This window comes from Aeromonas sp. BIGb0445, assembly GCF_024809075.1.
Taxonomy (GTDB): domain Bacteria; phylum Pseudomonadota; class Gammaproteobacteria; order Enterobacterales; family Aeromonadaceae; genus Aeromonas; species Aeromonas rivuli.
On sequence record NZ_JANUES010000004.1, the window covers coordinates 1 to 55,287 of the forward strand.

Genomic DNA, 55,287 nt, shown 5'->3' on the forward strand with positions numbered 1-55,287 from the left:
ATTTGAACCAACGACCTTCGGGTTATGAGCCCGACGAGCTACCGAGCTGCTCCACCCCGCGTCCGAATTGTCCCAAGCTGGCAGAGCAGTTGCCAACTTGAGTGCGCCTTGATGTTCATAACTGAACAGCAAGACTGAATGTGGTTGCGGGGGCTGGATTTGAACCAACGACCTTCGGGTTATGAGCCCGACGAGCTACCGAGCTGCTCCACCCCGCGTCCGAATTGTGCCAACAAGACTGAGCAGTTGTCTGGTTGGGTATTGCTTCACTCAAGTCATCTTCGCCTGGCGATAAACACCTTGAGTATCAGATGGTTGCGGGGGCTGGATTTGAACCAACGACCTTCGGGTTATGAGCCCGACGAGCTACCGAGCTGCTCCACCCCGCGTCTGAGGTCGCCAATAATAGGCGCCAGCGCAAATATTGCAAGCAAAAATCTTGATAAAGTTGAAGGTGTAGATTAATGCGGCGCTAACAGCCCCTTTTACCAGCACCATGCTGCCTTTTTATGCGATGAAACAAGCCCTTGCCTCTGAAACCTCACCCGCCCCCCTCAAGGCAGGCAAGCTCAGCTGCCATTAGGGTGTCCACTCTGGCTCACATTCCCCAGGGTCGACGCCGTCGATCTCCTTGGCGCGCCACAGTGACCCTCCCGTCAGGGCAACAAGCCCCTGCTGGTAGACAGGGGAGCCCAGCCTGCCTGATAGCCAGGCTCCGCCGTCTCAATGCAATAAGCGGTCTCAGTTCAGCATCTGCAAGGCGCCAGTGGCGGCTATCTCGGCGATCAGCAGGCCGCACAGGGTGGTCGATAGCACCACGGGGGCGGTCTCGCGCCGCAGATAGACAGGGCTGAACCAGAGCAGCAAGGTGGCGACAAGCAGCAGGGTTTGAGTCAGGATCCAGGGCAACAGCGCGCTCAGCACGGCGTCACTCGGCTGACTCATCAACATCAGGGCCACAAACCAGAGCAGGCTGGCAATCGCCGTCCCCAGCCCCACCATGGGCAACAAGGTGTTGAACGCCTGCAACCGGTGGCGGGCTCGCAGCAGCATCAGGTGAGCGAAGGCGGCGCCCAGCAGCACCATCTGCAACAGACCACTCACCCAGCCAGTCGCAGCCAGCAGTCCCAGTCCATAGAGGCTCAGGGGCAAGGCGGGCAGCAATAGCCAGGTGGCGGGGATGGCGCGTTTGCCCTCCAGTCTCGATTGCAGCAAGGAGACGCCGATGCCCAGTATCAGGGCCGCCCCACCGAGCCAGACTTGCCACTGGGGCGCCTTCGCCTCCACCGCCAGCATCACCGAGAGGCCACTGATGACCCAGACCGAGAAGCTCTGCTGGAGGATACGCGAGCGTTGACCCGGGCAGAGATCCCCGCGCCACAGCACCAGTGCCAGCCAAGCGAGGGCCCCGAGTGCCATCAGGCCACTCAGGGGATAAAGCCATAGGGGTAATTGGGATAACATGAACGCCTCCTGTGATGAAGGGGGCGAGTATACCCAAACTCAAAGCGGAACCAAACGCCTGGCCCTCGCCGGAGCCACCAGCCCCTTGAACGCCCGGTGATTTACCACAAAGGCATCGGAAGTCAGCCCTGGCCCCTCGCCTGGGCCACTAACCCCTTGAACGTCCGGGGAATTGCCACAAAGGCATCGGAGGTCAACCCTGGCCCCTCGCCTGGGCCACTAACCGCTTGAACAGCTGGCGGATCACCACGGGGATATGGCCTGGGCCCAGACGCTCCGCCTCTTCCACCACGGCCAATGCCATGCCGGGCTTGCTGCGATGGTGTATCGCCTTGTTGATGATGCGGCTGGCGCTGAGTGAGGATCGCCCCCCCACCCCGGCTTCGCGCCGAAACACCGCCTCGAAGCCGTTGTGATAGAGGTAGTGCTCGATGTCGGCGGCAGGCAGCTGCGTCAGACGATCCTGTTCCCGCTCCCCTTTGAGCAGGGATCGGGCCGAGCTGGCGTACTTCATCCCGGCCTCGTCGCCGTCGGTGAGCAGGTGCCACTCTATGCCAAAGTCCCGGGCCACCTTGATGAGGGGCGCCTGGCCGCACTGGGCAAACTCGATGATGCGCACCCCTTCGGCCCGCAGGCTGTAGCCGCAGAGCTGGGCCAGCTCTGACAGCAGCCAGATCTCGGTCTCCCCCTCCACCAGCAACCAGCAGCGGGCAAACAGCGACATGGGTCTGTTGATGCGCACATGAAAGGCGATCTTGCGCAGATCGTCGCTGCTGTAGCGCTCCCCCCCGAGTTGATGACAGAGGATGTCCTGCTGGCGGCGCACCAGACGGCGCACCTGATTCAAGGGCAAGGAGGAGAGCAGATCGCCGGAATTGGTGGTGAGCAGTTTCTGCGCCGGTAGTTGCTCAAGCAGCCCCCAGGCCAGGGAGAGCATGGTGGGATGAAGCCGGCTCTCCGGATCCTCCACAATCATGATGGGCCTGGCCCCTTGCTCCAGCTCCCGATTGCCGCGCGCATTGAGCAGGGCCCCCGCCATGCCCGCCATGGCCAGTTGCAGTGCCCGGTTGTCGGCGCTACGCAACAGGCTCTGCAGGTTGCCGGGGTTGCGCAGTGTCATGGGCCTGTTGATGATCTCCCGCTGGCTGCGCGGCTTGTATTTGATGGGGGCCAGGGCCTTGAAGTAGTGATCCGTCAGCTGGCGCACGGCGCTCAGCGCCTCCTTGAGTTCCTCTTCACCGATGCGTGAAGGCTCATCCCCCATCTTCTCCATCAGCTTGCCGAGGTGATGCTCGCTGGGCTCGGGCCAGGGCTGGGCCTCCTGGCCGAACTGGGCGCTGCGGGCGTCGCGCAGCCGAAACACCGGGTTCATGGTGATGAGCAGAGTGACCAGAGGCCCGCTCTCCACCCCCTCCAGCACCTTGCCGATGCCATCGAGAAAGTCATGGCGACTCAACACGCTGCCGTCATCGTGCAACTCGGCGCTGGCTCGATAGTGGATGCGATGGAACTTGTCTTTGTGAGACATCCAGACCGGGGCGAGACGGGCAAGGCGCTGGGAACGCAGGCACATCTCCGGTCGGTATTCGCTGAAGGTGAGCACCAGTTGCAGGCTGCGCGCCGGGGCCAGCTCGGGATCTTCGGGTCTGTGGAAGTCATCGGCATTGAACTGATAGGGCTCGGCTTCCTGACCCAGCAGACACCAGAGTGCCCGCAGCAGGCTCGATTTCCCCCAGGCGTTCTCACCGATGAGCACAGTGGTGTTATCCAGGCTGAGCGAGAGGCGGTTTATCCCGCGAAAGCCTTTTATCTCGATACGTTCCAGAAACATAGCGCCCCATGACAGCAATCAACGTCTGGGAGTCATAGTGGCAAACTTGCCGGCCACTGCCTATGGCAGGGGGGAGATTTCAACGAGAACTGTGAGGCACTTCGGGTTCGGGGACACAGGGGAGAGGCAGGGACCAGCGAGGGGCGTTCCAGTGACTGAACCAGAGGTGGCGGCTGCGAGCCTGACGTTTGCTTTGTTTCAAGAGGCTTCCTTCTTATGAGGTGGGATCATGGCGGTGGCGCACGGGTTGATGGGCGCGCCGCCACTATCTCCACCCAGCATGACAATCCGATGACAAGCGGCTGCGCCACTGCCCCGGACTCAAACCAAAATCATCACGAAAGCGGTTACCCAGGTGGGCCGCAGACGAGAAACCACATTGGCTCGCCACCTCCCCCAGGGAGGCCCCGGCCAGCAAGAGCTGCTTGGCACGGCGCAATCGCAGCCCCTGCAGATAACGATGGGGAGAGGTACCCAGGGTTTGGGCGAACATGCGGCTGAAGTGGAATTCGCTCAGGCTGGCCTCGGCCGCCAGCTCGCCAAGCAAGATGGGCTGCGCAAGACGCCCGGCCATGTAATCACACACCCGCCGCGCCACTGCTGGCGCTAATCCCCCCTTGGGCAGCACCAGCGCTGGCGCCTCCTGGGTGTGATGACTAAAGGTGTGCAGCAGCAGTTGATTGCAGATCTCGCCAAGGGCCAGCCGATTGCCCGCCTCCTGCCAGTCCAGGTGTTGAAGCTGGTTGGCCAGCCTCATCAAGACGGCATCGTCGATGAAGGTCTTGTCATCGAGCTGCAGATGGCGGCCCTCCCGATCGCAGACCTCCTCGGCGATCCGCGTCAGGTGTGCCGGGCTGAAATAGAGATGAAAGAAGCGAAACTCCTCGCGCACCAGCCACTCGGATCTGTGGTGATCCGGCATCAGGCAAATCTTGCCGACGCCGCCATGGCCCCCAGGGCCATCGAGCCGCTCCGTCTGCTCACCCCCTTGCAGATAGACGCTCAGGGTGTGATGGCCGGGTCTGTGGTAGCGCGTCTGATCGAAGCAGTTGCGCCAGCTGGCCAGCCCGAGCCCTGGCTCCAGCCAGTGGTGGGCCTCGAGCCGCGCCCCCGTGCTGACCAATGCATCGAATACCCCTGCAGCCATGTCGCCTCTCTCATCCTGAAGATCTCTGAACCCGGGGCTAGCCAGCTGGCGCCACAGGGTTCCTCGGGCAGCCCTTCGCTGACCGGTGAGTGCTCAGTCTACCCGCCCTCCCCGGCAGATGGCAGCCACCGGGGCGCCCCTAGGCAAAATAACCGCAAGATCCTGTAACCCGGCACGGGCCAGGGCAGGCCATGCTAAGACCAGAGTGAGAGAGCAGAGCTCCTCCTTTACCCATTGCCGTCGCCTTCCTAAGGATCACCATGATGAATCTGACCCTCTATCTCGCCACCGTGCTCATCTGGGGCAGCACCTGGATTGCCATCGCCTGGCAACTCGGCCCCATCCCCATCGAGGTCTCGGTGCTCTATCGCTTCGCCCTGGCGGCCCTGGCACTCTTTGCCCTGCTCACCCTGAGCGGCAAGTTTCCCCGTCTGCCAAGACAAGGCCAGGGCTATGCCGCCCTGCTCGGCGCCCTGCTCTTTTCCACCAACTTCCTCTGCTTCTATCACGCCACCCAATACATCCCCAGCGGCCTCTCGGCGGTGGTGTTCGCCTGTGCCAGCATCTTCAACGGCCTCAACCTCTGGCTGTTCGAGAAACAGAAACCCAGCCGTCAATGGCTGCAGGGTTCAGTGATGGGACTGGCCGGCACCCTGCTGCTGTTCTGGCCCAGCCTGATGTCGAGCGATCTGGGCGCCCAGGCCTGGAAGGGGCTCGCCTTCGCCTGCGCCGGAACCCTCTGCTTCTCCCTCGGCAATCTGGTCTCGGCCCGGGGTCAGCGCCAGGGTTTCACCGTGTTGCAGATGGTGCCCTGGGGCATGTTGTACGGAGTCATACTGCTGCTGGGCTGGGTACAACTGCTGGGTCAAGAGCTGGTCTGGCCGACCGGCACTCGTTACTGGGGGGCCCTGCTCTATCTGGCGCTGTTCGGCTCGGTGATCGCCTTTACCGCCTATCTGACCCTGGTCGGGCGGATCGGGGCCAGCAAGGCGGCCTATGCCACCGTGCTCTTTCCTCTGGTGGCCCTGGGTCTCTCCACCCTGTATGAGGGCTTTGTCTGGCAACCGGTCTCCATGGTCGGCATGGCGGTCTGCCTGCTCGGCAATCTGGTGATCTTCGGATTGCCCAGGCGCCTCAAACCCCAACCGGTCTGACCCCTTGCCTCTCGTCCCACAAGCCCCTAAGGTGGGGGCCGGACATGTTCGGGAGGCACGACACTATGTTACTGGAAGGGCTCGATACCCTGTTTTTGCTGGCCACGGAGGGCACCATGGGCAAGGTGGCCAGCCGCCTCTATATCAGCCAGTCGGCGGTCAGCAAGCGCATCAGCCAGCTGGAACAGCGGCTCGGCAAGAAGTTGATCGAACCCGATGGCCGCCAGATCAGGCTCACTCCCCAGGCCCACGAGCTGCTGACCCGTCTCGCTCCCACCCTGGCAGAGATGAAGGGACTGCTGGCCGACAGCCAGACCCTCACCGATGCCCATCCCCTGCCGGTTGCCTGCTCCGAGACCCTGCTGGCTGGCTACCTGGCCCCCTTCATGGCCGACTACCTGCGCCAGGATCCCTACTTGCTGATCTCCACCCACCACACCCCGGTGATCCTGGCGCGGGTGCGGGCCGGGGAGGCCCTGCTCGGGATCTGCGCTGGACGCCTGCCCCCCGGACACGGTTTGCACGCCGAGCTGCTGAGGGATGAACCCTTCTATCTGGTGGGGAGTGAGGAGGAGAGAGGCCCGGCTGCCAGCCTGTTCACCATGGATCTGGACAACCCGGTCAACCGCTATCTGGTCGCCCCCCTGGCCGAGCTGGGGCTGGCGCCGCGCATGCAGCTCGACTCCTATCTGGCGCTGATCGAGCTGGCCAAGGCGGGCATGGGGCCGGTGATGTTGCCCGAAGGGCTGCTGGCCCTGGTCGGCGAGCAGGGCAAGCAAGCCCGCCCCCTGCCCGGCATCAGTCGCCCCATCCACCTCATTTACCGGCCCAGCAGCCTGAAACGAGACAGAGCCAGCCGCCTGATCCAGGCCCTGACTCGCCACTTCGCCCAACTAAGGCCCCTGAGCGGCTGATGAGGCCCTTTATATCAATGCCCCATGTTCTGACCACAGTGCAAAGATGAGAGGCCGCGCCCGTGCAGGCGCGGCCTCCTGATGGCGCTGTGCCAGTGAAACGAGGGTCAAGGGACGCAGACCTGCACCTAACTCAGTGCAGCCAGCTAAACAGGGCGGGATACTGGCTCCAGATAAGCTTGGCCGACATCAGCAGGGAGATGGTGACCAGCAAGGGTTTGATCAGCTTTACCCCTTTGATCAGCACCAGCTTGGAGCCAAATCGCGCGCCAATGAACTGCCCAAGCGCCATGGAGAAGCCGACGCTCCACACCACCTTGCCACCGAGGGCAAAGAAGATCAGCGAGGCGATGTTGGAGGTGAAATTGAGCAACTTGGTGTGGGCGGTGGCCCGCGCCATGCCAAATCCCGCCAGGGCGACAAAGCCGATGGCAAAGAAGGAGCCGGTACCCGGACCAAAGAAGCCATCATAGAAACCGACCCCGCCGCCAACCAACAGTGCAAACAGCATGGGGGTAAGACGACGGCTGCTTTCCGCATCGCTCACCCTGGGGGAGAAGTAGAAGTAACAGGCAAAGGCCACCAGCAGGAAGGGGAGCAGCCGCTCCAGAATGGCGGCGTCTATGGTCTGCACCGCCAGGGAGCCCAGTGCCGCCCCGATAAAGGTGAAAATGACCGCGGGCCAGATGATATGCCACTCAATCAAGCCCCGGCGGGCATAGAACCAGGTGGCGGAGAAGGAGCCGAAGCTGCTCTGTAACTTGTTGGTGCCCAGTACCAGGGCGGGCGGCATGCCGGTGGCCAGCAGGGCGGGCACCGTCAGCAGACCGCCGCCCCCGGCGATGGCATCGATGAAACCGGCGGCCAGGGCGACGCCGAACAGCAGGATCAGGGTAGTAAGCTCAAACTCCATTTGCACCTCAGTCAGACAAGACAGGGCTCCTATCCTGCCAAGAGGAGGCGTGCAGGAGCCGGTTGCGCCTATCCTAAGCGCGGCTCACTCATTCACATAACGAAACAATGGCAGCCAATCAATTCCTTATTTTCATATTTTATGTGACGGGCATTGGCCGCCTCTCGGGTCGAATCATCCCAGTGCTCATGACTCAAGCGGGGGTTGATTCCCGATTTTCATCATTTTCCCCCATCGGACTCAAGAAAGGGAGCAGCGCCTGCTGCAGGGCGGCATCCTCCTCCCCCGGCCAGCGATTGACCCGCCCGGCCATGTAGCGGCTGCTGAACAGGTTGAACCAGAGTTGCAGGCCAAGCCCGGCCTGTACCTCCCCCGCGACTTCCAGCACACAAGCCGCCACCTCGGCGGTGCAGAGCTGATGCTCCTTGGGGGCCACCCTCATGCCATAGGTGGAGAGGCTCTCTGGACGCACGCTCAGCACAGGCAGTGCATCGAGATAGGGGCTCTTGTTGAACATCTTGCGTGCCTCTGGCCAGGTGCCATCGAGCAAGATAAACAGCGGCCGCTTGCCGGGCGTGGGCAGTACCTGCTCGGTCAGGCGCGCTGGCGCCTTTTCGCTCGCCGGAAACACCACATAAGGCTGCCACTCGGGATCCCTGAGCAGCGCCAGCAACGCGGGATGGGGCTCGGTGCGCGACCAGAGGAAGGCCCAGGTGGTGTCAGGCAAGACATCGGCGATAAGACGACCCGTGTTGGAGGGTTTCATCGGCTCGCTGTCATACATCAACAGGCAGAAACCCGCCTCAGCCTTGAGCTCGGGACGCCAGTCACAGGCGCACCAGTCCCGGCGCAATTGACAGGCCTCGCAGCGTGGCACGCTCCCGCCCCGGGCCAGGAAAGGACGGGTAGAGATACTCTTGCGCCAGGTTCGCAGGCGATTGACGGCATGATCGGGGACTGGCTTCATGAAGGAGACTCGGCACAAAAGAGGACAAAAAGGGGCGGAATTGTAGCGAGGGTGTCCCTGGGCGGCAAGGCCCCTCCCATAAAGCCAGCAGACAGGGAGACCCTTTCTATACTCAACACCGCACGGTCGCGCCACTCGGGAGTGACCTCTAAAGGAGAGAGCGATATGACGGAGCAAAGCAATGACCAGGCCCGGGAGCATGCCCTGGCCGAAGGCAGTACCTTTACCTGGCACGAACTCTATGTGCCCGATAGCGAGGCGGGGATCCGCTTCTATACCGAGGTGCTAGGCTGGCAGGTGCAGCAGACGGCGATGGAGGGGTTTGATTACCCCATGCTGGTCGCCAACGGTCGGCCCATCGCCGGGGTACAGGCCACTCGCGGCAATCCACAGATGGAAGGGGTGCCACCTCATTGGGCGACCTACATCGCAGTCGATGATGTGGATGCCCGAGTCGCCAGGGTGATCCAGCATGGCGGCAGCCTGGTGGTCCCTGCCATGGATATTCCCAGCGTCGGGCGCATGGCCCTGATAGCCGACCCCCAAGGGGCGCATATCTGGCTGTTTACCCCGGCAGCCGGGGAGTGTTCACAGACATAAACCGCCATCAACAAGCGAGGGGCCCTGGGGCCCCTCGCTTGTTGTGTCTCCGCACCCTGCCCTTATGCGGGTTTGCGCACTATGCCTTCGAGGAACTGCGCAAAGCTGTGACCATGATGCTCCAGCAATTTCGGGAACATGGAGATGGGAGTCATGCCCGGGAAGGTGTTGATCTCGTTGAGCAGGATCTCGCCATCGATGGTCAGGAAGAAGTCGATACGCGACAGATGGGTCAGTTTCAGTTGACGGAACGCCTTGAGGGCATAGGCCTGGATGGCATCAGACTGGGCCTGGGTCAGCCCTTCGGCATGCAGGGCGGTTTCGGTGTGGCTGGCGCTGCTGTACTTCTCTTCGTAGGTATAGAACTTGTCGGTCGGCACGCAGATCTCGCCCGGATAGGTCGCCACCAGCTCGTCGCCGTACTGATAGACGGCCACTTCCAGCTCCCGGGGCTTGACCGCTTTTTCGATCAGGACCTGCTCGGAGTAACCGAAGGCGTCCTTGATGCCCTGCACCAGTTCGGCTTCATTGCTGGCTGAGTAGCAACCCACCGAGGAGCCTTGGCAAGCGGCCTTGATAAAGACCCTGCCCCAGTTGGCCAAAGCGGCTTTGGCCTCATTCAGGCTGGTCTCATCCTGCTCGGTCAGGAACAGATAAGGGGTGTTGGGAATATCCAGGGCGGAGAGCCACAGCTTGGTGCTGATCTTGTTGAAGCAGAGCTTGCTCGCCTCGGCATCGCAGCCCAGGTAGGGCAGACCGGCCAGCTCGAGGAAAGATTGCAGATCGCCGGTCTCGCCCGGGTAGCCGTGGATACAGGGCACCACGAAATCCACCGGTCGCGCCACGCTGTCAAAAGAGAGCAGCCTGTCGAGCCCCAGCTTGCACTCGCGGCCGTCGGCGCTGAGCCAGCGATCGGCAAACATCTCGACCCGGGTCACGTCGACGCCGGGCAGGAGGCCGAGTTGTTGCTCGATGAAATTGGCACTGCGCAGAGAGACTTCGTGCTCGGAGCCACCGCCGCCGCACAGCAGCAAGACATGCATCTTCTTCATTGATTGGGATCCCTTGGGAGAAGCGGCCGCGTCATCCTCGGCGGCGAACAGGAAACCAGCCACCGGACGTAAGCCAAGTGCGGCCAGTGTAGCAAGCAAGAATACGCCTTGTCAGCTGATGGCAGCGCCCGGACGCTCAGACCGGGCACAAAGCCGCGCTACTGGCCAACAAAGCGCCAATTTCTGTCAACCTCAGGCCCGCGGCCACACGGCCCTGCAAGGCGGAGATCAACGGGGCGGGTCGACTCGGCCAGGGGCGGTACCATTGACCCTGAACCATCCCGCGATGCTGTAACGCTCCTGACGGGCGGCCAGCACCTCGTGGGGAAACTCCTCGGACAAAAACAACACCAGTCGCCCCCCCTTGGGAGAGACATCCATCAGATGCTGTTCACTGTCGTCATAGACTCGCAGCACGCCGCCATCGTCCGGCTGCCAACCATTATTGAGATAGAAGACGGAGGTGAGGCGGCGGTTGGAGCGCCCGGCGAAGGCATCCCTGTGGGTCGCGTAGAAATCACCGGGTCGATAACGGGCAAAATGGGCCTCGTAATCAAAGAGTCCCAGCATCAGCATGCGGTTGGCTGCGATGCGCAAGGATTCCATGCGCGCCAGATAGGCCGCCACCGGGGCCCCCAGCTCCCCATCCAACCAGTGGATCTGATCCCGGCGGATCTCGGGATTGCCCTGATGCTGCCCTTCACGACCAATGCCGGCCTGTTGCCACTCATCGGGCAGGCAGGCACGCAGCAGATCCACCTCGGCGGCGGAGAGAAAATCGTCCACTATCACCCAACCCTGGGTGTAAATGGCATCCATGACGGCGTTGTAATCCAAGGGATAGGCTCAAAAAGTAGCAGTGGCGCTTTTTATCGGCTTTTGGGGCGGCTCACAAACCGGATTGCAACTCGATACGAGCCTCAGCATCAATATGAAGGCCCTTTCCGCCGCCCCACTTGCTCTGCACCACCGGCTCAGCTAGCGTTGCCTCAGGATCCTGGGCGATTAACCACAGACGACGAGCATCAATATGACCCTGAGCAAGCTAACACTCACCCGCCTCGATGGCAGCGAATACCCCCAGCGCGAGTTGCAAAATAGGGTGATCCTGGTGGTCAACGTCGCCAGCCACTGCGGTTTTACGCCCCAATACACAGGCCTGGAAGCCCTCTATCGTCAGTTCTCCCCCCTGGGGTTGACCATACTCGGCTTTCCCTGCAACCAGTTTGGCGGCCAGGAACCCGGTGAGGCCGACGAGATAGCCCGCTTCTGCGCGCTGGATTACCCGGTCAGCTTCCCCATCATGAGCAAGTGCGAGGTCAATGGTCCCCGCACTCACCCCCTCTATCGCTGGCTCAAGGCCGAGCAACCGGGCCTGCTGGGTTCGGAGGCGGTCAAATGGAACTTCACCAAGTTTCTCATCAACCGTGATGGCCAGGTGGTGGCTCGCTATGCCCCCCAGACAACCCCGGAATCCCTGGCCACCGACATCGCAGCCCTGCTCTGAGCCCGTTCAGCCCGCGTCATTAACCGCCCGTTATCACGCTGCGCGTTGCCTCAGATAGGCTTTGAGTCGCAACGCCCCACCCGTACACTCCTGGGTCAGGAGTCTTGTCACCGATGGCGGCTGCCCTTGGCCGCGATCTCTGCTATATTATGCGCCCATGCTGATCGGCTGGTGCGCCCCAAGGTGCCACCGCAATGTGTGTTCCCGGTGGTTCCTCTCACGACGCCACCGCTATCGCAGTTTCTTCGGGGTTGGTGGCGCCAATGGCGCGCGTCGATCCCAGCTGAGCCAATGCTCAATGTCAGGAGTCTCTCTCTAAGATGTCATTTAACGAACTGGGCCTGTCGCCGCACATATTGCGTGCCGTCAAGGAGTTGGGTTACGCACAGCCAACCCCTATCCAGCAACAGGCTATTCCGGCCATTCTGGCAGGCCAGGATGTGCTGGGCGGCGCCCAGACCGGGACCGGCAAGACAGCCGGTTTCACCCTGCCCATGCTGCACCGTCTGCTGGCCAATCATGGCCGTGGCGGACGCCGTCAGGTCCGCGCCCTGATCCTGACTCCGACTCGCGAGCTGGCCGCCCAGGTCGGTGAGAGCATCATCAAGTACGCCAATCATCTGCCGTTCCGGACCTTGATAGCCTACGGTGGTGTCAGCATCAAACCCAATCTCGAGGCCATCAAGCTCGGGGTCGACATTCTGGTCGCCACCCCCGGTCGCCTGCTGGATCTGCTGACCCAGCGCGCCCTCACCCTGACCGAGCTGGAAGTGCTGGTGCTGGATGAAGCGGATCGCATGCTCGACATGGGCTTTATCACCGACATTCGCCGCATCATGAAGGCATTGCCGGAGGAGCGGCAGACCCTGCTGTTCTCCGCCACCTTCTCGGACGAAATCAAGGCGCTGGCCGATGACTTGCTCAAGAGCCCGACCCTCATCGAGGTGAGCCCGAGCAACAGCACCGCCGAACAAGTCAACCAGCGTGTCATCAAGGTGGATCGTGAGCGCAAGCGCGAGCTGCTCTCCCACATGATTGGCCGGGGCAACTGGCAAAGAGTGCTGGTATTCGTGCGCACCAAGCTTATCGCCGACCGCCTCGCCCAGCAGATGGTCAAAGACGGTCTCAATACCGTCGCCATCCATGGTGACAAGACCCAGGGCGCCCGCAACCGGGCCCTTGCCGATTTTCGCGAGGGCAAGGTGCGGGTACTGGTTGCCACCGATATCGCCGCCCGCGGTCTCGACATCGATCTGCTGCCGCACGTGATCAACTTCGAGCTGCCGCAAGTGGCCGAGGATTACATTCACCGGATCGGTCGTACCGGCCGGGCCGGTCGGGGTGGCGAAGCCATCTCCCTGGTCAGTCTGGATGAGCTGGATCAGCTCAAGGCCATAGAGTCCCTGATAGGCCAAAGCATCCCGAGCGAAATTCAGGAAGGGTACGAGCCTAGCGGCAAAGTGACGCGCCAGAGCCTGCCCAGCAACAAGCCGATACAAAACCGCGACCGTGGTGGCCACGTCAATGCCAAGCACAACGTCAAGGCCAGAGAAAAAGCCGCCAAGGAGCAGCCTGCTGCCAGGGGAAAACCCGCCACCAAGCCGAAACCCAAAGCAGTTGGCAGTAAAGCGGCGGCGCCGGCACGTCAGAAAGAGCGTGGCGGTGAAGACACCGGCTTCGCCCCGATGCGCCGCCTGCCCAAGACCCAGCGCGATGGCTATCAGGACAACTCCAACGAGGAGTAAGAGAGCCTCTGTGCGGCTACCCTGTACCGCCAGGCCTGAAATACAAAAAACCGCACTCGTGCGGTTTTTTTATTGATGCCATTTATCCTGCGAAAAGACCGTTTCGCAGCGCTCCAGCATCCGCTCCGACTGTTCGCCAAAGCCCACGCCCGACCCTGCCCCATCGCGGTTGGCAAAATCGAGATTGGGCTGCGTGCCCACCCCTTTGGTCGCGGCACATTCAGGGCGCCTTCACTCCTGGGCGGTCAGCACCATGTGCAACAGCGGATAGGGCTTGCCCTGGCCATCCAGGGGAGAGCGCCCCGTCACCCCGAAACCCAGGTGCTGATAGAAGCCGAGGGCCTGGGCATTCTGCTCGTTGACGTCCACCCGGGTCACCCCCAGGCAATGGATAGCGTGGTCCACCAGCTGGCGGCCGACACCACGGCCTCTCGCCGCGGGGGCGATGAAGAGCATCTCGATGTTGCCCTCAGCCACCCCGATAAAGCCGACGATAACCCCATCCTGCCTGGCGCAATAGAGGCGCACGGCATCGAAATAGTGTTCGAGGATAAGGGGCCTCAGGGTGGCGATGTCTTCCTCTTGCAGGAAGTGATGGGTGGCGCGCACCGAGGCCTCCCAGATGGCGATAAGCGTCATGTGATCGCCGCTTTCTGCCGGTTCAATCTTCATATGCTGGTTCTCCTGTTGATCTCTATGGCTGGCCCATCAGGCTCCTATCGAGCTGCCATGGCGTCGGTGCGCTTAATGACAAAGCCCTTCTCGATACCCCCCTTGAAGCCCAGCTTCTCATAGAGTCGGTGGGTCTCCTCACGCCCCTCCCCCGACAGCAGCATCACCTTGTAGCACTCCATCTCCCAGGCGATGGCGAGCGCCCGGGCTATCACCTGCTGGCTCAGGCCCTGGCGGCGAAAGGCCGCTGCGGTGATCACATGCTCTATGATGGCAAAGGGTTTGCCGCCATTGGTGAGGGTGGGGATCACCCCCAACTGACAGGTGGCGGCCAGCTGGCCCTCCACCTCGGCCACCAGGAGTCGTACTCCGGGCTCGGCCAGCAGTCGCCTCAGCGCCTCCCTCGCCACCGACGGCGCCAGCACGGGATCATTGGGCCTGAGTTCGGCGTAAAGAGTGAGCAGGCCCGCCAGATCCTGCTCCCTGCACTCTCTGATCACCACAATGGCAACCCTCCTGATCTTCAGTGTTCCCCAGCGTCCTATGCGGATCTGGGGGCAAACATGATGATGGCCATGCCCGTCAGGGCGACCCCGGCACCGACCCAGTCCCACACAGTGGGTCTGATGCCATCCACCGCCCAGAGCCAGAGGATGGCCACGAAGATATAGACGCCCCCATAGGCGGCATAGACTCGTCCGGCGGCGGTCGGATGCAGTGACAACAGCCAGGCAAACAGGGCCAGACTGAGGGCCGCGGGCAGCAGCAACCAGATGCTCTTGCCCTGGGTCAGCCACAGATAGGGCAGGTAGCAGCCGAGGATCTCGGCGACCGCCGTCACCAGAAACAGGGCCATGGTTTTGAGTTCAATCATGTGCGGTTCAATCATCCTTGCCGATAAGTGCGCTTCTCTTGGCAAATCATACTGTTATATCGGCGCGCTTCAATCGGCTTCTGGATCTCGGCCCATGAAAGAGCCAACAAGATGGCGGCAAGGCCCTGAGGGATAGCCAGGTGGTTGAGTGCGGGGCAGCCATATCGGGCCCTCTCCCGGGAAGGGAGAGGGCCGAGGGGATCAGCGGGTCTTGACCGCCTGCAGCAGCGCCGACACATCCGGGCCGAACTGGCGGCTGCGGATCGCGGTGCGGATATCACTTTCGCTGTAGCGGCTACCCGGGTAGACCAGCACGCAGGAGGTGTCGCCGGGTTGGAGGAAATGGGTCTCGCCGAACGGGGTGTAGCGGGTGGCCCCTATGCTGATCAGGGCGTGTTGCGGCCTGCCCGCCTGGGCCAGCAACCCCTGGATATGCTCGGCCGGGCCTGCGTCCTGCTGATGGTTGAACTTGTCGACGGCCCACTCCAGCAACTGCTGATGGAAGTAGCTGTAATCCACCGCCGCGCTGTCTATCCCGTAGCCATGCAGCTCGCCATCACGCTCCAGATAGCAGGCGATGCGGTAATCATCGAGCTCGCAGCCGGCGGCAAAATGGGACAGGGGCAACAAATGGGCGGCCAGTCCCTTGCTCTCCGGGCCCCAGTTCTTCTTCTCGCTGATTTTTTTGGCATTGGGACGGCGGATGGAGCAGTCGTTATAGGCGCCAAACGCCTTGGGATGGATGGCAACCACCTGCTCCCCCGCATATTCCAGCTCGCACCAGAGCGCCACTTCCGGCTCTATCTGCACCTTTTCGTCGCCGCTCACCGCCGCCTCTGGCAGAAAGATGGCCGCTTCACTTAACGGGAAGACGCCGAGCTGGCCCGGATGGGACGGCACATAGAAGGGGAACAGCGCCTTGGGGGCCACCTTGTCCACCACCTGCACGGCAACAAAGTCCGCCGCCTCGCCCGCCTGCTCCAGATGACCGGCGAAGTTGCCCGCCACCCCGAGTCCGATAAAATTGCGCTGTGCTGTGACTCGCATCTCTCTACATCCTCTTTTGTCGCACCCGGGAAATTCGCGCCTATGGCGCCGGGTAACTACCGCTAAAGTGGCAGGAATTAAAACACAGCAGCCGAGTCCCGCCCAGCCCCGGCGCGCCATCCTGTGCGCCAGGGCGAACTTTTGGGCGCCATCTGACGGCGTCTCGCGGCAAAGCATCCTCCATGCCCGGAAACACTCAGTTTCCAACCCGGCCCGGCATGCCCCTTGGGCGAGTGCGCCAACTTTGTTAGGCTGCCCGCCATCCCCTGCCACCGCGAAGGCATCCTAGCCCTGCGGGCAGAAGACCCGCGCAGGCGCGCCCTGCCCGGACATCATGACTCAAGAGGAGAAGACCATGACTCAGATAGACAAGCTGGCCTGGCTAACGATTCAAGAACGCCGCTTGCTGTGCGTACGCTCTCATGGCAAGCGCCTCTTCTATATTCCGGGCGGTAAACGCGATCCCGGCGAGAGTGACGAAGCCGCCCTGCTGCGTGAAATCACCGAAGAGCTGAGCGTTCGGCTCGACCCCACGACCCTGCGCCTGGCAGGTGATTTTCAGGCCCAGGCCGATGGCAAGGCTGATGGCGTCATGGTGCGGCTGCGCTGCTTCTTTGGCGAGGGCCAGGGCATTCCCACCCCGGCCGCTGAAATCGCCGAGCTGGCCTGGTTGGGGAGCCAGGACAAGGAACGTCTCTCCGCCCCCGCCCTGTTGGTGGTGAACTGGCTGCACGAGCAGGATCTGATCGACTGAGCCCGCTCTTCACAGTGCATGCATCATGGGTGAGCGATGCTCGACAGCATCGATATCAACTTGTTATAAGGAGTCTTGGGCCGCCCATCCCGATGACGGCGACATACCGCCCCTGGCTGAGGCGGTGCCGCGCCGTTGACCGCGTCACCGCCGACGTCATTTCCCGATGAATGATTGCACCCATGGCGTGCACTAAATAGAGGATTGCACGGATGCCCTCACTGTCTGACCCGGCTGGCGCTGTTGAGTCCATGGATGCTGCCCATGCCGCCCCCTGGCAATTGCTGCATCTGACTCACCTGGCCGAACATGAACTGCCTCTCGCCCGACTGCTGCAGGAGGTCGTTCAGGATGGTGCCTCCATCGGCTTCTTGCCGCCCATCAGCCTCGCCGAGGCCAGGGCCTACTGGCAAGGGGTCGAGCAGGGGCTGCAAAGGGGAGATCGCCGACTCTGGTTGGCGCTGGCCCCGGCTCAGCAAGGGGGCGCGCTGCTTGGCAGCGTGCAACTCTCGCTCTGTGGCAAGGCCAATGGCAGCCACAGGGCCGAGGTAGAGAAGCTGATGGTGGCCCCTGGCGCCCGGGGGCATGGCCTGGCGCGCGCCTTGATGGGCGTCATGGAGCAGGGCGCCATCCAGGCACAGCGCCGCCTGCTGGTGCTCGACACCCGGGTCGGTGATGTCGCTTCCCATCTTTATCAGCGACTCGGATATCAGGCCGCGGGGCAGATCCCCGATTTCGCCATCAATGGCGATGGCAGCCTGGCCGCGACACAATTTTTCTACAAACGGCTGTCACTGGACTGAGCCTGGCACGCACCCCTTGCGCCAGCCCGCGAAGGCTGGCGCAAGCTCCCCCATTGAAGGAGTCAAGATGATACTGGAAGTCGCCCCACTCACCATCATCCCGGGCCAGGAGGCCGAGTTCGAGGCCGCCTTCGCCGAGGCCAGCGCCCTCATCAGCGCCATGCCGGGCTATCTGGGTCACCAGTTGCAAGTCTGCATGGAGCAGGGCAACCACTACCTGCTGCTGGTGCAATGGCAGAGACTTGAAGATCACACCGAGGGCTTTCGGACCTCGCCGCAATACCAGCAGTGGAAGGCGCTGCTGCATCACTTCTATCGCCCCTTCCCGAGCGTGCTCCATTACCAGGGAGTCATGGCCCAGGCCCCGGGCCAGCCCCTGCTCTATCCGGGGCGCGAGCAACCCTCCTGAATCGGACAGGGTTGCTAAGGCCAGCCTACGCAAGAGGACTCCCGTGGGAGCCCTCTTGTCACTTCTCTGTACCCCGTTCAAGGACGCAGACTCACCCCCAGCGATCCGGCCCGCACCCTTATCTCGGGATCGGCGAAGGCGGCCTGCACCGCAATGAGCTGCAACTCATAGGCCCCCTGCTGCCAGGTGTGCAGCAGGACGGCATCGACGGCGGCATTGGTGCGCTCGAAGGCGCTGACGGCATCAAAGCCGGCCAGCAGGTTGGCCAGCATCAAGGCGCTGATCAGATCGCCGACGCCGACCGGCTGGCGGGGGAAATCATAGAGGGGGCGATGGATCAGGTGATCCCCCGCCGGGGTACAGAGCAGCATCTCGAAGCGTCCCGGCTCGCTGGCCGCCCGGCCCAGGTGTTTGACCAGCACCAGACGAACCCCTTTATCCAGCAGGCTGTGGGCCGCGGCGCGCGCCCCCGCCAGAGAGTCGATATGCAGACTGCACAGGGTCTCCAGCTCCAGCAAGTTGGGCGCCAGCATGTCCGCCATCGCCAGTGCCTTGTGAGTGAGAAAATCGGTGACACCGGGGGCGACGATGCACCCCTTCTCCGGGTGACCCATCACGGGATCGCAGAAATAGAGTGCTTGCGGGTTGGCCTCCTTGACCGCCGCCACCACCGCGAGGATCTCGTCCCCCTGCTCGGCCGAGCCCAGATAGCCGCTCAGCACGGCGTCGCACTGAGCCAGTACCTCGATATTGGCCAATCCTTCCCCGAGGGCTCGGATATGGCCCGCTGGCAACGCCATGCCCTGCCAGCCTGCCTGGTATTGGGTATGATTGGAAAATTGCACCGTATTGACCGGCCACACTTCCATGCCGAGGCGGCGCATCGGGAAGACGGCGGCGCTGTTACCGGCGCAGCCAAACACCACATGGGACTGGATGGAGAGAATTCGTTTCATGGCAAGGCTCGAAGGCAGAAAATAGAGGAGCGCGCAATATAACGGATGAAGACCGGTGACGGCCAGCCCCCGTCCCCTTCGCCGCATCTGGCGACAAGATCGGGCAGCAAGGGGCAACAGCCGACGGGCAAGGCATATCGCGGGCTGACTATTTATGAGGGGTCGACTCTGTGGTTTAATGGCGCCCGCGGCCTGGCCGCCCCTTATCAGCCATCAACCGGAACTCATATGTCCACACCCTTGCAGCACAGCGTCGAAACCCTGCTCAATACCGCCCTCGAACTCTTTATGGAGCTCGCCTCAGACAACCTGCCCGAGCACGAGATAGCCCTGTTCAACCAGGCCTACAACGATCGTGGCCTGCTGGCCGAAGCCGAGCCGGGTGATGACTGGGATGCGGATGTGGGTTTTGAGGTGACGGATGCCGACTACGCCGAGATCTGGGTCGGCCTGGAAAATAGCGAGCAAGAGGTCGAGCACCTGTTCGCCCGCATGCTGATTGCCCGTGCCGTGGACGAGAAATTCTGCCACATCGAGTGGTTGCCCGACTAACCATGCCGGTCGCCCCTCTCAGTTGCCGGTGCCATGCCGAGCTGACACCATGCTGAGCTGGCTGTGGCGCATTCTGGTCGGCGCGCTGCTGCTGTCGGTGGTGATGGTCGCGCTGCTGCGCTTCATCGATCCCCCCATCTGGAGCTGGCGCATCGAACGGGCCATCTCCCCCCCGGCCCCCATCAAGCAGGTGGAACATGACTGGGTGGCGCTCGATGCCATCTCGCCCCAGTTGCAACTGGCGGTGGTGGCGGCCGAGGATCAGCACTTCCCGGATCACAACGGTTTCGACATGGCGGCCATCAGCTCGGCCTGGCAACACAACGAACAGGGGGGGCGGGTGCGCGGCGCCAGCACCCTCAGCCAGCAGACCGCCAAAAATCTCTTCATGTGGAGCGATCGCAGCTTTGTGCGCAAGGGGGGAGAGGCCTGGTTCACCCTCCTGATGGAGCTGGGCTGGAACAAGTCCCGGATCCTCGAGGTCTATCTCAACATCGTCGAGTTCGGCCCCGGCATCTATGGCGCCGAGGCGGCGGCCCGTCACTACTTCCATAAACCTGCGGCAAGACTGACCCGCTATGAGGCATCCCTGCTGGCGGCGGCCCTGCCCAATCCCTGGCGCTATCGCGTCTCGCCCCCCTCCCCTTATGTGGCCAAGCGGGCGGCCTGGATCCGACGCCAGATGGGCCAGTTGGGCCAAGTAACCCTCAATCGGATACACGGAGTAGAGTAGAACAGAGGGGCAGCTGCCCGACCTGATGCCGGGCGGCATCAGCTCTTCGCTTCTTGCCCAGGCGTCCCCAAGGCAGGGGGGCCCAGATGACCACCCACTGTATCCTGATGCAGAGGCAGATAGTGCCACCACCAGGTCTCCCGCCTGCGCCGAATTTGCAACCGCTGCCCTCGTCGCTTCATCATGACTCTCCTGAAGGTCTGGACGCTCGACCCACTCTCGCCCATCCCGGTCATCAGCATAGTGCCCTGCACAGGGGTGGGCCAGCACAGGGCCCGCTGGCTGCCGACGCCAATCCTTGTTACAGTATCGCGTCTCAAGCATCTGGAGTGATTTCATGGAACAACGTACCCCGGATCAGCTGGTCGAATGGGCCTATGATCAGTTTCTCGAACAGGCCGCCGACATGCTGGCGCCCGAACAGATCGTCGACATTACCCTGGAGTTCGAACAGCGCGGCGCCGTGGAGGCGACCCTGCCCAATGCCGACTGGTCACGGGAACTGGGAGTGCCCGTGGATCTGGAACGCTGGGCCGAGGTATGGATAGGCCTGCTCGATCATCAAGAGGAGTTTGAGGTGATCTACGCCAGCTACCTGCTGCCCCGCCAGCAGGGTGACGATGAGGTTCATGTCCGCTGGTTTCGCCACGAACAGGCCTGATGCCTGACCTTGACGGTTCGCCAGCATAGCCCCGAACCGCCAGACTGGCACGGGGCTCTGCGAAGATGACGATCGAAGAAGGGCGCCTTGCGGCGCCCTTCTTTCGTTGGCAACTGACTCACCCGGGATGGCTCAGGCCAACGCCTCGACATGGAGCGCCTTGCCCAGGCAAGCCTGGCACCAGCAGGCAGGCGCATCGCTCATGGGCAGAGCCGGTAACTGGCTGCACCAGCACTCACCGATCTCCTTGCCCGCCGAGACGGCGCAGTAGGCAGGCTTGCCACAGCCGGGGCAGACATGGGTCGAAGCCGGATCAACAGACTCAGGTTGTTCGAGCCCCGGTATCACGGTCACCACTGGGCTCGGCGAGGCAAGCGTCCTGGCCGTCAGGGTCGCCATGATGGCAAGCTGCTCGGCCTCCGTCATGGAGGACCAGCGCCCGATCTCGCTCAAGGTGCGGCCACAGCCCAGACAGCGATCGTCCCTGGCTTCACAGCGCTGGACGCAGGGGCTCGCCACCTCAGTCCTGCTCGCCCTGAGCCGTCTCATGCTGCGCCGCGGGGGCGGCAACCAGACGAATGCAGTGTGGCTCAATCACGATCAGGCCCTGTTTGTAGAGGCCGCCGATGGCTTTCTTGAAGGTACCCTTGCTCATGGCCAGCTGCTTGGAGATGAGTTCCGGCTCGCTCTTGTCCCCCAGCGCCAGCTCGCCGCCCTGCTTGCGCAGACGCGTCATGATGATGCCGCCCGCATCGTCCATCCGCTCGCCAATGTCCGGCTTTTGCAGAGTCAGATCCAGCTTGCCATCGGCCCGTACCTGCTTGACCCAGGCCGTCTGGGGACGACCTGTCATCACACGGCCAAACACCTCGTTCTTGAACAGCATGCCGGGGTAGCGATCGTTGACCACCACCTTGATACCAAGGGGAGTGTGCTCACCGGGCAGGGCCGTCACCTGATCCCCCACCCTGAAGGGCGGCTGCTCCTGGGCAAGGAAACGCTCGATGCGGCTGGTGCCCACCATGCGCCCTTCGTTGTCGAGCATCAGATAGACCAGATAGACGTGGCCGACCTGCATCGGTTTGTTCTGCTCCCGGGTCGGCACGAACAAGTCTTTCTTCATGCCCCACTCCAGGAAGGCACCAATCTTGTTGGCGTTGACCACCTTGAGACCGGCCAGCTGGCCCACCATGGCGAACGGCTTGTCGGTGGTGATCACCGGCTCGCAATCGGCATCCAGATAGAGGAAGACGGCAACCTCATCACCCTCGGCAACCCCGTCAGGCAATTGACGCTTGGGCAGCAGCAGCTCACCGTACTCTTCACCGGCGGCAAGCCAGGCGCCCCTGTCTTCGAGTTCGATCACTGTGAGGTTGTTCATCTTGCCAATCTGTATCATGGTGCTCTCTTGTCTCTTTAGTTCACGGACAGTCTGTCCCCGGACTGCGCCCGGATGGGCGCGCATATTACCGCAAAGGGCTGGCCTGGGCCTAGTCTCTTGCAGAGATATGGGGCGACATTTGCCACTCTCAAGCACGGTTTTTAGTCGAGACAGCTTCGGATTTCGTCCCGAAGGCACTCGCCGGATTGCTGATAATAGCAGCTGTTCGCCGCCGTTTACTGCATTCTTCTCCATTTTTGGCTAGACTACGCCGCCATTTATGCCGTGTCACCGTGCCTGATACAGATGCCATCCATCGAGAGAGGAGCCCTGATGACCCCCGCCAATCGAACCCGCCTGCTCAATAGCTGGTTGCAGCAGCAAAGTGGTGACGACATGAGCTATCCCGCGCTGCACGGCTTTCTCTGTGCCCGCCTCACAGGCCCCCAGCAGCCAGACTGGCAGACGCCGCTCCAGGGGTTGCTGGCCCAGGGCCGCACGGCAACCCTCGATGAGAAGAGCGAGCTTGCCCTTGCTCACCTCATCGAGGAGCTCCAGGCCCAGGCCGATGCGAGAACGCTCTCCTTGCCCAGCCAATGTCGTCTGTCAAATGATCGGCCCGAACAGGTATTCGAGACCAGCCATCCCCTGGGTCAATGGAGCTACGGCTTCAGCCAGGGGCTGGCTTGCTGGCCCACCCCCGCCAATCTCAATGATCCCGTCACCCAGCGCCGCCTGCGCCTGGCCGCCGAGCTCAGCCTGTTTCGGGACCTCTCCTTGGCGCGCATGTTGCACCAGGCGGCGGCGAGCGAGCTGCCCTTCCTCGATTTCTGCAAGCGCCAGCGCCAGCAGATGAAGGGTGCGCTCAATGGCTTGCTGGAGGCCCACCAGTGGTCCCAGCCTCAAGAAGAACCACACACCCCGGCCAGCGAACAGGCCAAGCAGTGGCAGAGCTGGTTCGAGCAAGCCAACGCCTGCCGCTCGCCTCAGGCGCGACTGGTCTGGTTCGAGCGCATCATTCAGGATGCCGAGCCGCGCTTTGATGACCCATTCTGGCAAGGGCTGGAGGGGCACGGCTGGGTGGCCCAGGAGGCGCGCCCTCTGCTCGCCGCCTGGGCGGGACGAGCCGATTGCCTGTTCGAGCTGGGGTTGCTGCCCCAGGCCCGCCGCGAGTATGAAGCCTTGCTGGCGCGCTGCCGTCTGGATGAACCCGGTTGCCGCTATTCCCTGGCGAGCCTCTATGCCATGACGGCAGAGTGGCACGCCCTCGAGGCGTTGCTGACCCGCTTCGATGAGGCCTCCTGCGCCCTGCTCTACAGTCAGGCCCTGATGTGGTTTGCTCGCAAAGAGCCAGACCAGGCGAAGAAGAGCCTGGCCCGGGCGCTGGCCAGCAATGCCCATGTGCCAGCATACCTGCTCGGCCAGCGCAAACTGCCCAAGCAGGCGCCTCACTATTGGCAGAGCGGGAGCCGGGACGAGGCCGCCAGCTATGCCCTGCAGGGACGCACCGCCTGGCTGGCAGAGGGAGCACTGCTCTGGCTACGGGCGCAGGCAAAATAAGGCAAAGTGCCAGGCGAAGCTGGGAGATAGGGCTAATCTGACAGGGCGTGGATGGTCATTTGGAACGCATTTTTGCACCTTTTGCCTGCTGCGCCGTGCGCCAGTGCACAATTCTCGGGCCCTTTTTCAGACAAAGGCTCCTGAGTTACGTATCATCAAAGTATCAAGAGAAACTGCATCCGATGCAGTGATAACAGCAGGAGTTCACATGCAAAAACTCATCGGTCTGCTTGCGCACTATCCCCCTTACCAGCTGGTGCACGCCGCCGAAATGGTGCGGGAGACCTTCGAGCAGTTCTATCAGGCCCGCTACCAGCTGACCGTGCCCCAGTGGCGCCTGATGATGGTGCTTGGCCCCAACTACCCCATCAGCCAGAAAGAGTTGGTGGAAGCCAGCGGCATGGACAAGGTGCGCATCTCCCGGGAGATCCATCGCCTCAGTGAGAAGGGCATACTCCAAGCCCAGAGCAGCGAACAGGACAAGCGGGTCAGCCTGGTCTCCCTCACCGAGCAGGGCGAGACCCTGTTCTCCCAGCTCAAGAGCGAGGCGAGCAGTTGGCAGCATACCCTGACCGACTATCTGCCAAGCGAAGCGCGCCAAAGCATACGCCAGCATCTGCAGAGCGTGAACGAGGCCATGGAGCAGCTGCACAAGCTCGACGAGGAGCAGCAACCATGAATCTGCAACGCTTCAATACCATGGACGTCAACATGCTGCTGAGTCTGGTCAATATGCAGCTGCGGGATCACTACGCTGATCTGGACGATCTGTGCCGGGCCCAGGATATCGACAGAGCTGCCCTCGAGGCCCGTCTCGCCAGTGGCGATTTTCACTATCAGGCCCAACAGCAGCAGTTTCGCTAAGGCAACAGTAGAGCCCGGGCAAACGGTGCCGATGAAGGCCTCAGATAGCCGCAAGATACCGGCGCTAGGCATACCGTCGCTTGCGACCTGCAACCATCCCTGAATCCCGTCCATCGCAGAGCAGGCCGCCATCCGCAGCCCCCTCGGCAAAGGGGGGATAGCCCCATCATCGGCGGATCCGATCTCATCTCAACCGAGATCGGGATCACAGCGCGACGTCCCCGTCGATCCCGGCCCAAAAAAACTGCTAGGATAAGATTCCCTCCCCATAGAGAAGTGCCTGATCAGCACCTCGATATGAGGGCGGGACGCCACACAGCCTGGTGCACGGATGCATCAAACTGTCATCTGCGACGATTACTCTCTCGCACAACCCACAAGGAGGTACCCATGATCCCAACCCGACAGACCAGCTTGATCACCCTCTGCGCCCTGCTGATGATCAGCCTGTTCACCCCGACCCTGCCCGGCAATGCCGAACAGTGGTTAAGCCTGGTGCTCATTGGCTCGCTGGTTGTGGTCCTGCTGCTGGTTCTGGGCGGCTGTCGCCGCTTCATCCTGGAGTAGTCCAAGCCTGATGCCCGGATCATCGAAACAAAAAACGCAGCCGAGGCTGCGTTTTTTGTTGGGAGCTGGTTGCGCCGTTTAGCTCAACCCTCAGTAGGCCAACGCCTCAAACTGGGTCTTGGCGGTTTCAATGCCCTTGGCTTGTGCTTCCGGGCCCATGCCCATGCCTTCGGCGTAGATGAAGTCCACCTCGTTGATACCGATGAAGCCGAGCACGGTACGCATGTAGGGGGTGACCAGATCGGTGGGGTTACCCAGGTGCAAACCGCCACGGGGGCTGACTACCAGGGCGCGGGTACTGTCGACCAGGCCGACCGGACCGGTTTCGGTGTAGCGGAAGGTGACGCCGGCACGGGCAATCAAGTCAATCCAGTTTTTCAGCTGGGTCGGGATGTTGAAGTTGTACATGGGGGCCGCGATGATCACCAGGTCACTCGCCTTGAGCTCGGCAATCAGTTCATCGGACTGGGCCAGCACGGCCAGTTGACGCTCATTGAGGTTTTCGCCGCCGCGCAGACCCGTGGCCAGCTCGCCATCCAACACCGGCAGATCCAGGGCCGCCAGATCACGCACCTGCACCTTGTCTCCCTGACGCTCGGCCAGATAGCCGTCGATAAGGGCATTGGATTGTGAGTATTGACCCAGGATGCTGGATTTGAGTACGAGGATATTCGCCATGGTAATGCTCCATTTGATTGTCAGTTGGACAGCAGGACTGTCGATGGGGTTACTATAAACACTGCGTTTCCGGCCTGATAGCGAAAATAGATGCTCAACTCATTCAAAAAATTTGACGATAGCTCGTTCTATCAACCCTAAGGAGTGCGGCCAATGGCCCTGCCCTTGGCAGGACAAACGATTGCCGTTATGATCCGCCGCACTTTTTTCAGCGACCCGGATCCCATGGAACCCTCCCGCAACCACGCCCCCTTTGCCGGTGCCATCTGGATGATGGTGGCAGGCCTCTGCTTCGCCGCCGTCAACAGCCTCAGTCAATATGTCAGCTTCAAACTGGACCTCCCCTCGACCCAGGTTGCCTTCCATCAATATCTGATAGCCCTGGTCTGCCTGCTGCCCTGGCTTATCCGCCACGGCCTGCGCCAATCCCTGCTGACCAACCAGTTCCGCCTGCACCTGCTGCGGGTCGCCCTGGCAGTCATCGGCATCCAGTTCTGGCTCTGGGCGCTGGCGGTGCCCGTGCCCATCTGGCAGGGCATAGCGCTGTTGATGACCTCCCCCCTGTTTGCCACTCTGGGCTCGGCCCTGCTGCTCAAGGAGCAGGTGAGCCGGGCGCGCATCCTGGCCACCCTGGCGGGCTTCGTCGGCGCCATGCTGATATTGGCGCCCTGGACCGATGATTTCAGCTGGGCCTCCCTGCTGCCGGTGGCGGCGGCGCTGTTCTGGGCCGGTTACTCCCTGCTGGTGCGTTATCAGGCGGCGAGCGAATCCCCCCACACTATCGTGGTCTACCTGCTTATCTTCAGCACCCCCTTCAACGCCATGCTGGCCCTGCCCCAATGGCAGTGGCCGAGCGAAACCCAGTGGCTGCTGGTCGCCGTCTCTGGCGTGTTGTCTGCCCTGGCCCAGATGTCCATCGCCCGGGCCTACAGCGTGGCCGAGGCCTCCTTCGTACAACCCTTTGACTTTGCCAAGCTGCCCATGAACGTGCTGGCGGGCTGGCTGGTGTTTGGCTGGGCGCCTCCCGGCCGATTGTGGCTCGGCGCCGCCATCATCATAGGCGCCATCACGCTGCTGACTCATCTGGAGCAGCGCGCCCACAAATCCGTTTCCTGAGGTACGCCATGCGTGCCTCTTTTTTTACTCACTCGGGTCAGCAACCCTGACCATGGACATCAGGAGAGATCAGATGTTTGGAACCGCCACCCGCCCCGGCGCCACCCGTGCCCTGCTGCTCGGCTCAGGCGAACTCGGCAAGGAAGTCGCCATCGAGCTGCAACGCCTTGGCATAGAAGTGATCGCCGCCGATCGCTACCCCAATGCCCCCGCCATGCAGGTCGCCCACGCCGCCCAGGTGCTGGACATGCTCGATGGGGCCGCCCTGCGCGCCCTGGTGGCCGAGGTCAAGCCCGACCTCATCATCCCCGAGATTGAAGCCATCGCCACCGATACCCTGGCAGAGCTTGAGCAGGAAGGGGTCAGGGTCGTGCCCAACGCCCGCGCCACCGCGCTCACCATGAACCGGGAGGGGATCCGCCGCCTCGCCGCCGAAACCCTGGGCCTGCCGACCTCCTCCTATCAGTTTGCCCAGAGCAAGGAGGAGTTTGTCGCCGCGGTCCAGGCCATCGGCCTGCCTTGCGTGGTGAAACCCGTGATGAGCTCGTCCGGCAAGGGCCAGAGCCTGCTGCGCGACCTCGCCCTGCTCGATGAGAGCTGGCTCTATGCCCAGGAGGGGGGCCGCGCCGGGCGTGGCAAGGTGATCGTCGAAGGCTTCGTACCCTTTGAGTACGAGATAACCCTGCTCACGGTACGCGCCGTGGACGGCATCCACTTCTGCGATCCCATCGGCCATCGCCAGGAAGAGGGCGACTACCGCGAATCCTGGCAGCCACAGCAGATGAGTGCCCTGGCACTGGCCCGCGCCAAAGAGGTCGCCGCCAAGGTGGTCGAGGCGCTCGGTGGCTATGGCCTGTTCGGGGTCGAGCTGTTCATCAAGGGCGACGAGGTGTGGTTCAGCGAGGTCTCCCCCCGCCCCCACGACACCGGCATGGTGACCCTGATCTCCCAGGATCTCTCCGAGTTCGCCCTGCATGTGCGCGCCATCCTCGGGCTGCCCATCGGGGCCATCACCCACTACGGGCCGAGCGCGTCGGCCGTGGTGTTGCGGGAGGGCCACAGCCAGGACATCCGCTACCAGGGCATTGGCGAGGCGTTGGCCCTGGTACCGGGCGCCCAGTTGCGGCTGTTTGGCAAGCCCGAGATCGCCGGTCGCCGCCGACTAGGGGTCGCCCTGGCCCGTGGGCAAGGGTGCGAAGAGGCGGTCGAGCGCGCCAAGGCTGTCGCCGCCAGGGTCGAGGTGATTTTTTAACCTGTCATCCCGTGCAGACATGATCAGGCGCAAGGGGCAGCGAAATGCCCCTTTTGCATTTCTTCGTCCGGTTTATAATTGCCCTTCAAATTTGTCAGGAGTACGAGATGCTAGCTGCCGTGATCTTCGATATGGATGGGGTTCTGATCGACTCGGAACCCTTTTGGCAACGGGCCCAGATGGCCGTCTTCTCCGAGCTGGGCCATCCCCATACGGAGGAAGACTGCGACTCGACCATAGGGGTGCGCATCGATCAGCTGGTGGCACACTGGTATCGGCTGCGTCCCTGGAGCGGCCCCAGCCAGGAAGAGGTGGTGCAGCAAATCCTCAATCGGGTCAATGCCCTCATCTTGAGCGAGGGGCAGCCCAAGGCCGGGGTCATAGAGGCATTGGCGCTGATCGAGGCGCAGGGCCTCAAGATTGGACTGGCCACCTCCTCCCCCTTCACCATGGTGGAGGCTGTGCTCGGCAAGCTCGGCATTCGCGATCGCTTCCTGGCGGTGCACTCCGCCGAGGTGGAGCGCTTCGGCAAGCCCCACCCGGATGTCTATATTCATGCCGCCGAGAAGCTCGGGGTTGAGCCGGTGCACTGCCTCGCCATCGAAGACAGCTTCACCGGGCTGCTGGCGGCCAAGGCGGCCTCGATGCGGGCGCTGATTGTGCCCGATCCTGCGTTGATCAATGACCCTCGTCTCGCCATCGCCGATCACAGACTCGACTGCCTGAGCGAGCTCGATGCCGGGCAGCTGGCCTGCTGGGTCGCTGGCAAATAGAGGCCATACGCCGTGCAGGCACTGGCTGCACGGCGCTATTCATTGCACTCCTCATTGCACTCCCACTGCCATCCGCTCCTTCTTCTCCCTGCATCCCACGCCACGCCCCCACCACAAGTTCCCTTTATGCGCGGGATCCCAGTCTGCTGGCGGCCCACTGACTAGACTCTAGGCGTTGGCCATTCACTCTTGGCCTTAGGGAGATCACCATGATCGACTACATCAACAAACGGATCGTCTGCCCCCATTGCGGCCACCACACCCAAGTGGCACTGGATGCCAGCCAGGGGGATCAGGAGTTCTATGAAGACTGCATGGCTTGCTGCAATCCCATCCACCTGCGTCTGCACCGGGACGAGGCGCGGGATAGATTGCAGCTGTTTGTGGATGCGGATGACGAACAGCTGTTCTGAGCCTCGACGACTCATCCTGCCAGCCATGACGGCCCTCCTGAACCTGGCCGCAGATAAACAGAGCCCGCATCATGCGGGCTCTGTTTATCTGGCCTTGGCGACCGGCAACCCATCCAGGATCAGGACGGGCGCTGTGCCAGCACCCGCTCCACCGTATCGACGATAGCCTGGGTCTGGGGATCGATCTCTATGTTGGTCTGCCAGCCCGCCTTGACCCAACCGAGGTTGGTGCGGGCCAGGGTCTCGGGGATCAGGTTGACGCAGAACTCAGCCCCCCGCACCTCGCCCACGGTCAGGCTGATGCCGTCGATGCCGATATAGCCCTTGGTCAGCACGTATTTCATGAGCGCAGGGGCGAGGCGATACCAGACCAGGCGATTGTTGGGGCTGTCGATGACGGCGCTCACCTCTGCCGTGCCCATGATGTGGCCGGACATGGCGTGACCGCCGATCTCGTCCCCAAAGCGGGCGGCCCGCTCCACATTGACCTTGTCCCCTACCGCAAGTGCGCCGAGGTTGGTGAGGCGCAGGGTCTCCTGCATCAGATCGAAGCTGACCAGCTCCCCCTCGATGCGGGTCACGGTCAGACAACAACCGTTGTGAGCCACCGAGGCCCCCAATGCCAATCCCTCGCCCCAAGCCGGGCTCGGCATGCGGATCACGTGGGTGCGAAAGTTGGGCAGCTCTTCGATGGCCACCAGTTCGGCGGTCCCCTGCACTATGCCGGTGAACATGTCTCGTCTCCTGCTACGACAAAGGAGGCAGGTTAACCTCGCTCCGCCCTGCAAACAAGGGCACCGGCTGACAAGCCAGCCCCTGCTCGCTATAGTGGCGAGGTGCTCACTCAGGCTACCAAGGAGTAAATAATGCAGGTGTATCAATGTTGTGAAGCTATTCGCATCGCCTATAACCAGATTGGATCCGGGGATCAGGGCTATGTCCCTCAGGCGATCGCCGCCAGCATCCGTGCCCTGGATGCGGTGGCCCGGGATGAACGGGTACCCGCCGAATTGCGCCAGCAGGCCGCCTACGCCGCCGCCAACCTGTTGATCAGCGATCACGAAGACGCCTGATCTCTCTAGCGCTCCCCTGTGATGGCACAGGGGAAGCTCTCATCCGCCGGGCCCGCGCCAGCGCTCCCCTGTGATGGCGCAGGGGAAGCTCTCATCCGTCGGGCCCGCCCCTCCTCTTCAATCTCTCTTCGCGAGCAGCCGAGCAGATTACCCCATAGGGGGCAGAACCCACTCAATCGTTTCGCTTGACGGTCAGTTGCCGTTAGAATGACTCACTCGGTGCCCCGTTCTGGTGCACCGATCTTCTCGTTTGTTCCATCATGTCATGCCCAAGCTGTTCCCACCGGAGGTGTCAGTGCAACGTTATTGGTCCGAGGCGAGGCAACTCATTCGTCTTGCCAGTCCTATTCTGGTGGCGCAAGTTGCGCAAATTGCCATGAACTTCGTCGATACCGTGATGGCCGGTCAGGTCAGTGCGGTCGACCTCGCCGCCGTGTCGGTCGCCTCCAGCTTCTGGCTGCCGGTGATCCTGCTGGTGCAGGGCATCATCATGGCGCTCACCCCCATCGTCTCCCAGCTCAATGGCGCCCGTAAGCGGAATGAAGTTCGCCCGGCCGTGCACCAGGCGTTCTGGCTCGCCCTGATGGTGACCCCGATAGCGATGCTGGCACTCTATGTCAGCCCGCTGGCACTGGAGTACATGAAGGTGGATCCCGTCATGGCGGCCAAGACCGCCGGTTATCTGCATGCCATTCTCTGGGGTCTGCCTGCCTTCGTGATGTTCCAGGTGCTGCGCAACTTCAGTGAGGGGCTCTCCCATACGGTGCCCACCATGGTGATCGGCTTCGTGGGGCTGGCAGTCAACATCCCGGCCAACTACATCTTCATCCACGGTCACTTCGGCATGCCCAAGCTCGGCGGTGTCGGCTGCGGGGTGGCCACCGCCATCGTGCTCTGGGCCATGCTGCTGGCCATGATCCTCTATGTGAAGTTCTCCAGCCATTTTCGGAGCATTGCGCTGTTTGCCAATCTCTGCCGCCCCAATGGCAGCCGGATCTGGCGCCTGTTCCGCTTAGGCTTCCCCATCGCCATGGCCATCTTCTGCGAGGTGACCCTGTTTACCGTGGTGGCCCTGATGTTGGCGCCTTTTGGCGCCGAAATAGTGGCCAGCCACCAGATTGCCCTCAACTTCTCCAGCCTGGTGTTTATGTTGCCCTTATCGATTGGAGTAGGCGTGACCATCAGGGTCGGCCACAGCATCGGAGAAGGGCTGCCGGATCACGCCCGGGTTGCGGCCCGCACCGGCCTGATGCTGGGCATCACTGTCGCCGCGGGCACCGCCGCCCTGACGGTGCTGTTGCGCGAGCAGATTGCCGCCATCTACACCGAGGATCCCAAGGTGATCACCCTGGCGGCCCTGCTGCTGTTCTTCGCCGCCATCTATCAGATCTCGGACTCGGTACAGGTGATTGCCGCCGCCGCCCTGCGCGGTTACAAGGATACCCAAGCCATTTTCTACATCACCATAGTGGCCTATTGGGGTCTGGGACTGCCCAGCGGCATGATACTGGGGCTCACCGACTGGGTGGTGCCGCGCATGGGACCACAGGGCTTCTGGGTCGGCTTTATCGTCGGCCTGACCGGTGCGGCCCTGATGCTGGGTGCCAGGCTCAGGGTGATTTATGGCCGCTTTGCCACTCCCCGCGCCTCCTGAGCCTCCTGGTGGCGGCTTGCTACTTTCGCTGTCTGATGGCAGGTTTTTTGGACGGCTCGCCTGCAAAATCAACAGGCTGCACAAGAACTGGGCAAACAGTCCCCTTTGTGCATAGCGGCTGTTGACAGCCTTGGGGGCCATGGGTAGTATGCCGTCCACGTCAGCACAGCTGGCGTGATGAAGTGGGTTCGTTGCTCAGTTGGTCAGAGCAATGCCATGACGTGATGTAGATCGTGTCCCTGGTGCGAATTCATCTCTTCGAGTGGGTTTATAGCTCAGTTGGTTAGAGCACTACCTTGACATGGTAGGGGTCGTTGGTTCGAATCCAATTAAACCCACCACTTTCTGATATGCGATGCGTCCTTAGCTCAGCTGGTTAGAGCACCACCTTGACATGGTGGGGGTCGGTGGTTCGAATCCACTAGGACGCACCATCAGCACAGAATTTTTGCGTCCTTAGCTCAGCTGGTTAGAGCACCACCTTGACATGGTGGGGGTCGGTGGTTCGAATCCACTAGGACGCACCATATTACTGCGATAGCAGCCGTGGGTTTATAGCTCAGTTGGTTAGAGCACTACCTTGACATGGTAGGGGTCGTTGGTTCGAATCCAATTAAACCCACCACATTTTGATATTCATGCGTCCTTAGCTCAGCTGGTTAGAGCACCACCTTGACATGGTGGGGGTCGGTGGTTCGAATCCACTAGGACGCACCATGATTTATCGCAAATATCCCGCCTTGTGCGGGATTTTTGCGTTCTGCCCCCCCCTCCTCCATCACGGCAGCGCCCTTGACGCCTCGGGGAGCGCACCTTATTGTCCCTTGTCATCAGGCTGACATCTGAATGTCATCCAATGAGACCGCCAGGGGGACACCACCCTTCGGCTCTTCCGCTTTTGTCTTCCTTGCCTCCATCACAGGATCAGCCATGCAAAGCCCGGCTCTTCATTATCAGATAATCAGTCAATCCATCGAGCAAGAGATCCTGGCCGGTCGCATCCAGGCCCAGGGCAAGCTGCCCGCAGAGCGTCAACTGGCACAGACCTTCGCTACGACTCGAGTCACCCTGCGCGAGGCGCTGGCACTGCTCGAGGGCAAGGGGCTCATCTATCGGGAGAATCGCCGCGGCTGGTATGTGTCACCTCCCAGGTTGCGCTACAACCCGACCGAGCGGGCCAGCTTCAACGAGCTGGTCACGGCCCAGGGGCGCCTGGGTCATACCACGCTGCTCAGCTGCCAGCTCGCCTACCCGGCTCCCGAGGCGGCCCAGACCATGGGGTTGCCCGCCTTTACCAAGAGTTGGAACCTGCAGCGGTTGCGCAGCCTGGATGGGCGCATCGTGCTGCTCGAGGAGAACCATATCTGCGTCAGTTGCTGCCCGGATCTTGTTCGCCACGATCTGAGCCAATCCCTGACCCGCTTGTTCGAGGAGCACTACCAGCTCTACCTGACGCGTACCCAGATCCAGTTCTACCCCATCATCCTGGAGGGGGAGCGCGCCAGCTTGCTCGGCCTCACCCCTGGCTCCTCCGCCCTCTTCATCCGTCGTCTCAACTTCGATGAGGCTGGCCGTCTCTATGAACTCGATCACGAATACTGGCGCCATGACGCCCTGGCCATCGAGCTGGAACGAGTCAACTCGCCCCTCGTCCAAAACCCCTGAGCGCAACCGTCGCCTTATTCCTGACCTGCCCTCTACTCCTCTGCCATCAGGCTGTCACTGTGCCGTCATGGCAACGTCATCGGCGGCCCCCATACTGGCGCCTTTTGGTATAGACCAATAGGCAGACCATGACCCAAGAAACACTTCCCTTCTGGTTGGCCGAGGCCCTGGCCCTGGAACAACCAGCCGATCCCATCCCCCTCGGGCAACACATCGAGGCCGACATCGCCATCGTCGGCGGCGGCTACACGGGCCTGTGGAGCGCCATCAAATTGAAGCAGCAGGATCCGGCCCTGCGAGTGGTTATCATAGAGCGGGCGCTGTGCGGCAGTGGCGCCTCCGGGCGCAATGGCGGCTGCCTGCTCACCTGGTCCACCAAGTACCCCTCCCTGCGCCGCCTGTTTGGCGAACAGGAGGCCGCCCGGCTGGTACAGGCATCCGAGCAGGCGGTCTTTGCCATCCGCGATTTTTGCCAGCATCACGGCATCGAGGCGCAGCTGCGTCTCGATGGCACCCTCTACACCGCCACCAGCCCGGCGCAGCTGGGAGGATTAGCCCCTGCCCTCGCCGCCCTCGAGCGGGCAGATATCAGCCGCTGGCAATCCTTGTCCCAGGAGGAAGTGCAAGCCCGCGCCGGCTCCAGGGCGCACCTGGCGGGCCACTTCAGCCCGGCGGCGGGCAGCGTGCAACCCGCCCTGCTGGTACGCGGGTTGCGCCGGGTCGCCCTGGCCCTTGGCATTGTCATCCATGAGCAGACCCCCATGACCCGGCTGGTGCACGGCGCCAGGCCTCTGCTCGAAACGCCCTTGGGCAGCGTCAGGGCCGACAAGGTGATCCTCGCCATCAACGCCTGGTTGCCGGGCCAGTTTCGCCAGTTCTCCCGCAACCTGATCCTGGTCTCCTCCGACATGGTGATCACGGATCCCGCCCCCGAGCGTCTGGATGCACTTGGACTGACGGATGGGATCAGCGTGGTGGATGGCCGCACCTTTGTGCACTACTACCGGCGCACCCCGGCCGGTCGCCTGATGCTGGGCAAGGGGGGCAACCGCTTTGCGTTTGCCAACCGCCTCCACCCCTGGTTCGATCGCCCCAGCGCCTTCGCCGCCGATCTGCGCCGCCGCCTCGACGGCTTCTTTCCCTCCCTCGCGAGTCTGCCTATCGCCGCCAGCTGGACCGGCCCTTCTGATCGCAGCGCCACCGGCCTGCCCTTCTTCGGCCATCTCAAGGATCACCCCAATGTCCTCTATGGCGCGGGTTATTCGGGCAACGGCGTGGTGCAGAGCTGGATGGGGGGAGAGATCCTCGCCGCCCTGGCGCTGGATCTCGACAACGAGTGGCGCCACTGCCCCCTGGCCATGGGCCCCCGGGGCCAGTTCCCACCGGAGCCAATACGCTGGCTCGGCGCCAACCTGGTGCGCCGCGCCATCCTTCGCAAAGAGCAGGCCGAGGACGAGGGGCGCCCCGTGCCCTCCTGGGCTCGCCATCTTGCCCGTCTCGCCGAGGCGGCCGGCAAGGCGGACAAGGGCTGAACCGCGCCACTTATCCCCTTGGCACCCCCCCGTTTCGCCGGGGGGGTGCCTGGCCCATGCCAGGCACAGGCAACGGCAACGGCACAATGAGGCCGAGAAGCGGTGCTCACTTTTCCATAGGGCGCCTATTTCATCAGCCCGGATAAGTGGCTGCCTCGTCCATACAGTCACGTCTAGTCACACCGGCCCCCCCTGCCACTGACAGCTCACCTGCTTGTCTCGCCTCTCCATACAGTCACATCTAGTCACACCGGCCCCCCTGCCACTGACGCCTCATTTGCTTGTCTCGCCTCTCCAACCCAGCACTGCGGCTGCCGCTGCTGGTTCTGCTCCGCGAGTGCCTCGCTTGACCCGCTATAAACCCAGCGACACCTCCTCCCTCGCCCCGCCCTGTAGACGGCCTGCTCCTGCGAGGTGGCAGGGTGTGGATCCTTTCCTGACGATCCTGGTTTGATGGCATATGTGATGATTTTTCACTCCAGCAGCCGCGTATCCCGACGCTGATACCCCTGATAGGGGACCAGGGCACTGCGCCCAAGGCCTATGATGCGTGCGAAGAGAGAATGAATGAGGGAGGAGAAGACCGGAATAGGAGCCTGACATCGGATAGAGCAGATAGAGCAGATACAGAGCAGATACAGAGCACTAAGCCCATGAGGGAGTGTGCGTCGCAGGCGGGGCGCCCACCGGGCCAAGTCATGGGACGCAGCGGCCTGTTTGCATGCGCAGCATCCGCAGCATCCGCAGCATCCGCAGCATCCGCAGACCGCCATTGTTCCCTCAGGCAGTGAGGCCCGCATCGCGGGCCTCTTGTCGCATCTGACACGCTGATGTGACGATGGCTCAGGGTTTCTCCCCCGCCCCCAATCGGCGATTGATCTCTTCCACCACGGCGGGCAAGTCGGCCAAGGTATCAATAAGAAAATGGGCCCCCGCCTGCTGTAGTCTGGGGGCCGCCTTGGCGCGGCACACGGCCAGGGTCTCCGGGCTGGCGGCCTGATATTGGGCCAGGGTGAGACCCGCCTCGTTGCCGGAGAGAGTCAGGCCGACAGTCCACATGCCGGCGTTGATCCCCTCCTCTATGCCGGGAGCCGCATCGTCCACCTTGATGCAGGCCTGCACCGAGCCCACTCCCAGGGCATTGACGTTGGCAAGCGCCATCCAGGGGCCGGGCCTGCCCCCTGCGGGCAGATCGTCGGTGGCCACCACATGATCCGGGCGGTAACCCGCGTCCGCGGCGGCGGGCAGCAGGGCCTCCATCACGGTTCTCGGGTAGCCGGAGCAGGAGCCTATCTTGATGCCCCGCTCCCTCAGCCAGGCGATGGTGGCCAGGGCTCCCGGGATGGGCTCGGCGAACTCGGCCACCTTGGCCCGCTGCAACGGCATGAAGGTGTGATAGAGGGTATCGACCTCGGCCTCGCTCATGGAATGACCAAAGCGGGCGCGCCAGCGCGCATCCACTTCAGGCAGGCGGCCCAGGGCCTGGATGTGATCCCACTTGCCAAGACCCATGGGCACCCTGGCCTCGGCCAGGGTCACCTCGAATTCATAGGCGCGGGCGAAGGCCTCGACGAAGATGCTGGTCGGGGCAAAGGAGCCAAAGTCGACCACGGTGCCGGCCCAATCGAGGATCACGGCTTCCACTTGCTTGTTCACTGACTGCTTGTTCATTGTGCTCTCCTGGCAAGGGTGGCCTTGCCGTCATGGGTGGTGCATGGCATGGGATGCCTGACATCAGGGGGCGCCCCGGTGGCCTGATCAGGCCTGCCAGTCACAGTTGGCGGCCACGGCGACCAGCAGGCGATCTATGTCAGCGGGATAGACTTCTCCTATGTTGCCGATGCGAAAACAGTCGGCCTGGGAGACCTTGCCCGGATAGATGACAAACCCAGCCCCCTTGAGCCGCTCATAGAAGCGTTTGAAGTCGTAGGGCGCAGTCGGGGCCAGGAAAGCGGTGATGATGGGGGACATCTTCGCCGCAGCGAGCAGGGGCTGGAACCCCAGGGCCGCCATACCGGCCACCAGACGACGCTGGTTCTCGCAATAGCGGGCATGACGAGCGGTTACCCCCCCCTCCTGCTCAAGCTCCAGCAGTGCCTGATAAAAGGCGCGCACCACATGGGTCGGGCTGGTGAAGCGCCACTTGCCACCCCCCTGCTCCATCACTCGCCACTGGTCGAACAGATCCAGGGAGAGGGAGCGGGCAAGCCCCTCGCAGGCCAGCAACCGGCTGCGTCTGGCCAATACCAGACCAAAACCGGGCACACCCTGGATGCACTTGTTGGCCGAGCTGATCAGAAAGTCGATACCGGCGCGCTGAAAATCGATGGGAATGCCGCCAAAGCTAGACATGGCATCGACGATGAAGCAGCGCCTCGCCTGCTGCACCACCCGGCCAACAGCCTCCAGGGGGTTGAGCAGGCCAGTGGTGGTCTCGCAGTGCACCATGGCCACATGGCTGATGGTGTCATCCTCGGCCAGCAGGCGGGCCAGCTCCTGAGGGTCGGCTGGCTGACATTCGTCCAGATGGTAGACCCGATGGAGTAGGTTTAGTCTGCGTGCTATCTCGACCATGCGGGCCCCATAGGCGCCGTTGTCGACGATCAACAACTTGTGGTTCTGGCCGATCACGCTGCCCAGGCAGGCCTCGACGCTGGCGGTACCCGATCCCTGCATCAAGACGCTGCTGTAAAGATCCGGGTAGCCGGTCAGGGCCTCCAGCCGGGCACGGATGGCCTGCACCACCCCCAGGTTGTAGTCGTCGTCCCAGGTACACCAATCCTTGAGCATGGCTTCACGCACGGTGCGGGAGGTAGAGAGCGGACCCGGGGTCAGCAGCAGGTAGGGATTGTCCTTGTTCATATGGCCTCATCGTCGGCAGCTAGTGGGCAATTCACTCTGGTCTATACCATTAAGCGCCATGGTATGAGGGCCACTTGCGGGGGTAAAGCGCCCAGCTGCAATCTTCATCAAAGCTTCATATAGCCCAGTCACGGCCAGCTATTACTGGCCAGCAAGAGTCACAGGATTGCCATCGCATCGTCATCCAGCCGTCATTTTTCCTTCCTAGCATGCCAATCCAACCATCTGGTATGAACCAGATTGGTGGCGCGGGTCTCCCGCTCCAGTCTCCCCACTCCACCGCAATAGGGAAAGTTCGATGAAGATGACCAAGCTCGCCGCCCTGCTGGGCATGATGACCCTCGCCACGACCGCCCACGCCAAGGAGGTGTTGACCGTCTACACGGCATTTGAGACCGACATCATGGGTCCCTATCAGCAGGCCTTCGAACAGGCCCACCCCGACATCGAGATCAAGTGGGTGCGCGACTCCACCGGGGTCATCACCGCCAAGCTGCTGGCCGAGAAGGCGCGGCCCCAGGCCGATGTGGTGTGGGGACTGGCGGGATCCTCCCTCGCCCTGCTCAAACAGGAGGGGGTGATCAAGCCCTACCATCCCGTCGGGGCCGAGGCCCTGGATCCGGGCTTGCGCGACCCGGAGGCGAACCCGGCCTGGTATGGCAACGACGCCTTCTTCAACGCCGTCTGCTTCAACGAGGCCATGGGCAAATCCCTCGGCATCCCGGCCCCCACCAGCTGGGACGATCTGCTCAAGCCCGAGTTCAAAGGAAAAATTGCCATGCCCAATCCCGCCTCCTCCGGCACCGGCTTCATGATGGTCGCCGCCTGGTTGCAGAGCCTGGGGGATGACAAGGGCTGGGCCTACATGGAGAAATTGCACGGCAACATAGCCCAGTACACCCACTCGGGCTCCAAGCCCTGCGTGCAGGCGGCCCAGGGCGAGGTGCTGGCGGGCATCTCCATGAGCCTGCGGGGAGCCAAACTCAAGACTCAGGGCGCCCCCATCAGCGTGATCCTGCCCAAGGGCGGCATCGGCTGGGATACCGAATCCGTGGCCCTGGTCAATGATCAATCCGCCGCCGCCAAGGCGCTGGTTGACTGGTCCATCGGCGAGAGCGCCAACCGCCTCTATAGCCAGAACTACCCCGTGGTCGGCATCGCAGCCCTGAGCAAACCTGTGCCCAACTACCCGGACGTGAAGCAGGCTATGATCCCCCTCGACTTCGCCAAGATGGCCAGGGAACGTGGCCAGATCCTCGCCGACTGGAGCAGCCGCTTCGATGGCAAGTCCGAGGCCCAGTGATCCGCATCGGGTCAACTGGCTCTGTCACTCCGCGGTAAGTCCGAGTTCGGCGCCCCTTGATCAGGGTTGCCCCACGACTGTGATCCCCACCGGCAGGCGGCAGAGCGGCCGGATCGAAGATAAAGCAACAGCGGCGCCCAAGGGCGCCGCTGACGTTGCCGGGACTCGCCCCTTTTTCTCCCTCGCCGCCATTGTCATCAAGCTGCAATCTGACGACGGGATAATCTGGTCTACACCAAGAAGGAGTCCTCTGATGAGCGCCTATCTGCAACTCGAACATCTCTCCAAGCACTTCGATGGCTTCACCGCCGTCAACCCCCTCTCCCTGGCCATCGAGGCGGGGGAGTTCGTCTGCTTCCTCGGCCCCTCCGGCTGCGGCAAGACCACCATGCTGCGGATGATCGCCGGGCTGGAGACCCCGAGCAGCGGCACCATTCGCCAGGGGGGCCAGGATGTCACCCTGCTCCCCCCCGAGGCCCGCGATTTTGGCATCGTCTTCCAGTCCTATGCCCTGTTTCCCAACTTGACGGTGACCGAAAACATCGCCATCGGCCTGCGCCAGCAGAAGCTGCCGAGCCAGACCATCGCCACCCGGGTCGCCGAGTGGCTGGCCCTGGTCCATCTGGAGGCGGCCAAAGACAAGTACCCGGCCCAGCTCTCCGGCGGCCAGCAGCAGCGGGTCGCCCTGGCCCGGGCGTTGATCCTCTCCCCCGGCCTCTTGCTGCTCGACGAGCCGCTCTCGGCCCTGGATGCCAAGGTGCGCGTGCATCTGCGCGACGAGATCAAGCGCCTGCAACGGCGCCTTGGCATCACCACCATCATGGTGACCCATGATCAGGAGGAGGCACTGACCATGGCCGATCGCATCCTGGTGATGAACGCCGGGCGCATCGAACAGTTCGGCACCCCGGAGGAGATCTACCGGGCCCCGGCCAGCCGCTTCGTCGCCAACTTCGTCGGCCAGATGAACTTCCTGCCAGGCCTGCTCGCCTGTCCGGGGGAAGGGATAGGCGGCGAACTCGGCATTCGTCCCGAGGCGCTGCGCCTCTCATCTTTGGGGGGACAACTGCCGGTCGAGATTTCGGACTGCGCCTTCCAGGGCAATCACATGCGGGTCGCCTGCCATCACCCCGCCCTGACCGAACCGCTGCAGGTCAATGTGCCATTGCGGGAGCTCGCGGCGCTGGATCTCGCCCCTGGCCGCCGCCTGCACCTGGAGATCCCCCGGGATCAGCTGCATCACTTCCGCCCGGAGCCCACATGCCACGCCTGAACTCCCCCCACCCCCAGTCTGAGCCTCTGTGCCTGTTCGGAGTCCCCATGCCGACCCTCTCCCTGCTTGCCCGGTCCCAGTGGCGTGCGGATCGCCTGCTGACTCTGGCCCTGCTGCTCGCCGTCAGCCTCTTCCTGCTGCTGGGGCTGGCCGCCCCCCTGCTGGCCATGCTGCAAAAGAGCGTGCAGGACGGCAACGGCCAGTTCGTCGGCCTGGCCAACTTTCAGCACTATCTCGCCTCTCCCCAGCTGCGCGCCTCCGCCGGTCACACCCTCTTGATCGGGCTGACGGTGAGCGCCGGGGTGGTGCTGCTCGCCTTCGGCTACGCCTTCGCCCTGACCCGCAGCTGCATGCCGGGGCGGCGATGGTTTCGCCTCTTGGCTAACCTGCCTATCCTGGCCCCCTCCCTGCTGCCCGCCATCAGCCTCATCTATCTGTTTGGCAACCAGGGCATGCTTAAATCCTGGCTGATGGGGGAGTCCATCTATGGCCCCATCGGCATACTGCTCGGCCTGGGTTTCTGGTGTTTTCCCCATGCCCTCATGCTGCTTTGCACCACCCTGAGCACAGCGGATGCGCGTCTCTACGAGGCAGCCCGGGTGCTCAAGCTGCCAAGCTGGCGCCGTTTCTTGCTCATCACCCTGACCAATGCCCGTTATGGCATCCTCAGTGCCCTGGTGCTGGTGTTCACCCTGGCGGTATGCGACTTTGCCGTTGCCAAGGTGATCGGGGGTCAATACTCCCTGCTCGCCACCGATATCTTCAAGCAGGTGGTCGGCCAGCAGAACTTCACCATGGGCGCGGTCACCAGCGTCTTCCTGCTGCTGCCCGCCCTGCTCGCCTTCGGCCTGGATCGCTGGCTCGCCCGTCGCCAGCGGGGGCAGCTTGCCAGCAACGCCGTCATTTACCGCCCCGCCCCCCACAAGCTGCGTGACGGCTGCTGCCTGATCTTCTGCTCTCTCATCGCCCTCTTCATCGTCACTCTGATAGGGGTCGCCATCTATGGCTCCCTGATCAGCTTCTGGCCCTGGGATCTGACCCTCAGCCTGCGTCATTATGATTTTGCCAGCACCACCCCCTATGGCTGGCAGCCCTGGTTCAACTCCCTCACCCTGGCGGCCGGGGTCGCCCTGTTTGGCAGTGCCCTGGTGATGCTGGGCAGCTATCTGGTGGAGAAGGGGGATGGCTTTGGCTGGCTGCGCCGCCTCATCAGTCTGCTGGGGTTGCTGCCCATGGCGGTACCCGGCATGGTGCTGGGGCTGGGTTACATCTTCTTCTTCAACCAGCCAGGCAACCCCCTCGCTCTGCTCTACGGCACCATGACCCTGCTCGTCATCAACTCCCTGTGTCACTACTACACGGTCGGCCAGATGACGATGCAGGCCGCCCTCAAGCAGATGCCGAGCGAGATAGAGACGGTGGCCAGCTCCCTCAAGCTGCCCCGCTACCTCACCTTCTGGCGCATCACGCTGCCGGTGTGCAGCCCGGCCCTGCTCGATGTCGCCATCTATCTGTTCGTCAATGCCCTGACCACCACCTCGGCCCTGGTCTTCCTCTACTCCCCCGATACCCTGCCCGCCGCCATCGCCATCCTCAATCTGGACGATGCAGGCCAGACCGGCAGCGCAGCCGCCATGGCCGTGCTCCTGCTGTTCACCGCCATGGCGGCCAAGGGAGTCTATTTCCTGCTGTCACACTGCCTTGGGCTGCGTACCCAGCGCTGGCGTCAGCGCTGAATCAAGGGCAAGCAAGAGACAGGGCCAGTTGGCCCTGTCCGTCTCACTGAGTACATTGGAGTCCTATGTCCCCCCTCGTCTTTAGCCTGGTTCTCGGCTCAGCACTGCTGCATGTAAGCTGGAATGCCCTGATCAAGGGCGCCCGCGACAAGGGCGCCATGACGCTGCTGGTCAGCCAGGGTTGCGCCATCATCGCCCTGCCCCTGTTGCCATGGCTGCCCCTGCCCGCCCCGGCCGCCTGGCCTTTTCTGCTGGTTTCGGCCCTGCTCCACGTCGGTTATTACCAGCTGCTGGCCCGCGCCTATGGGGCTGGCTCCCTGGCCCAGAGCTATACCCTGATGCGCGGCGGCGCCATCCTGCTGCTGTTCATCCCCTCGCTGCTGCTCGAAGGCATGCCGCAAGGAACGGCACTGGCGGGCATCGCCCTCATCGCCGCCGCACTGATCCTGCTTGGACTCAAGGGAATGAACAGGGGGGATCCCAGTCCCTGGCAGTGCGCCTGCCTCATCGCCTGCTACACCCTGGTCGATGGCATGGGGGCCCGGGCCAGCGGCGGTCAGCCGGTGGCCTATGTGCTCTGGTTGGTGACTCTGGAGGGGGGGCTGATGCTGGCGCTGGCACGCCGGGCCCTCGGGGGGGCGATCTGGCCGATATTGAGGCGGGGCTGGTGGCTCGCCCTGCTGGGGGGCGCCTGCTCGACCCTGGCTTACGCCATCGTGGTGTGGGCCATGACCCAGGCGCCTCTGGCGCAGGTCAGCGCCCTGCGCGAGAGCGGCATCCTCATCTCCTTCCTGATTGGCGCCCTTTGTTTTCAAGAGCGCCTCGGCCGTGGCAAATGGCTGGCCGCCCTCACCCTGCTTGGCGGTGTCTTGCTGCTGCGGCTAGGTTGAAGGCGAGTGCGAACCTTGCACAGCGCGTTGTGCGATCTGATAGCTGAGTGCATTGATCTGCGCTTTTGAGTCTATCCCGCTTAGCCAGAAATCCTCCGCCACGATCCAGGTGTGGTCTGAGCACGCCCGATCAGGGAACGAAATGGTAGATCCACCCCTCGTCCAGGGGAAAATCGGCAGGGGGGCCTTGCAAGGGAGGCAATGCTTTCACTTTATCCCCGGCAGCATATTGCAGCGCCATCAGGGCACAGAGGGCGGCGTCATATTGATCCGTGCCCGGCTGCAGCGTCTTGGGCAGGAGGAGATGGATCTCGGGACGGGCGCAGGATGCCCTGCCCCCTTGCTTGGCCAGGGCGGGATAGACCTCGAGCAGCGCCCGAGGTGCCGCAGGGACCTGCTGTGGCACCCGCTGTAACGGGGTCAGGGCCGGAGCCATGGCCAACGCCAGAGTGGCATTGTTGCCAAGCCTGTCGAAACTCGCCGAGAGTGGCTTCTTGCCATAGCGTTCATGGAGCCAGCGCTCGCAGTCACGATAGGCATAGGGGTTGTCTATCTCCCGCGCCGGAATGGCGATCTGCTGCACCTCCCCCCGAAGCAAAGCAGTAAACCCTCGGGGAAAGGCGAGTGGCGCATCCATTCCCAAGGCGAAACGGGGGTGACTCAGCAACTCATCGCAACCTGCCTTGCTTTTGAGCAACGGCATCAGTAACGAAAAGATATCAGGTACCCCCCGTGAACTGAGCCGAAACAGCGGCGAGACCCCGAGCCAGTGCAGGCTGTCATCCTCCCGGCGCCATCCCGCCAGTGCCACCGCCTGGGCTTTGCCCTGCCAGCCACGAACATCCCAGCCAATGCCGATGGCATCCCAGTGATGCCAAGGAAGCATGTCTGGTGCCATATGAGAGTGATGCTCATCTCCGTGCGAGGCCACAGACTCCCCCTCGTTATCCATCATGTTTCGCTCTGTATTCGGGCTCATAGGCCAGGCTCCCTCATGGGTGATCTGAAGGGGCACAGGGTAAACAGGACGCCGCCATTCATAAAGGGATGACGGCGTGCTATCAGAAGGATTTCTTGAAATTGATCAGGGGCAAGATGGGGAAGATGCCATTCTCGGCGTAGTTGGCCAGGCCAATCTGCAGACCATCCAGGTGCTTGGTGGCATTGATGAAGCCTATCTGGAAGGTGGTTCGTTCGGCATAGTTGACGAAACCGACGTTGGCCAGGGCATTGCCACGGGCGATGTTGACCGCCCCCCAGTTGAGGCCTTGCACATTATTGGTCAGGTTGACAAAACCCAGGTTCACGCCCCTGTCCTGACCGTCATGCCAGTTGAGGGCGTTGATGGCAACACCGTTGAACTGATTGCGCACCCGGCCTGCGCCAAAGAAAACACCCAGCTGCAAACCGGTGAAGTTGTTGACATCCGACAAGGCAAACACCGGCAGGTCGAGGCCCTTCACAGAGGCGGTGCGACCATAGAGCAAGGAGGCGCGCGCCCCTTCTACCTGCTGGGAGGCGGGCAGGTTGATGCCGGGCAGGGAGATCTGAATGGGGGTGGCCGCCTCGGCCACCCCGGCGAGGGTCAGGGTGGAGCAGGCAATCAGTGTGGTCAGCTTGTTCATGGGCACTCCTTGGCGCAGGATCTGGGTTGCTAGCCTAGCAAGCTGGCATCCGGGACACGAGCCCACCCCGACTGCGCTGCGACCAGTCTGGTCGAACCCCGCACCACCAACCCTGCGACGCGCGACACTCGCCGCTATGGTGAACCGGGCCCCTCAGTTCCTCCCAATCATGGCATCGATGCGGCTAACCCTTTCCATGTGGAGGTTAACTGCCTAAAATGGCCGCCCTGCGCTTATGCATCATAAATAGAGGAAGTTCCCATGGAGACGTTTCTGCTGGAAGGCCACCCCTTCGTTGCCCTGTGCGATCTGATCAAACACCAGGGGTGGGCCGATTGCGGCGGCGCCGCCAAGGCACTGGTTGCCGAAGGCCTGGTCGAGGTGGATGGACAAGTAGAGACGCGCAAGCGCTGCAAGATAGTGGCCGAGCAGGTGGTGAACTTCAATGGCAGCAAGGTGGTGGTCAAGGCTGGCCTGAGCCCGGTGATAGCGTAATCCCCCAGCCTGCCGTCAGCGCCCGCTGGCGGCATCTGTCCGAGCTTTTCTTGATCTCCCTGGTGACGCCATCGGCCGAGTATCTTTCATTGCCTCGACACCCGATGGGCCCTCTTCGCGGCAACCCTGCTCGCTAACTGGCCTTGATTGACAAGGTCAGCACGAAGCGCGCCACTGGCTCATCACCGCTGAGTGAAGGACAACTGGCCACCACCTCGATAGGCCGGTTGATACGCTGGCCGCTGGCCAGGGAGGCGTCAATCATGGCGTCAATCGCTTCGCCGGCTGCGCAGTCAAACTGCACATCCCCCTCGGGACGCTTGAGGAAGTCTCCCTGCACATCCTTGAAGGCAAAATGTACCTTCTTGCCCCTTGCCCGCCCCTTCTCCATCACCAGCAGCCCACCCACCAGATCGGCGCCGGTTGCCAAGGCGCCAAAATACATGCTGCCCAGATGATTGCGGGTACGCCAGCCAAGGGGCATGCGAATGCGCAGGGCGCGTTCATCCATCTGTTCGATGACGGGGCCACAGAAGCCGATGAGAGGGATATAGCGCCAGGCGAAGAGGCGCAGGCCAAGGTTGGCCTTGAGGCGTTGCAGGTCCATTGCTAACTGATCCGATGAGTGGGTGTGAACGAGATGTTGCCTGTATGACAATTCAGATTCAAGGGCAGATATCCCCCTCATTGAGGTTATTTTCCCCTCAACCGACTTCTTACCCCTCGACATCGACCTGCTAACGCCCTGAAACCGCCCTCTTTTAACCTCATCCAGCCCCACTAGTTCAGCCCGACAGGGCCACAACTGACATATATAACAGTAACGTTCTGCTCTTTCCGCCACTAGGCTCTTCAGGCCCTGAGCTGGGCAGGTCAGCCAGGGTCAATCACAGGGTCCATTTTCTTTAAAAGGATATAGAGATGAGTAACGATAAACAGTTGTTCAATGGCGGTGAGAGCGCAGGTACCTTCTCTTTGGATTTCAACAACAATCGTGCCTACGAGCTCTTTGGCAAGGAGTACCTCAAGTGTTATGCAAACCTGTCTGTCAAGGGCCGGATGAGCAAGCCATTGCCCTCCGGCCCCCTGAGCTACTCGGTGGATTTCGCCATGGACTGCGGCTGCAACTCGGTGCTGATCGACTTCAATCATGCCTATAAGAAGACCTTCGGCAATCAGATCCAATTTACCCTGCGCGAGTCGGACTACAGTGCCGAGTTGGTGCTCTGCCGCCTGCTGCCCGAAGCCAGTGCCAACCGCCTCAATACCCGCGATCAGTTCGCCGAGGCCAATGTCTTCTTCGGTGACGCGCGTCTGGCCCAGAGCAAGTCGGTCGGCAACGATCCCTATGCCGACAAGGATGGCCTGGTCGAGTTCATCGTGGCCAACGAGCTGCTGACCGACCCCGCCGTCATGGCCAAGCTGGCCGAGCAGAAGGCGTATCTCATCGCCATCACCTCGGTGGTCACCTCTTACATCAACCGCTACGCAGAAGCCTATGGCGAGCAATACAAGACAGATGCCGACCTCTGGGCCCTGGCGCTCTCCAAGATACCTTTGATGGGGCCAAGCAAGATCGACCAGCAGAGCTACAGCCGCCATATCAAGGGGCTCAGCATCGCCACCGACTTCATCAACTTCATCATGGATGTGGTGGTGAGTCAGGGCACCAGCGCCCTGGCCAGCTTCAACAAGTTCCTGGAAAAACAGGGGGATGCCATCCGCTTCGGGGTGGAGAACAACAAGGACTTCTACAAGACCATCACCGTCGGGATCACGGTGGAAGTCTTCAAGGTAGGCACCGAGCTGGTCTATGTGCCGAAGATCAAGCAGTACCGCATCAACTTCGACAGGCAGAACAGCAAGTTCACCTCGGCCTGTGCCAGCGCCGAATTTGTCGATATCTACTTCAACTATCTCTACGCCGCCAACGTGTTCGACTACGAAGCGCTCAAGGATCCCGAGATCAAGAAGGATTTCGACGCCTTCATTCAGAAGCAGCGCAAGGCACAAATTGAAGAGGCCGACACCTTCTTCAACGATGACTTCCCGCCCCAGCAACCCAAGCTGGAGCAGCGCAGCAAGGCAAAAGTGTAATCCGTCGCAACACAGCACCTAAACAAAACACAGCACCTAAACAAACAGTCGGCCAAGGCCGACTGTTTTATTGCTGGCATGTTGCCTGAACCAAGATTCAGGCCCGCTTCTCTTCGAGCCAGGCCCCCTGGCTCTGCATCTCGAACAGCTGGGCATAGTGGCCTTGCTGGGCCATCAGCCTCTGGTGGCTGCCACGTTCACTCACCTGGCCGCGCGTGAGCAGCAGGATCTCGTCGGCATCCACTATGGTGGAGAGCCGGTGGGCAATCGCGATGGTGGTGCGCCCCCGACGCGCCGCCGCCAGCGCCTTGGAGAGGGCCAGCTCGGTCTGGGAGTCCACACTCGCCGTCGCCTCATCCAGGATGAGAATACGGGGATCCCCCACCAGGGCCCGGGCAAAGGAGAGCAGCTGACGCTGACCGGCGGAGAGGTTCTTGCCCCCCTCTTCCAGCTGGGTCTCTATTCCATCGGGCAATTGGGCCACGAACTCGGCCAGCTGTACCTCACCCAGGGCCTGCCAGAGCCTCGCCTCATCAATGCCATCGCGGCCCAGCCGCAAGTTCTCGGCCAGGGTGCCGACGAAGATGAAGGGATCTTGCTGCACCAGACCTATGCTGCGCCGCACCGCCGCCAGTGACAGCTTGGCCAGGGGGCTGTCATCAAAGCGGATCTCGCCGCGCCCTATGGGGTAAAACCCCATCAGCAGGCTGATGATGGTGGATTTGCCGCTGCCAGTGTGGCCCACCAGCGCCAGCATCTGGCCAGGGGAGACGGTGAAACCCACCCCCTGCAGCACGGGCTGCTGGCCATCGTAGGAGAAATCCACCTCCTGGAAGCTCACTCGGCCAGCCAGGGGAACAACCGCGCCCTCGGTACTCTCTCGTCCCTCATCGAGCAGGGCGAACACCCGTTCCCCCGCGACCATGGCTTGCTGCAACTGGTTGAGCTGGTTGGTCATCTCGATGAGCGGCTCTATCATGCGCCCCAGATAGCTGATGAAGGCATAGAGCACCCCCACCTGAATGGCCCCCCCCACACTGGCCCCTTCATGGGCAAAGAGCGCCAGCAGACCGATGAGCACCATCATGTAGAAGAGATCGATGAGAGGGCGCAGCAGTATGCCGTTGATCTTGAGGCTCTTGAGCCGCGCCGCCCAGTGGCGCTGGTTTACTTCGGCAAACTGGTTGGCAAAGCGCACCTCCTGCACCATGGCCTGGATGACGGGCATCCCCTGCAGGGATTCGTTGAGTCGGCTGTTGATGTCCGACAGCAGGCTGCGGGTCTCGCGCACCACGGGCACACTTAACCGCTGGTAGAGCCACATCACCGCCCCCACGGCCGGTAGCAACGCCGCACACACCAGCATCAGCCGCACGTCCAGCAACGCCATCGAAATGAGGATGCCGCACAGCAGCACCAGCTTCTGCACCAGCAGGCCTATCACCTGGACATAGAGGTTCATGATGGCCTCAGTGTCGTTGGTGATGCGCGAGATGAGCGACCCCGAGCGATGCGTATCAAAATAGCTGGCGGGCAGGCGGATGGCGGTGGCAAATACCTGTTCGCGCAGGCGCTGTACCACCCCTTGGGCGATGCGATTGAAGCGCAAGGATTGCAGATAGAAACCGGCGGCCGAGAGCAGTTGCAGCCCCAGATAGCTGGCCCCCAGGGTGGCAATCATCGGCCAATCAAGATTGCGCGGCGCCAGGTAATCATCGATAAACAGCTTGATGATGAGCGGGCCTGCCACTTCGGCCCCGGTGGCGAGCAGCAGGCAGATGCCCGCCTGGGTCAGCCAGGCCGGATATTGCGCACAATAACCCAGCAGTCGCTTAATGGTCGGATTCACAGGCTCTCCTCCACATCCTGTCCCAGAGGCTGGTAGCGCACCCTGTTGAGATGGCAATCCTGCGCATGGACAGCGTACATGGTGAGGCACTCTTTCATCATCGCGTTCACAGGCTCTCCTCCACATCCTGCCCCAGAGGCTGATAGCGCCCCCTGTTGAGATGGCAATCCTGCGCATGGACAGCGTACATGGCGAGGCACTCTTTCATCATCGCGTTCACAGGCTCTCCTCCAAGTCATGCTCCAGACGCTGGTAGCGCACCATGTCCGCATACCAGCCATCATGGGCCATCAAGGCCGCATGGCTGCCTCGCTCGCTGATGTGCCCCTTGTCGAGCACCAAAATCTCGTTGGCCTGCTCCACCGCCGTCATCCGGTGGCTGACCAGGATCAGGGTACGTCGGTGCGCTTTCAGGGCCATCAATATCTGCTGCTCGGTATGGGCATCCACCGCGGAGAGCGCGTCGTCGAGCACCAATATGGGCGCCGCCAGCAGCAGTGCGCGGGCGATGGCGAGCCGCTGTTTCTGGCCGCCAGAGAGGGTAACCCCCTTCTCGCCCACCTCGGTCTGATATCCCTTGGCAAAGCGCACTATGTCATCGTGCACGCAGGCGATGCGCGCCACCCGCTCAATCTCCTGCTGGCTCGCCTCGGGACAGCCCAGGGCGATGTTGGCGGCGATGGTAGTTGAAAAAAGGAAGGGCTCTTGCGGCACATAGGCATACTGGCTGCGCAGCACCTCCAGCGATAAGCCATCGATGGGACTTCCCCCCATGCTGATGGTGCCTGAGCTCGGATTGGCAAGGCGCATCAACAACTTGAGCAGGCTGCTCTTGCCGGCGCCGGTACGGCCAACGATACCCAGCATGCCGCCCTCGGTCAGGGTGAACTGGATATCGGCGAGCAAGGTGCGCTCCTTCAAGGCAAACTCCAGAGCCTGCGCCTGCAACGGAAAGGCATCGGTAAAGGGCACGGGAACCTCGGGTTCGTTGATCTCGCCCCGCTCCCCAAGCAGATGCTCGATACGCGAGTAGGCGGCGCTGCCCCGCTCTATGATGTTGAACAGCCAGGCAATGGCAAACATGGGCCAAATGAGCTGACCGAGATACATGGTAAAACTGGTCAGTTCCCCCAGGGTCATGTCGCCTTTGAGCACCAGGGCACTGCCACCAGCCACCGCCAGGAAATAGGAGCAACCGATGCAGAGATAGATGACGGGATCGAACTTGGCATCGATGCGCGCTACCGCCATGTTGCGCTCCCCCGCCTCCCGGGTCAGGGCGGCAAACCCCTCATCTTCGAGGGACTCCACCGCATAGGACTTGAGTACCCGCACTCCAGAGAGTGCCTCCTGGGTCTTGTTGTTGAGCCGGGAGAAGGCCCCCTGCGCCGACTTGAACGCCTTGTAGATCTGCTTGCCAAAGCGGTTCATGAAGTAAGCCATCACCGGCAGGGGCAATAACGAAAGCAGTGTCAGCTGCCAGGAGTACTGGCTGCACATGATGGTAAGCACCAGGGCCCCCACCATGATGGAGTCGACCAGGGTGAGCACCCCCTCGCCCGCCGTCATCTCCACCGCCTGGATGTCATTGGTGGCGTGGGCCATCAGATCCCCGGTGCGATGGCGCTGGTAGAAATCCGGGCTCATGCGGGTGAAATGGACGAAGAGCCGGTTTCGTAGCACGTAAGCGAGGCGGTAAGAGGCGCCAAACAGCATGACCCGCCAGACGTAACGCAGCAGATAGATGATGACGCCAAGGCCAAGCAAGCCCAGCAGATACTGGTTCAGTTTGGTCTGATCGAGTTGACCACTGCCGATGCCATCGACGACCCAGCCCACTATCTTGGGCGGGATCGCCGTCAGCAGTGCCACCACGGCCAGCAGCGAGATGGCGATCAGATAACGTCGCCACTGCTCCTTGAAAAACCAACCCAGACGAAGAAATACGCTCACACAGGATCCTTGATGATGAAGGCGGTGCCACAGGCAAGGGCCCGCATGGCGGGCGAAGATGATGCCCAAACGGGCATGGTCACAGCGCCAACATGATAGCGCGAAGTGGCGGCCGTGAGAATAATTGCCATTTGATGAGCCCCGCCTGCTCAACGCTGGCGCGGGGAGCAGTCAGCAACGAGGGGCCATCAGGCCCCTCGTTGCATGGCTGTCCAGCCGGGTTAAAAGCGTGGTAACCGCCCCTCGCCATGGGCGAGCATCTCCTTGCCATCCCCCGTCATCAAGTAGTGAGATACCCTATCCCGGGTCTGGCTGAAGATATGTTGCAAGCGATCCAGGTCCTGTTCACTGAGCTCCTCCTCCTGATGCAGCCGCCATTCGAGCTCGGCGGCGATCAGATTGAGTCGCCTGGCAGAGATATTGGCCGATACCCCCTTGAGGGTGTGCAACAGCCCCAGCGCTACCTTGGGTGCTGGCCGGCGCAGGGCTGAGCGGATCTCCCACAGGTCATCTTTATGCTCCGACATGAACAATTTGAACAGGATCTGCAGGGCCTCCCTGTCCTGATCGAGTCGATGCAGCGCATCGGGCAAATCCAGTAAATCCATGGTTTCGGGGGGCTTGACCACCACAGCCTGACCACTCGGTACCTGCTTGAGCCACTGGATCAGATTGTTGTAGAGATCCAGCTTGCTGACCGGTTTGGTGACATAGCCATTCATGCCGACCCCCAGGCAACGCTCCCGGTCGCCGGGCATGGCACTGGCGGTGAGGGCGATGATGGGCACATCGTGCTTGTCGACCATCTTGCGGATCTGGCGAGTCGCATCCAGCCCATCGAGCACCGGCATTTGCAAATCCATCAGGATGACATCGAACGGCTGCTCGGCGACCCGCTCCACCGCCTCGCGCCCGTTGCTGACCACAGTCACCTGCACATCGACCCGCTTGAGGTACTCGAGGATGAGCTGCTGATTGACCCTGTTGTCTTCCGCCAACAGCACCCGGGTGCCCTTGAGCAAGTCATGGAAATTCTGCTGATCCCCCTGGACCTCCGCCTGGCGCATCCGCCTGTCGAAGGAGCTGCCATTGAGCAATTCATCCACCTTGGCGAGCAAGGCGTTCTCCGTCATGGGTTTGGCGAGGAAATGGTTGAGGCCTATGCTCTCCATCCGTACCTGCAGCCCCTCCTTGGCCCAGGCGCTGGTCATCAGAATGGGGATGAGTCGCCACTGACTGTGCTGACTCATCTCCAGCGCCAGGTCCAGGCCATCTTCCTGGCCCATTCGCCAGTCAAAGATGGCCAGTTGCAGGTTATTACCCTCTTCACGCAGCACCATCCGGGCCCGCGAGACGCTGTTGGCCTGTATCACTCTGGCCCCGGAGCGCCCCAGCATGCCGCTGATGAGCTCAAGCACCAGCTCGTTGTCATCCATCACCAGAACGAGCGGCTCTTGCTCGAAGAAGACCCGCCGCCCCGAAACCCCATAGAGCGCCTTGTGCATCGGGATCTCGAACTGGAACAACGAGCCGGCCCCCGGCTTGCTCTGCACCGTGATCTTGCCGCCCATCAGCTCCACCAGCCGCTGGGAGATATTGAGGCCAAGACCCGAGCCCCCATATTTACGGGTATTGCCCGCCTCCAGCTGGGTAAAGGGCTGGAATAGCTGAACCTGCTTCTCCTCGGCGATGCCGATGCCGGTATCACGCACGCTAAAACGCACCCGCATGGGATCGACACTGGCAAGGGTAATGGCAACCTCCACCTCGCCACGTTCGGTGAATTTGATGGCGTTGTTGACCAGGTTGACCAATACCTGCCCCAGGCGCAGGGGATCGCCACGCAGAAAATCGGGCACCGCCACCGATTTGTTGATGATCACCTCGACCTGCTTGCGCTCCGCCAGGTCGGCGAACATGCCCGCCAGGGAATCTATCTGCTCGGCCAGGTCAAAATCGATCTCCTCCAGGCTCAGCTTGCCAGATTCCACCTTGGTCAAATCGAGAATGTCGTTGATGAGCAGCAGCAAGGTGTCTGAGGAGGACTTTATTTTGCCAAGGTAATCCCGCTGTTGCTGGCTGAGGGGGGTCTGCAGCGCCAGGGTGCTGAAGCCGATGATGGCATTCATGGGGGTGCGGATCTCGTGGCTCATGTTGGCCAGAAAATCACTCTTGGCCTGGGCCAGCAGTCCGGTCTCCCGGGAGAGTTCGCTCAGCCGCTGGTTGCGTCGCCACAGGGTCAGGGCCACCAGGGCAAAACTTATCAGGGCGCCGGCCAACACCAGCAGGAAGAAGCGGCTCTTGAGCTCAGATGCTTGCCGGATCTTGTTCTGCTTCCAGTCGACCAGCCCCTCGAGCTCGTGCATGTCGATCACCTGATTGCGCAGCTTATGGTAGGCGGCAACTTGCTCGGTCACATCCTGAGTGAGCGAGATCAGACTGCGCAGGGACGGCACCTTGTCGCTGTGCGTCTCCAACTGCTGCAGCAATTGGTTGATGGCTTTTTGATCGGCAGGATCCCAGTTGCGTTTCAGGTAATGAACCTGTTGCGCCAGGCTATGCAAGGCCAACTGCAGACTGGCATCGGCCTCCCTCAGCACTGTCTGCAACTGCTGCTGGAAGGGCCTTTCTATATACGACAGCCCCATCTCCATGGAGGAGAGGCGGGTCAAGTCGAGTAGATAGCGCTCAACATTTTGAAGCAGCGCCTGGGCATATGAGTTGCCAGCAGAATCCGGATCCTGCTGCACTTTGCGCACAAACCTGTCCAGATTGACCGAGAGTTGTTCGAGGCGTTGTTGCACCTGTTCATCATTGGCTTGCTCGTGCCCCAACAGATAGACGGTGTCGGTATTGACCCGATTGAGGATCATCTCGGCGGCCACACTCAAGTCGAAAGCCCGTTGCTGCTGAATGAGCAGGCGCCAGCAATAGCCGCTAAACAGCAGCAGGGTGGCGATGACCACACATAAGATCAGGCGGTTGGACCTTGTGTTACTATTCATCCCGTTTTCACTCTCATGTATGACGTGCTCCCGCCGGCAGAAGATATCGAGGCGCTGCCATGTTAGCGCCAGCGAGCCCTGAAAGTGAAATGGATGTGCTAAATCAACACATAACGACTAGGAGGAGCGCCCAATGACAACTATTACCACCTATTGTAGCCAGTGCCTGACCCGCAATCGGCTGCCTAGCACAAAATTGCAGAACGATGCCAAATGTGGCCGCTGCCAACAGCCCCTGTTTGCTCGTACCCCCGTCGAGGGGGACAGCAGCCACTTCGATCTGTTGATCCAGTCCGATCTGCCCGTCGTGGTCGATTGCTGGGCCAGCTGGTGTGGCCCCTGCCAGCAGTTCGCCCCCGTCTTTGCCGAGGTGGCCCGCGAACTCGAACCCAACATACGCTTCGTCAAACTCGATACCGAGCAGCAACCCCAGATAGCTGCCCGTTATGGCATTCGCACTATTCCCACCCTGCTGCTGTTTCATCGGGGTGCGCTGATCGCCAGGCAATCAGGCTCGCTCCCCAAGATGGTGTTCAAGCAGTGGCTTGCCGAGAAAACCACCACAGATTGATGCACCTTTGTTTCAGCTGTGTTTCATTTTTGTGAGGGATGCGAACAGCTCTGTGAGCCCCTCCAAAATTTGGGGATCTCCCCCTGTTTGAAACGCCCCAACAGTCGTAACCTCGGCAACACAACAACAACCATAAATTAACCGAGAGCATAACATGCAAACCTCTGCCGCCCCTTCCGCCCCATCACGCTGGCTGGACATCAAGGCCGGGATTGTCATCCTGGACGTCCTGCTGCTCTGTGCCATGCTCGCCTGGCTCCCGTTTGAACCCATGGTCAACAAGGGGATCGGCATCCTGATCTTCATCGCCATCCTCTGGCTGACCGAAGCGGTCAACATCACCAT

Annotated in this window: 55 protein-coding genes and 7 tRNA genes (1 of these 62 only partly in view); 36 read left to right on the forward strand and 26 right to left on the reverse strand. The window is 61.9% G+C overall.

Annotated features, from left to right (window positions below; all coding sequences use genetic code 11):
- Positions 1-141 precede the first annotated feature (141 nt).
- The 5 genes from M2367_RS09865 to M2367_RS09885 all read right to left on the reverse strand — a co-directional run bounded on the left by M2367_RS09865 (position 142) and on the right by M2367_RS09885 (position 4,442).
- A tRNA-Met gene (locus tag M2367_RS09865) sits at positions 142-218 on the reverse strand.
- A 94-nt stretch (positions 219-312) separates the two neighbouring features.
- Positions 313-389 (reverse strand) — tRNA-Met (locus M2367_RS09870).
- A 352-nt stretch (positions 390-741) separates the two neighbouring features.
- Positions 742-1,464 (reverse strand): hypothetical protein, encoded by a 723-nt coding sequence (locus M2367_RS09875; RefSeq protein ID WP_259236591.1) that lies wholly within the window; start codon positions 1,462-1,464, stop codon positions 742-744.
- 193 nt (positions 1,465-1,657) lie between these two features.
- The gene (locus tag M2367_RS09880) at positions 1,658-3,295 is read right to left on the reverse strand and encodes an ATP-dependent endonuclease (RefSeq protein WP_259236592.1); all 1,638 of its coding nucleotides are present in this window, start codon (positions 3,293-3,295) and stop codon (positions 1,658-1,660) included.
- Positions 3,296-3,560: 265 nt separating this feature from the next.
- Positions 3,561-4,442, reverse strand: coding sequence for a helix-turn-helix domain-containing protein (locus M2367_RS09885; protein WP_259236593.1), 882 nt, complete (start codon positions 4,440-4,442; stop codon positions 3,561-3,563).
- Positions 4,443-4,705: 263 nt separating this feature from the next.
- Between M2367_RS09885 and M2367_RS09890 the strand changes: the two genes are divergently transcribed.
- Together M2367_RS09890 and M2367_RS09895 are read left to right on the forward strand one after the other, a co-directional pair.
- Entirely contained in the window at positions 4,706-5,596 is an 891-nt protein-coding gene (locus tag M2367_RS09890; protein WP_259236795.1) for a DMT family transporter, read from the forward strand.
- 65 nt (positions 5,597-5,661) lie between these two features.
- A complete protein-coding gene (locus M2367_RS09895) occupies positions 5,662-6,510 on the forward strand; it encodes a LysR family transcriptional regulator (RefSeq protein WP_224432827.1) in 849 nt (282 codons plus the stop codon).
- Positions 6,511-6,643: 133 nt separating this feature from the next.
- Here M2367_RS09895 and M2367_RS09900 read toward each other — a convergent pair whose 3' ends face one another.
- Both M2367_RS09900 and M2367_RS09905 read right to left on the reverse strand, forming a co-directional pair.
- Positions 6,644-7,423, reverse strand: a complete 780-nt coding sequence (locus M2367_RS09900; protein WP_224432826.1) for a TSUP family transporter — start codon at positions 7,421-7,423, stop codon at positions 6,644-6,646.
- Positions 7,424-7,616: 193 nt separating this feature from the next.
- The gene (locus M2367_RS09905; RefSeq protein ID WP_259236594.1) at positions 7,617-8,390 is read right to left on the reverse strand and encodes a tRNA-uridine aminocarboxypropyltransferase; all 774 of its coding nucleotides are present in this window, start codon (positions 8,388-8,390) and stop codon (positions 7,617-7,619) included.
- A 165-nt stretch (positions 8,391-8,555) separates the two neighbouring features.
- Here M2367_RS09905 and M2367_RS09910 point away from each other — a divergent pair, with 165 nt between their 5' ends.
- Entirely contained in the window at positions 8,556-8,990 is a 435-nt protein-coding gene (locus M2367_RS09910; RefSeq protein WP_259236595.1) for a VOC family protein, read from the forward strand.
- A gap of 62 nt (positions 8,991-9,052) precedes the next feature.
- Here the strand turns inward: M2367_RS09910 and M2367_RS09915 are convergent, their stop codons facing one another.
- Positions 9,053-10,042 (reverse strand): D-alanine--D-alanine ligase, encoded by a 990-nt coding sequence (locus M2367_RS09915; protein WP_042042362.1) that lies wholly within the window; start codon positions 10,040-10,042, stop codon positions 9,053-9,055.
- 228 nt (positions 10,043-10,270) lie between these two features.
- Positions 10,271-10,879 (reverse strand): 2OG-Fe(II) oxygenase, encoded by a 609-nt coding sequence (locus M2367_RS09920; RefSeq protein ID WP_259236596.1) that lies wholly within the window; start codon positions 10,877-10,879, stop codon positions 10,271-10,273.
- A gap of 193 nt (positions 10,880-11,072) precedes the next feature.
- On the opposite strand from M2367_RS09920, the gene M2367_RS09925 reads away from it, so the two are divergent.
- On the forward strand, positions 11,073-11,549 hold the full coding sequence (locus tag M2367_RS09925; protein WP_259236597.1) for a glutathione peroxidase: 477 nt from the start codon (positions 11,073-11,075) through the stop codon (positions 11,547-11,549).
- Positions 11,550-11,869: 320 nt separating this feature from the next.
- Positions 11,870-13,294, forward strand: a complete 1,425-nt coding sequence (locus M2367_RS09930; protein ID WP_042042359.1) for a DEAD/DEAH box helicase — start codon at positions 11,870-11,872, stop codon at positions 13,292-13,294.
- Between the two features lie 231 nt (positions 13,295-13,525).
- Here M2367_RS09930 and M2367_RS09935 read toward each other — a convergent pair whose 3' ends face one another.
- From M2367_RS09935 to M2367_RS09950, 4 genes are all read right to left on the reverse strand, one after another.
- The gene (locus M2367_RS09935) at positions 13,526-13,966 is read right to left on the reverse strand and encodes an acetyltransferase (RefSeq protein ID WP_259236598.1); all 441 of its coding nucleotides are present in this window, start codon (positions 13,964-13,966) and stop codon (positions 13,526-13,528) included.
- 44 nt (positions 13,967-14,010) lie between these two features.
- A complete protein-coding gene (locus M2367_RS09940; RefSeq protein ID WP_259236796.1) occupies positions 14,011-14,472 on the reverse strand; it encodes a GNAT family N-acetyltransferase in 462 nt (153 codons plus the stop codon).
- A gap of 35 nt (positions 14,473-14,507) precedes the next feature.
- Entirely contained in the window at positions 14,508-14,840 is a 333-nt protein-coding gene (locus tag M2367_RS09945; RefSeq protein WP_259236599.1) for a YnfA family protein, read from the reverse strand.
- A gap of 201 nt (positions 14,841-15,041) precedes the next feature.
- Positions 15,042-15,887 carry a DUF5718 family protein gene (locus M2367_RS09950; RefSeq protein WP_259236600.1) on the reverse strand — a complete coding sequence of 282 codons (846 nt, stop codon included), beginning with the start codon at positions 15,885-15,887 and terminating at the stop codon, positions 15,042-15,044.
- A gap of 355 nt (positions 15,888-16,242) precedes the next feature.
- Between M2367_RS09950 and M2367_RS09955 the strand changes: the two genes are divergently transcribed.
- The 3 genes from M2367_RS09955 (at position 16,243) to M2367_RS09965 (ending at position 17,853) form a co-directional block, all read left to right on the forward strand.
- Positions 16,243-16,641 carry an NUDIX domain-containing protein gene (locus M2367_RS09955; protein WP_259236601.1) on the forward strand — a complete coding sequence of 133 codons (399 nt, stop codon included), beginning with the start codon at positions 16,243-16,245 and terminating at the stop codon, positions 16,639-16,641.
- A 212-nt stretch (positions 16,642-16,853) separates the two neighbouring features.
- Entirely contained in the window at positions 16,854-17,444 is a 591-nt protein-coding gene (locus tag M2367_RS09960) for an N-acetyltransferase (RefSeq protein ID WP_259236602.1), read from the forward strand.
- Between the two features lie 67 nt (positions 17,445-17,511).
- A complete protein-coding gene (locus M2367_RS09965) occupies positions 17,512-17,853 on the forward strand; it encodes an antibiotic biosynthesis monooxygenase (RefSeq protein WP_259236603.1) in 342 nt (113 codons plus the stop codon).
- Positions 17,854-17,930: 77 nt separating this feature from the next.
- On the opposite strand, the gene pdxY is transcribed toward M2367_RS09965, so the two are convergent.
- Positions 17,931-18,809, reverse strand: coding sequence for a pyridoxal kinase PdxY (gene pdxY / locus M2367_RS09970; RefSeq protein ID WP_259236604.1), 879 nt, complete (start codon positions 18,807-18,809; stop codon positions 17,931-17,933).
- 228 nt (positions 18,810-19,037) lie between these two features.
- On the opposite strand from pdxY, the gene M2367_RS09975 reads away from it, so the two are divergent.
- The 3 genes from M2367_RS09975 (at position 19,038) to M2367_RS09985 (ending at position 20,755) form a co-directional block, all read left to right on the forward strand.
- On the forward strand, positions 19,038-19,361 hold the full coding sequence (locus M2367_RS09975; protein ID WP_042042350.1) for an HI1450 family dsDNA-mimic protein: 324 nt from the start codon (positions 19,038-19,040) through the stop codon (positions 19,359-19,361).
- A gap of 49 nt (positions 19,362-19,410) precedes the next feature.
- Positions 19,411-20,094 carry a monofunctional biosynthetic peptidoglycan transglycosylase gene (gene mtgA / locus M2367_RS09980; RefSeq protein ID WP_042042349.1) on the forward strand — a complete coding sequence of 228 codons (684 nt, stop codon included), beginning with the start codon at positions 19,411-19,413 and terminating at the stop codon, positions 20,092-20,094.
- A gap of 337 nt (positions 20,095-20,431) precedes the next feature.
- Positions 20,432-20,755 carry an HI1450 family dsDNA-mimic protein gene (locus M2367_RS09985; protein WP_042042348.1) on the forward strand — a complete coding sequence of 108 codons (324 nt, stop codon included), beginning with the start codon at positions 20,432-20,434 and terminating at the stop codon, positions 20,753-20,755.
- A gap of 132 nt (positions 20,756-20,887) precedes the next feature.
- Here the strand turns inward: M2367_RS09985 and M2367_RS09990 are convergent, their stop codons facing one another.
- Both M2367_RS09990 and M2367_RS09995 read right to left on the reverse strand, forming a co-directional pair.
- The gene (locus M2367_RS09990; RefSeq protein ID WP_259236605.1) at positions 20,888-21,274 is read right to left on the reverse strand and encodes a DUF1289 domain-containing protein; all 387 of its coding nucleotides are present in this window, start codon (positions 21,272-21,274) and stop codon (positions 20,888-20,890) included.
- A gap of 1 nt (position 21,275) precedes the next feature.
- Positions 21,276-22,220, reverse strand: a complete 945-nt coding sequence (locus M2367_RS09995) for a S1-like domain-containing RNA-binding protein (protein ID WP_310504065.1) — start codon at positions 22,218-22,220, stop codon at positions 21,276-21,278.
- A 249-nt stretch (positions 22,221-22,469) separates the two neighbouring features.
- On the opposite strand from M2367_RS09995, the gene M2367_RS10000 reads away from it, so the two are divergent.
- From M2367_RS10000 to M2367_RS10015, 4 genes are all read left to right on the forward strand, one after another.
- Positions 22,470-23,696 (forward strand): YecA family protein, encoded by a 1,227-nt coding sequence (locus M2367_RS10000; RefSeq protein WP_259236607.1) that lies wholly within the window; start codon positions 22,470-22,472, stop codon positions 23,694-23,696.
- Positions 23,697-23,904: 208 nt separating this feature from the next.
- Complete coding sequence (locus tag M2367_RS10005; RefSeq protein WP_042042342.1) at positions 23,905-24,375, forward strand: MarR family winged helix-turn-helix transcriptional regulator; 471 nt, start codon at positions 23,905-23,907, stop codon at positions 24,373-24,375.
- Positions 24,372-24,560, forward strand: coding sequence for a DUF4250 domain-containing protein (locus M2367_RS10010; RefSeq protein ID WP_042042341.1), 189 nt, complete (start codon positions 24,372-24,374; stop codon positions 24,558-24,560). Before M2367_RS10005 ends, M2367_RS10010 begins: the two co-directional genes overlap by 4 nt.
- 390 nt (positions 24,561-24,950) lie before the next feature.
- Positions 24,951-25,127: a hypothetical protein gene (locus M2367_RS10015; protein WP_198135277.1), complete on the forward strand. Its 177-nt coding sequence runs from the start codon at positions 24,951-24,953 to the stop codon at positions 25,125-25,127.
- A gap of 90 nt (positions 25,128-25,217) precedes the next feature.
- Here M2367_RS10015 and M2367_RS10020 read toward each other — a convergent pair whose 3' ends face one another.
- The gene (locus tag M2367_RS10020) at positions 25,218-25,805 is read right to left on the reverse strand and encodes an FMN-dependent NADH-azoreductase (protein ID WP_259236608.1); all 588 of its coding nucleotides are present in this window, start codon (positions 25,803-25,805) and stop codon (positions 25,218-25,220) included.
- A 225-nt stretch (positions 25,806-26,030) separates the two neighbouring features.
- Here M2367_RS10020 and M2367_RS10025 point away from each other — a divergent pair, with 225 nt between their 5' ends.
- From M2367_RS10025 to M2367_RS10040, 4 genes are all read left to right on the forward strand, one after another.
- Positions 26,031-26,921, forward strand: a complete 891-nt coding sequence (locus M2367_RS10025; RefSeq protein ID WP_259236797.1) for a DMT family transporter — start codon at positions 26,031-26,033, stop codon at positions 26,919-26,921.
- A 73-nt stretch (positions 26,922-26,994) separates the two neighbouring features.
- Positions 26,995-28,173: a formate-dependent phosphoribosylglycinamide formyltransferase gene (purT, locus tag M2367_RS10030; protein ID WP_259236609.1), complete on the forward strand. Its 1,179-nt coding sequence runs from the start codon at positions 26,995-26,997 to the stop codon at positions 28,171-28,173.
- Positions 28,174-28,280: 107 nt separating this feature from the next.
- Positions 28,281-28,946, forward strand: coding sequence for a hexitol phosphatase HxpB (gene hxpB / locus M2367_RS10035; RefSeq protein WP_259236610.1), 666 nt, complete (start codon positions 28,281-28,283; stop codon positions 28,944-28,946).
- Positions 28,947-29,155: 209 nt separating this feature from the next.
- Positions 29,156-29,359 (forward strand): CPXCG motif-containing cysteine-rich protein, encoded by a 204-nt coding sequence (locus tag M2367_RS10040; RefSeq protein ID WP_042042337.1) that lies wholly within the window; start codon positions 29,156-29,158, stop codon positions 29,357-29,359.
- 119 nt (positions 29,360-29,478) lie between these two features.
- On the opposite strand, the gene M2367_RS10045 is transcribed toward M2367_RS10040, so the two are convergent.
- Positions 29,479-30,093 (reverse strand): riboflavin synthase subunit alpha, encoded by a 615-nt coding sequence (locus M2367_RS10045; RefSeq protein WP_224432810.1) that lies wholly within the window; start codon positions 30,091-30,093, stop codon positions 29,479-29,481.
- Positions 30,094-30,225: 132 nt separating this feature from the next.
- On the opposite strand from M2367_RS10045, the gene M2367_RS10050 reads away from it, so the two are divergent.
- From M2367_RS10050 to M2367_RS10090, 9 genes are all read left to right on the forward strand, one after another.
- Positions 30,226-30,432: a YaeP family protein gene (locus M2367_RS10050; RefSeq protein ID WP_005908580.1), complete on the forward strand. Its 207-nt coding sequence runs from the start codon at positions 30,226-30,228 to the stop codon at positions 30,430-30,432.
- 295 nt (positions 30,433-30,727) lie between these two features.
- Entirely contained in the window at positions 30,728-32,086 is a 1,359-nt protein-coding gene (locus M2367_RS10055) for an MATE family efflux transporter (protein WP_042042504.1), read from the forward strand.
- Positions 32,087-32,350: 264 nt separating this feature from the next.
- A tRNA-Val gene (locus M2367_RS10060) sits at positions 32,351-32,427 on the forward strand.
- 16 nt (positions 32,428-32,443) lie between these two features.
- Positions 32,444-32,520 (forward strand) — tRNA-Val (locus M2367_RS10065).
- 16 nt (positions 32,521-32,536) lie between these two features.
- Positions 32,537-32,613 (forward strand) — tRNA-Val (locus M2367_RS10070).
- A gap of 21 nt (positions 32,614-32,634) precedes the next feature.
- Positions 32,635-32,711: transfer RNA gene (locus M2367_RS10075), tRNA-Val, on the forward strand.
- Positions 32,712-32,726: 15 nt separating this feature from the next.
- A tRNA-Val gene (locus M2367_RS10080) sits at positions 32,727-32,803 on the forward strand.
- A 213-nt stretch (positions 32,804-33,016) separates the two neighbouring features.
- A complete protein-coding gene (locus M2367_RS10085; protein WP_259236611.1) occupies positions 33,017-33,751 on the forward strand; it encodes a UTRA domain-containing protein in 735 nt (244 codons plus the stop codon).
- A gap of 128 nt (positions 33,752-33,879) precedes the next feature.
- Positions 33,880-35,283 carry an FAD-dependent oxidoreductase gene (locus M2367_RS10090; protein ID WP_259236612.1) on the forward strand — a complete coding sequence of 468 codons (1,404 nt, stop codon included), beginning with the start codon at positions 33,880-33,882 and terminating at the stop codon, positions 35,281-35,283.
- An 843-nt stretch (positions 35,284-36,126) separates the two neighbouring features.
- On the opposite strand, the gene phnX is transcribed toward M2367_RS10090, so the two are convergent.
- Both phnX and phnW read right to left on the reverse strand, forming a co-directional pair.
- Entirely contained in the window at positions 36,127-36,954 is an 828-nt protein-coding gene (phnX, locus tag M2367_RS10095; protein WP_259236613.1) for a phosphonoacetaldehyde hydrolase, read from the reverse strand.
- A gap of 87 nt (positions 36,955-37,041) precedes the next feature.
- Positions 37,042-38,145: a 2-aminoethylphosphonate--pyruvate transaminase gene (gene phnW / locus M2367_RS10100; protein ID WP_259236614.1), complete on the reverse strand. Its 1,104-nt coding sequence runs from the start codon at positions 38,143-38,145 to the stop codon at positions 37,042-37,044.
- Positions 38,146-38,443: 298 nt separating this feature from the next.
- Between phnW and M2367_RS10105 the strand changes: the two genes are divergently transcribed.
- The 4 genes from M2367_RS10105 to M2367_RS10120 all read left to right on the forward strand — a co-directional run bounded on the left by M2367_RS10105 (position 38,444) and on the right by M2367_RS10120 (position 43,347).
- Positions 38,444-39,448 (forward strand): putative 2-aminoethylphosphonate ABC transporter substrate-binding protein, encoded by a 1,005-nt coding sequence (locus M2367_RS10105; RefSeq protein WP_259236615.1) that lies wholly within the window; start codon positions 38,444-38,446, stop codon positions 39,446-39,448.
- Between the two features lie 253 nt (positions 39,449-39,701).
- Positions 39,702-40,721, forward strand: a complete 1,020-nt coding sequence (locus tag M2367_RS10110) for an ABC transporter ATP-binding protein (RefSeq protein ID WP_396021386.1) — start codon at positions 39,702-39,704, stop codon at positions 40,719-40,721.
- Positions 40,709-42,457 carry a putative 2-aminoethylphosphonate ABC transporter permease subunit gene (locus M2367_RS10115; protein WP_259236616.1) on the forward strand — a complete coding sequence of 583 codons (1,749 nt, stop codon included), beginning with the start codon at positions 40,709-40,711 and terminating at the stop codon, positions 42,455-42,457. The genes M2367_RS10110 and M2367_RS10115 overlap by 13 nt, the downstream gene beginning before the upstream one ends.
- Positions 42,458-42,522: 65 nt before the next feature.
- Positions 42,523-43,347, forward strand: coding sequence for an EamA family transporter (locus M2367_RS10120; RefSeq protein ID WP_224432803.1), 825 nt, complete (start codon positions 42,523-42,525; stop codon positions 43,345-43,347).
- A gap of 130 nt (positions 43,348-43,477) precedes the next feature.
- Here the strand turns inward: M2367_RS10120 and M2367_RS10125 are convergent, their stop codons facing one another.
- Together M2367_RS10125 and M2367_RS10130 are read right to left on the reverse strand one after the other, a co-directional pair.
- Complete coding sequence (locus tag M2367_RS10125; protein ID WP_259236617.1) at positions 43,478-44,233, reverse strand: DUF429 domain-containing protein; 756 nt, start codon at positions 44,231-44,233, stop codon at positions 43,478-43,480.
- Between the two features lie 175 nt (positions 44,234-44,408).
- Positions 44,409-44,972 carry a VC2662 family protein gene (locus M2367_RS10130; RefSeq protein WP_224432801.1) on the reverse strand — a complete coding sequence of 188 codons (564 nt, stop codon included), beginning with the start codon at positions 44,970-44,972 and terminating at the stop codon, positions 44,409-44,411.
- Between the two features lie 261 nt (positions 44,973-45,233).
- Between M2367_RS10130 and ybcJ the strand changes: the two genes are divergently transcribed.
- Positions 45,234-45,467, forward strand: coding sequence for a ribosome-associated protein YbcJ (gene ybcJ, locus M2367_RS10135; RefSeq protein WP_042042325.1), 234 nt, complete (start codon positions 45,234-45,236; stop codon positions 45,465-45,467).
- A gap of 133 nt (positions 45,468-45,600) precedes the next feature.
- Here the strand turns inward: ybcJ and M2367_RS10140 are convergent, their stop codons facing one another.
- Entirely contained in the window at positions 45,601-46,074 is a 474-nt protein-coding gene (locus M2367_RS10140; protein WP_042042323.1) for a PaaI family thioesterase, read from the reverse strand.
- Between the two features lie 314 nt (positions 46,075-46,388).
- Here M2367_RS10140 and M2367_RS10145 point away from each other — a divergent pair, with 314 nt between their 5' ends.
- On the forward strand, positions 46,389-47,564 hold the full coding sequence (locus M2367_RS10145) for a hypothetical protein (RefSeq protein ID WP_259236618.1): 1,176 nt from the start codon (positions 46,389-46,391) through the stop codon (positions 47,562-47,564).
- A gap of 97 nt (positions 47,565-47,661) precedes the next feature.
- Here the strand turns inward: M2367_RS10145 and M2367_RS10150 are convergent, their stop codons facing one another.
- The 3 genes from M2367_RS10150 to M2367_RS10160 form a co-directional block, all read right to left on the reverse strand.
- Complete coding sequence (locus M2367_RS10150) at positions 47,662-49,413, reverse strand: ABC transporter transmembrane domain-containing protein (RefSeq protein WP_259236619.1); 1,752 nt, start codon at positions 49,411-49,413, stop codon at positions 47,662-47,664.
- A 216-nt stretch (positions 49,414-49,629) separates the two neighbouring features.
- Positions 49,630-51,366 (reverse strand): ABC transporter transmembrane domain-containing protein, encoded by a 1,737-nt coding sequence (locus M2367_RS10155; RefSeq protein WP_259236620.1) that lies wholly within the window; start codon positions 51,364-51,366, stop codon positions 49,630-49,632.
- A 221-nt stretch (positions 51,367-51,587) separates the two neighbouring features.
- On the reverse strand, positions 51,588-54,371 hold the full coding sequence (locus M2367_RS10160; RefSeq protein ID WP_259236621.1) for a response regulator: 2,784 nt from the start codon (positions 54,369-54,371) through the stop codon (positions 51,588-51,590).
- A 133-nt stretch (positions 54,372-54,504) separates the two neighbouring features.
- Between M2367_RS10160 and trxC the strand changes: the two genes are divergently transcribed.
- Together trxC and M2367_RS10170 are read left to right on the forward strand one after the other, a co-directional pair.
- A complete protein-coding gene (gene trxC / locus M2367_RS10165; protein ID WP_042044434.1) occupies positions 54,505-54,942 on the forward strand; it encodes a thioredoxin TrxC in 438 nt (145 codons plus the stop codon).
- Positions 54,943-55,096: 154 nt separating this feature from the next.
- On the forward strand, positions 55,097-55,287 hold the 5' portion of the coding sequence (locus M2367_RS10170) for a DASS family sodium-coupled anion symporter (protein ID WP_042044435.1). The gene runs 1,195 nt beyond the window's last position; only the first 191 of its 1,386 coding nucleotides appear in the window; the start codon lies at positions 55,097-55,099; its stop codon lies beyond the right edge, outside the window.

Bases quoted from the DNA above. Each gene is read 5' to 3' on its own strand.
- M2367_RS09900 (WP_224432826.1), bottom strand. From the start codon at position 7,423: ATGGAGTTTGAGCTTACTACCCTGATCCTGCTGTTCGGCGTCGCCCTG.
- M2367_RS10110 (WP_396021386.1), top strand. From the start codon at position 39,702: ATGAGCGCCTATCTGCAACTCGAACATCTCTCCAAGCACTTCGATGGC.
- M2367_RS10040 (WP_042042337.1), top strand. From the start codon at position 29,156: ATGATCGACTACATCAACAAACGGATCGTCTGCCCCCATTGCGGCCAC.
- M2367_RS09960 (WP_259236602.1), top strand. From the start codon at position 16,854: ATGCCCTCACTGTCTGACCCGGCTGGCGCTGTTGAGTCCATGGATGCT.
- M2367_RS10000 (WP_259236607.1), top strand. From the start codon at position 22,470: ATGACCCCCGCCAATCGAACCCGCCTGCTCAATAGCTGGTTGCAGCAG.
- M2367_RS09875 (WP_259236591.1), bottom strand. From the start codon at position 1,464: ATGTTATCCCAATTACCCCTATGGCTTTATCCCCTGAGTGGCCTGATG.
- M2367_RS09995 (WP_310504065.1), bottom strand. From the start codon at position 22,220: ATGCGCGCCCATCCGGGCGCAGTCCGGGGACAGACTGTCCGTGAACTA.
- mtgA (WP_042042349.1), top strand. From the start codon at position 19,411: ATGCTGAGCTGGCTGTGGCGCATTCTGGTCGGCGCGCTGCTGCTGTCG.
- M2367_RS09905 (WP_259236594.1), bottom strand. From the start codon at position 8,390: ATGAAGCCAGTCCCCGATCATGCCGTCAATCGCCTGCGAACCTGGCGC.
- M2367_RS10025 (WP_259236797.1), top strand. From the start codon at position 26,031: ATGGAACCCTCCCGCAACCACGCCCCCTTTGCCGGTGCCATCTGGATG.
- M2367_RS10160 (WP_259236621.1), bottom strand. From the start codon at position 54,371: ATGAATAGTAACACAAGGTCCAACCGCCTGATCTTATGTGTGGTCATC.
- purT (WP_259236609.1), top strand. From the start codon at position 26,995: ATGTTTGGAACCGCCACCCGCCCCGGCGCCACCCGTGCCCTGCTGCTC.
- ybcJ (WP_042042325.1), top strand. From the start codon at position 45,234: ATGGAGACGTTTCTGCTGGAAGGCCACCCCTTCGTTGCCCTGTGCGAT.
- M2367_RS09930 (WP_042042359.1), top strand. From the start codon at position 11,870: ATGTCATTTAACGAACTGGGCCTGTCGCCGCACATATTGCGTGCCGTC.
- pdxY (WP_259236604.1), bottom strand. From the start codon at position 18,809: ATGAAACGAATTCTCTCCATCCAGTCCCATGTGGTGTTTGGCTGCGCC.
- M2367_RS09985 (WP_042042348.1), top strand. From the start codon at position 20,432: ATGGAACAACGTACCCCGGATCAGCTGGTCGAATGGGCCTATGATCAG.
- trxC (WP_042044434.1), top strand. From the start codon at position 54,505: ATGACAACTATTACCACCTATTGTAGCCAGTGCCTGACCCGCAATCGG.
- M2367_RS09975 (WP_042042350.1), top strand. From the start codon at position 19,038: ATGTCCACACCCTTGCAGCACAGCGTCGAAACCCTGCTCAATACCGCC.
- M2367_RS10020 (WP_259236608.1), bottom strand. From the start codon at position 25,805: ATGGCGAATATCCTCGTACTCAAATCCAGCATCCTGGGTCAATACTCA.
- M2367_RS10115 (WP_259236616.1), top strand. From the start codon at position 40,709: ATGCCACGCCTGAACTCCCCCCACCCCCAGTCTGAGCCTCTGTGCCTG.
- M2367_RS09885 (WP_259236593.1), bottom strand. From the start codon at position 4,442: ATGGCTGCAGGGGTATTCGATGCATTGGTCAGCACGGGGGCGCGGCTC.
- M2367_RS10090 (WP_259236612.1), top strand. From the start codon at position 33,880: ATGACCCAAGAAACACTTCCCTTCTGGTTGGCCGAGGCCCTGGCCCTG.
- M2367_RS10120 (WP_224432803.1), top strand. From the start codon at position 42,523: ATGTCCCCCCTCGTCTTTAGCCTGGTTCTCGGCTCAGCACTGCTGCAT.
- M2367_RS10085 (WP_259236611.1), top strand. From the start codon at position 33,017: ATGCAAAGCCCGGCTCTTCATTATCAGATAATCAGTCAATCCATCGAG.
- M2367_RS10125 (WP_259236617.1), bottom strand. From the start codon at position 44,233: ATGCTTCCTTGGCATCACTGGGATGCCATCGGCATTGGCTGGGATGTT.
- M2367_RS10045 (WP_224432810.1), bottom strand. From the start codon at position 30,093: ATGTTCACCGGCATAGTGCAGGGGACCGCCGAACTGGTGGCCATCGAA.
- M2367_RS10010 (WP_042042341.1), top strand. From the start codon at position 24,372: ATGAATCTGCAACGCTTCAATACCATGGACGTCAACATGCTGCTGAGT.
- M2367_RS10140 (WP_042042323.1), bottom strand. From the start codon at position 46,074: ATGGACCTGCAACGCCTCAAGGCCAACCTTGGCCTGCGCCTCTTCGCC.
- M2367_RS10005 (WP_042042342.1), top strand. From the start codon at position 23,905: ATGCAAAAACTCATCGGTCTGCTTGCGCACTATCCCCCTTACCAGCTG.
- M2367_RS09950 (WP_259236600.1), bottom strand. From the start codon at position 15,887: ATGCGAGTCACAGCACAGCGCAATTTTATCGGACTCGGGGTGGCGGGC.
- M2367_RS09965 (WP_259236603.1), top strand. From the start codon at position 17,512: ATGATACTGGAAGTCGCCCCACTCACCATCATCCCGGGCCAGGAGGCC.
- M2367_RS09945 (WP_259236599.1), bottom strand. From the start codon at position 14,840: ATGATTGAACTCAAAACCATGGCCCTGTTTCTGGTGACGGCGGTCGCC.
- M2367_RS09890 (WP_259236795.1), top strand. From the start codon at position 4,706: ATGAATCTGACCCTCTATCTCGCCACCGTGCTCATCTGGGGCAGCACC.
- M2367_RS10105 (WP_259236615.1), top strand. From the start codon at position 38,444: ATGAAGATGACCAAGCTCGCCGCCCTGCTGGGCATGATGACCCTCGCC.
- M2367_RS09915 (WP_042042362.1), bottom strand. From the start codon at position 10,042: ATGAAGAAGATGCATGTCTTGCTGCTGTGCGGCGGCGGTGGCTCCGAG.
- M2367_RS09955 (WP_259236601.1), top strand. From the start codon at position 16,243: ATGACTCAGATAGACAAGCTGGCCTGGCTAACGATTCAAGAACGCCGC.
- M2367_RS10145 (WP_259236618.1), top strand. From the start codon at position 46,389: ATGAGTAACGATAAACAGTTGTTCAATGGCGGTGAGAGCGCAGGTACC.
- M2367_RS09895 (WP_224432827.1), top strand. From the start codon at position 5,662: ATGTTACTGGAAGGGCTCGATACCCTGTTTTTGCTGGCCACGGAGGGC.
- phnW (WP_259236614.1), bottom strand. From the start codon at position 38,145: ATGAACAAGGACAATCCCTACCTGCTGCTGACCCCGGGTCCGCTCTCT.
- M2367_RS09910 (WP_259236595.1), top strand. From the start codon at position 8,556: ATGACGGAGCAAAGCAATGACCAGGCCCGGGAGCATGCCCTGGCCGAA.
- M2367_RS09880 (WP_259236592.1), bottom strand. From the start codon at position 3,295: ATGTTTCTGGAACGTATCGAGATAAAAGGCTTTCGCGGGATAAACCGC.
- M2367_RS10130 (WP_224432801.1), bottom strand. From the start codon at position 44,972: ATGAACAAGCTGACCACACTGATTGCCTGCTCCACCCTGACCCTCGCC.
- M2367_RS09935 (WP_259236598.1), bottom strand. From the start codon at position 13,966: ATGAAGATTGAACCGGCAGAAAGCGGCGATCACATGACGCTTATCGCC.
- hxpB (WP_259236610.1), top strand. From the start codon at position 28,281: ATGCTAGCTGCCGTGATCTTCGATATGGATGGGGTTCTGATCGACTCG.
- phnX (WP_259236613.1), bottom strand. From the start codon at position 36,954: ATGAACAAGCAGTCAGTGAACAAGCAAGTGGAAGCCGTGATCCTCGAT.
- M2367_RS09925 (WP_259236597.1), top strand. From the start codon at position 11,073: ATGACCCTGAGCAAGCTAACACTCACCCGCCTCGATGGCAGCGAATAC.
- M2367_RS10015 (WP_198135277.1), top strand. From the start codon at position 24,951: ATGATCCCAACCCGACAGACCAGCTTGATCACCCTCTGCGCCCTGCTG.
- M2367_RS10050 (WP_005908580.1), top strand. From the start codon at position 30,226: ATGCAGGTGTATCAATGTTGTGAAGCTATTCGCATCGCCTATAACCAG.